This is a genomic window from Streptomyces sp. NPDC007205 (assembly GCF_040634095.1).
In the GTDB taxonomy this organism is placed as follows: Bacteria; Actinomycetota; Actinomycetes; order Streptomycetales; family Streptomycetaceae; genus Streptomyces.
This window is the reverse complement of the sequence record NZ_JBEYEW010000008.1, coordinates 180,956-228,075: the sequence shown is the minus strand read 5'-3', so window position 1 is coordinate 228,075 and position 47,120 is coordinate 180,956. Positions and strand designations below refer to the sequence as shown.

Annotated in this window: 34 protein-coding genes, 1 tRNA gene and 1 pseudogene; 18 read left to right on the top strand and 18 right to left on the bottom strand. The window is 71.3% G+C overall.

Going from position 1 to position 47,120, the window contains the following annotated elements; genetic code table 11:
• Positions 1–142: 142 nt before the first annotated feature.
• On the bottom strand, positions 143–2,869 hold the full coding sequence (polA, locus tag ABZ624_RS16710; RefSeq protein ID WP_360088408.1) for a DNA polymerase I: 2,727 nt from the start codon (positions 2,867–2,869) through the stop codon (positions 143–145).
• A 190-nt stretch (positions 2,870–3,059) separates the two neighbouring features.
• Between polA and ABZ624_RS16705 the strand changes: the two genes are divergently transcribed.
• From ABZ624_RS16705 to ABZ624_RS16675, 7 genes are all read left to right on the top strand, one after another.
• Positions 3,060–5,372, top strand: coding sequence for an FdhF/YdeP family oxidoreductase (locus tag ABZ624_RS16705; protein WP_360088405.1), 2,313 nt, complete (start codon positions 3,060–3,062; stop codon positions 5,370–5,372).
• A 48-nt stretch (positions 5,373–5,420) separates the two neighbouring features.
• Positions 5,421–5,912, top strand: coding sequence for a hotdog fold thioesterase (locus ABZ624_RS16700; protein WP_360088402.1), 492 nt, complete (start codon positions 5,421–5,423; stop codon positions 5,910–5,912).
• A gap of 566 nt (positions 5,913–6,478) precedes the next feature.
• Positions 6,479–7,684, top strand: a complete 1,206-nt coding sequence (locus tag ABZ624_RS16695) for a branched-chain amino acid ABC transporter substrate-binding protein (protein WP_360088599.1) — start codon at positions 6,479–6,481, stop codon at positions 7,682–7,684.
• A 109-nt stretch (positions 7,685–7,793) separates the two neighbouring features.
• Entirely contained in the window at positions 7,794–8,732 is a 939-nt protein-coding gene (locus ABZ624_RS16690; RefSeq protein ID WP_360088399.1) for a branched-chain amino acid ABC transporter permease, read from the top strand.
• Between the two features lie 5 nt (positions 8,733–8,737).
• Complete coding sequence (locus ABZ624_RS16685) at positions 8,738–10,528, top strand: branched-chain amino acid ABC transporter permease (protein ID WP_360088596.1); 1,791 nt, start codon at positions 8,738–8,740, stop codon at positions 10,526–10,528.
• A 6-nt stretch (positions 10,529–10,534) separates the two neighbouring features.
• Positions 10,535–11,503, top strand: a complete 969-nt coding sequence (locus ABZ624_RS16680) for an ABC transporter ATP-binding protein (RefSeq protein ID WP_360088396.1) — start codon at positions 10,535–10,537, stop codon at positions 11,501–11,503.
• Entirely contained in the window at positions 11,500–12,216 is a 717-nt protein-coding gene (locus ABZ624_RS16675; RefSeq protein WP_360088393.1) for an ABC transporter ATP-binding protein, read from the top strand. The genes ABZ624_RS16680 and ABZ624_RS16675 overlap by 4 nt, the downstream gene beginning before the upstream one ends.
• Positions 12,217–12,271: 55 nt before the next feature.
• Here ABZ624_RS16675 and ABZ624_RS16670 read toward each other — a convergent pair whose 3' ends face one another.
• Positions 12,272–12,925 carry a response regulator gene (locus tag ABZ624_RS16670; protein ID WP_360088390.1) on the bottom strand — a complete coding sequence of 218 codons (654 nt, stop codon included), beginning with the start codon at positions 12,923–12,925 and terminating at the stop codon, positions 12,272–12,274.
• A 99-nt stretch (positions 12,926–13,024) separates the two neighbouring features.
• Here ABZ624_RS16670 and ABZ624_RS16665 point away from each other — a divergent pair.
• Positions 13,025–13,099, top strand: a tRNA-Leu gene (locus ABZ624_RS16665).
• Positions 13,100–13,175: 76 nt separating this feature from the next.
• Here ABZ624_RS16665 and pyk read toward each other — a convergent pair.
• The 7 genes from pyk to ABZ624_RS16630 form a co-directional block, all read right to left on the bottom strand.
• Positions 13,176–14,612, bottom strand: a complete 1,437-nt coding sequence (pyk, locus tag ABZ624_RS16660; RefSeq protein ID WP_360088387.1) for a pyruvate kinase — start codon at positions 14,610–14,612, stop codon at positions 13,176–13,178.
• 137 nt (positions 14,613–14,749) lie between these two features.
• Complete coding sequence (locus tag ABZ624_RS16655; RefSeq protein ID WP_360088384.1) at positions 14,750–15,874, bottom strand: GDSL-type esterase/lipase family protein; 1,125 nt, start codon at positions 15,872–15,874, stop codon at positions 14,750–14,752.
• Positions 15,875–15,926: 52 nt separating this feature from the next.
• Positions 15,927–17,339 carry a SidA/IucD/PvdA family monooxygenase gene (locus ABZ624_RS16650; RefSeq protein ID WP_360088381.1) on the bottom strand — a complete coding sequence of 471 codons (1,413 nt, stop codon included), beginning with the start codon at positions 17,337–17,339 and terminating at the stop codon, positions 15,927–15,929.
• Positions 17,336–18,712, bottom strand: a complete 1,377-nt coding sequence (locus tag ABZ624_RS16645; protein ID WP_360088378.1) for an aminotransferase class V-fold PLP-dependent enzyme — start codon at positions 18,710–18,712, stop codon at positions 17,336–17,338. The genes ABZ624_RS16650 and ABZ624_RS16645 overlap by 4 nt, the downstream gene beginning before the upstream one ends.
• 397 nt (positions 18,713–19,109) lie before the next feature.
• Positions 19,110–21,659, bottom strand: coding sequence for an aminopeptidase N (pepN, locus tag ABZ624_RS16640; protein ID WP_360088375.1), 2,550 nt, complete (start codon positions 21,657–21,659; stop codon positions 19,110–19,112).
• 118 nt (positions 21,660–21,777) lie between these two features.
• Positions 21,778–22,125, bottom strand: a complete 348-nt coding sequence (locus ABZ624_RS16635; protein ID WP_360088372.1) for a chorismate mutase — start codon at positions 22,123–22,125, stop codon at positions 21,778–21,780.
• A 5-nt stretch (positions 22,126–22,130) separates the two neighbouring features.
• Positions 22,131–23,048 carry an AraC family transcriptional regulator gene (locus ABZ624_RS16630; RefSeq protein ID WP_360088369.1) on the bottom strand — a complete coding sequence of 306 codons (918 nt, stop codon included), beginning with the start codon at positions 23,046–23,048 and terminating at the stop codon, positions 22,131–22,133.
• Positions 23,049–23,167: 119 nt separating this feature from the next.
• Here ABZ624_RS16630 and ABZ624_RS16625 point away from each other — a divergent pair, with 119 nt between their 5' ends.
• Together ABZ624_RS16625 and ABZ624_RS16620 are read left to right on the top strand one after the other, a co-directional pair.
• Positions 23,168–24,925 carry a beta-galactosidase family protein gene (locus ABZ624_RS16625; RefSeq protein WP_360088366.1) on the top strand — a complete coding sequence of 586 codons (1,758 nt, stop codon included), beginning with the start codon at positions 23,168–23,170 and terminating at the stop codon, positions 24,923–24,925.
• A 59-nt stretch (positions 24,926–24,984) separates the two neighbouring features.
• The gene (locus tag ABZ624_RS16620; RefSeq protein WP_360088364.1) at positions 24,985–25,866 is read left to right on the top strand and encodes a hypothetical protein; all 882 of its coding nucleotides are present in this window, start codon (positions 24,985–24,987) and stop codon (positions 25,864–25,866) included.
• A gap of 47 nt (positions 25,867–25,913) precedes the next feature.
• On the opposite strand, the gene ABZ624_RS16615 is transcribed toward ABZ624_RS16620, so the two are convergent.
• A complete protein-coding gene (locus ABZ624_RS16615; protein WP_360088361.1) occupies positions 25,914–27,353 on the bottom strand; it encodes an MFS transporter in 1,440 nt (479 codons plus the stop codon).
• A gap of 115 nt (positions 27,354–27,468) precedes the next feature.
• Here ABZ624_RS16615 and ABZ624_RS16610 point away from each other — a divergent pair, with 115 nt between their 5' ends.
• A complete protein-coding gene (locus tag ABZ624_RS16610) occupies positions 27,469–27,936 on the top strand; it encodes a MarR family transcriptional regulator (RefSeq protein ID WP_360088358.1) in 468 nt (155 codons plus the stop codon).
• Positions 27,937–27,942: 6 nt separating this feature from the next.
• Here ABZ624_RS16610 and ABZ624_RS16605 read toward each other — a convergent pair whose 3' ends face one another.
• Together ABZ624_RS16605 and ABZ624_RS16600 are read right to left on the bottom strand one after the other, a co-directional pair.
• Positions 27,943–28,848 carry an SDR family oxidoreductase gene (locus tag ABZ624_RS16605; RefSeq protein WP_360088355.1) on the bottom strand — a complete coding sequence of 302 codons (906 nt, stop codon included), beginning with the start codon at positions 28,846–28,848 and terminating at the stop codon, positions 27,943–27,945.
• Between the two features lie 39 nt (positions 28,849–28,887).
• Positions 28,888–29,661 carry an SDR family oxidoreductase gene (locus ABZ624_RS16600; protein WP_360088593.1) on the bottom strand — a complete coding sequence of 258 codons (774 nt, stop codon included), beginning with the start codon at positions 29,659–29,661 and terminating at the stop codon, positions 28,888–28,890.
• 94 nt (positions 29,662–29,755) lie between these two features.
• On the opposite strand from ABZ624_RS16600, the gene ABZ624_RS16595 reads away from it, so the two are divergent.
• The 4 genes from ABZ624_RS16595 to ABZ624_RS16580 are packed head-to-tail and all read left to right on the top strand — an operon-like array spanning position 29,756 to position 33,182.
• Positions 29,756–30,499 (top strand): enoyl-CoA hydratase family protein, encoded by a 744-nt coding sequence (locus tag ABZ624_RS16595; RefSeq protein WP_360088352.1) that lies wholly within the window; start codon positions 29,756–29,758, stop codon positions 30,497–30,499.
• Positions 30,500–31,336, top strand: a complete 837-nt coding sequence (locus ABZ624_RS16590) for a CoA-transferase (RefSeq protein ID WP_360088349.1) — start codon at positions 30,500–30,502, stop codon at positions 31,334–31,336.
• Positions 31,333–32,088, top strand: a complete 756-nt coding sequence (locus tag ABZ624_RS16585; protein ID WP_360088346.1) for a CoA-transferase — start codon at positions 31,333–31,335, stop codon at positions 32,086–32,088. Before ABZ624_RS16590 ends, ABZ624_RS16585 begins: the two co-directional genes overlap by 4 nt.
• Positions 32,088–33,182 (top strand): nitronate monooxygenase, encoded by a 1,095-nt coding sequence (locus ABZ624_RS16580; RefSeq protein ID WP_360088343.1) that lies wholly within the window; start codon positions 32,088–32,090, stop codon positions 33,180–33,182. Before ABZ624_RS16585 ends, ABZ624_RS16580 begins: the two co-directional genes overlap by 1 nt.
• Here the strand turns inward: ABZ624_RS16580 and ABZ624_RS16575 are convergent.
• Genes ABZ624_RS16575 through ABZ624_RS16565 form a run of 3 tightly spaced genes read right to left on the bottom strand, consistent with a single transcriptional unit; the run spans position 33,166 to position 35,787 of the window.
• A complete protein-coding gene (locus tag ABZ624_RS16575) occupies positions 33,166–34,323 on the bottom strand; it encodes an acetyl-CoA C-acetyltransferase (RefSeq protein WP_360088339.1) in 1,158 nt (385 codons plus the stop codon). The genes ABZ624_RS16580 and ABZ624_RS16575 overlap by 17 nt on opposite strands.
• 40 nt (positions 34,324–34,363) lie before the next feature.
• On the bottom strand, positions 34,364–34,975 hold the full coding sequence (locus tag ABZ624_RS16570; protein WP_360088336.1) for a TetR/AcrR family transcriptional regulator: 612 nt from the start codon (positions 34,973–34,975) through the stop codon (positions 34,364–34,366).
• A 26-nt stretch (positions 34,976–35,001) separates the two neighbouring features.
• Complete coding sequence (locus ABZ624_RS16565) at positions 35,002–35,787, bottom strand: SDR family oxidoreductase (RefSeq protein ID WP_360088333.1); 786 nt, start codon at positions 35,785–35,787, stop codon at positions 35,002–35,004.
• A gap of 60 nt (positions 35,788–35,847) precedes the next feature.
• Between ABZ624_RS16565 and ABZ624_RS16560 the strand changes: the two genes are divergently transcribed.
• Both ABZ624_RS16560 and ABZ624_RS16555 read left to right on the top strand, forming a co-directional pair.
• The gene (locus tag ABZ624_RS16560) at positions 35,848–36,987 is read left to right on the top strand and encodes an acyl-CoA dehydrogenase family protein (protein WP_360088330.1); all 1,140 of its coding nucleotides are present in this window, start codon (positions 35,848–35,850) and stop codon (positions 36,985–36,987) included.
• Complete coding sequence (locus tag ABZ624_RS16555) at positions 36,987–38,054, top strand: acyl-CoA dehydrogenase family protein (protein WP_360088327.1); 1,068 nt, start codon at positions 36,987–36,989, stop codon at positions 38,052–38,054. The genes ABZ624_RS16560 and ABZ624_RS16555 overlap by 1 nt, the downstream gene beginning before the upstream one ends.
• Before the next feature lie 167 nt (positions 38,055–38,221).
• On the opposite strand, the gene ABZ624_RS16550 is transcribed toward ABZ624_RS16555, so the two are convergent.
• From ABZ624_RS16550 to ABZ624_RS16540, 3 genes are all read right to left on the bottom strand, one after another.
• Positions 38,222–39,685: a glutamate synthase subunit beta gene (locus ABZ624_RS16550; protein WP_360088324.1), complete on the bottom strand. Its 1,464-nt coding sequence runs from the start codon at positions 39,683–39,685 to the stop codon at positions 38,222–38,224.
• Positions 39,678–44,276: a glutamate synthase large subunit gene (gene gltB / locus ABZ624_RS16545; protein WP_360088590.1), complete on the bottom strand. Its 4,599-nt coding sequence runs from the start codon at positions 44,274–44,276 to the stop codon at positions 39,678–39,680. Before gltB ends, ABZ624_RS16550 begins: the two co-directional genes overlap by 8 nt.
• A gap of 403 nt (positions 44,277–44,679) precedes the next feature.
• Positions 44,680–45,411 carry a VIT1/CCC1 transporter family protein gene (locus ABZ624_RS16540; RefSeq protein WP_360088321.1) on the bottom strand — a complete coding sequence of 244 codons (732 nt, stop codon included), beginning with the start codon at positions 45,409–45,411 and terminating at the stop codon, positions 44,680–44,682.
• Positions 45,412–45,680: 269 nt separating this feature from the next.
• Between ABZ624_RS16540 and ABZ624_RS16535 the strand changes: the two are divergent.
• A pseudogene (locus ABZ624_RS16535) lies at positions 45,681–46,688 on the top strand (ADP-ribosylglycohydrolase family protein); the annotation flags it as partial.
• Positions 46,689–47,120: the final 432 nt, after the last annotated feature.

Genomic DNA, 47,120 nt, shown 5'->3' with positions numbered 1-47,120 from the left:
GGTTGTGGTGGGTCCGGCACCGCCGGATCGCGCCGTGGAGGATGAGCGCCGTTGCGCCGGAGAAGGGGTTACTGGTGCCGGTGCGGTGGAGGGGGCGTAGCGCACATCGGCTGCGACGCCCCCTCCGGCAATGCGCCGCAGGCTAGTGGGCTGCCGACTCCCAGTCCGGGCCCACGCCCACCGAGACGTCCAGGGGGGCGTGCAGCTGGACGGCGTTCGCCATTTCGCGGCGGACGATCTCCTCCGCGGCAGCCCGCTCGCCGGGGGCGATTTCCAGGACGATTTCGTCGTGGACCTGGAGGAGCATGCGGGACTTCAGATCCGCTGCCCGCAGTGCGCCGTCCACCTTGAGCATGGCGATCTTGACGATGTCGGCCGCCGTGCCCTGGATGGGCGCGTTGAGGGCCATGCGCTCGGCCGCCTCGCGGCGCTGACGGTTGTCGCTGTTGAGGTCCGGCAGATACCGGCGGCGGCCGAAGAGCGTCGCCGTGTAGCCCGTCGCCCGTGCCTCGTCGACCGCCCGGCGCAGATAGTCCCGGACGCCGCCGAAGCGCTCGAAGTACGCGTCCATGAGGGCGCGTGCCTCCGCCGCCTCGATGTTCAGCTGCTGGGAGAGGCCGAAGGCGGACAGCCCGTAGGCCAGGCCGTACGACATCGCCTTGATCTTGCGGCGCATCTCCGCGTCGACCGCGGCGGGCTCGACGCCGAACACCTGCGAGGCGGCGGTGGTGTGCAGGTCCTCGCCGGAGGTGAACGCCTGGATCAGGCCCTCGTCCTCGGAGAGGTGGGCCATCACACGCAGCTCGATCTGGCTGTAGTCGGCCGTCATCAGGGACTCGAAGCCCTCGCCGACGACGAAGCCGCGGCGGATGGCCCGGCCCTCGTCCGTGCGGACCGGGATGTTCTGCAGGTTCGGGTCCGTGGAGGAGAGCCGGCCGGTCGCGGCCACCGTCTGGTTGAACGTGGTGTGGATACGGCCGTCGCCCGCGATGGTCTTGATCAGGCCCTCGACCGTGACCCGCAGCTTCGCCTGCTCGCGGTGGCGGAGCATGATCACCGGCAGTTCGTTGTCGGTCTGGGTGGCGAGCCAGGCCAGGGCGTCGGCGTCGGTGGTGTATCCGGTCTTGGTCTTCTTGGTCTTCGGCAGGGCCAGCTCCTCGAAAAGGACCTGCTGGAGCTGCTTGGGCGAGCCCAGGTTGAACTCGTGGCCGGCGGCGGCGTGCGCCTCCTTCACGGCCTGCTGCACCGCGCCCGCGAACATCTGCTCCATCGTCTCGAGGTGCGCCCGGTCGGCCGCGATGCCGTGCCGCTCCATGCGGGCGAGCAGGGCGGACGTCGGCAGCTCCATGTCGCCCAGCAGTTCCGCCGCGCCGACCTCTTCGAGGCGGGTCCCGAAGGCGGTGCCGAGGTCGAGGACCGCGCGGGCCTGGATCATCAGGGCCTCCGCCTCGGCGCCCTCGTCGGTGCCGAAGGCCAGCTGGCCGTCGGCCGCGGCGGCGGGCACCAGCTCGCGGTGCAGGTACTCCAGGGACAGCGCGTCCAGGTCGAAGGAGCGGCGGCCCGGCTTGACCAGGTAGGCGGCGAGCGCGGTGTCCATGGTCACACCCTCGACGGACCAGCCGTGCTCGGCGAAGACGCGCATGGCGCCCTTGGCGTCGTGGAACACCTTGGGGCGGGCGGCGTCGGACAGCCAGGCCGCGAACGCGTTCTCGTCGGCCTCGTCCAGCTCGGCCGGGTCGAACCAGGCCGCCGCTCCCCCGGCCGCGGCCAGGGCGACCTCGGCCACCGAGCCGGTGCCCAGCGCCCAGGTGTCGACGGTGGCGACACCCAGGGTCTCGGCGCCGTGCCCGGTGAGCCAGGGGGCCAGCTCGCCGGTGCGCAGGATCGTGCCGTCCAGCTCCACGCCGTCGGTGACGATCGGCGTGGCCTCGGCCTCCTCGGTGCCGGGGTCGACGGCGAAGAGGCGCTCGCGCAGGGACGGGTTGCGGATCTCCAGGGTGTCCAGGACCATCGTGACCGCCTTGCGGTCGTACGCGACCCGCTCCAGCTCGGCGACCGACCTGGTCAGCTCGACCTGGCGCTCCAGCTCGGTCAGGACGCGGTTGAGCTTGACCGACTCCAGGTGGTCGCGGAGGTTCTGGCCGGCCTTGCCCTTGACCTCGTCGACGCGCTCGACCAGCTCCGCGAACGAGCCGAACTGGTTGATCCACTTCGCGGCGGTCTTCTCGCCGACGCCCGGGATACCGGGGAGGTTGTCGGACGGGTCGCCGCGCAGGGCCGCGAAGTCCGGGTACTGGGCGGGCGTCAGGCCGTACTTCTCGAACACCTTCTCCGGGGTGAACCGGGTCAGCTCCGAGACGCCCTTCGTCGGGTAGAGCACCGTGATGTTGTCGGTGACCAGCTGGAAGGAGTCGCGGTCGCCGGTGACGATCAGCACCTCGAAGCCCTCGGCCTCGGCCTGGGTGGCGAGGGTGGCGATGATGTCGTCCGCCTCGAAGCCGTCGACGGCGAAGCGCGGGGCGTGCATCGCGTCGAGCAGCTCGCCGATCAGCTCGACCTGGCCCTTGAACTCGTCCGGGGTCTTGGAGCGGTTCGCCTTGTACTCGGTGAACCGCTCGGAACGCCAGGTCTTGCGCGAGACGTCGAAGGCCACGGCGAAGTGCGTGGGCTCCTCGTCACGCAGGGTGTTGGCCAGCATCGACGCGAAGCCGTAGATCGCGTTCGTCGGCTGGCCGGTCGCGGTCGTGAAGTTCTCCGCGGGCAGCGCGAAGAACGCGCGGTAAGCGAGGGAGTGCCCATCCATGAGCATCAGCCGGGGACGCGGGCCGCCGGGGGTCTTGTCGGTCTTCTTCGATGCTGTCTCTGCCACGCCCCCGATCCTGCCACGCCGCACTGACAGTCCGGGTCGCGTCCTGCTGGTGGCTGTGAGCACCGGCACAGCGACCGAAGATCGACGAGAGGCAGGGCGGGGCGGCCGGCGAAGGGGGCGGCTCCGTTGTCGGTGCCGCGTGGGAGGATCGTCTGCGTATTCGGACCGCGCAGTCGAAGGAGAGCGTGCGATGGCGACGAAGCCGCCGAAGGGTGATCCGGTTCAGGACGCACCGCAGATCGCGGAGCCCAAGCACGCGGCCGCCGGGCTGCCCGCCATCGGGCACACGCTGCGCATCGCCCAGCAGCAGATGGGCGTGCGGCGCACGGCGCTGACGCTGCTGCGGGTGAACCAGAAGGACGGGTTCGACTGCCCGGGCTGCGCCTGGCCGGAGCCGGACCACCGGCACAAGGCGGAGTTCTGCGAGAACGGTGCGAAGGCGGTGGCCGAGGAGGCCACCCTGCGCCGGGTCACCCCGGAGTTCTTCGCCGCGCACTCCGTGGCCGACCTGGCGACGAGAAGTGGGTACTGGCTGGGGCAGCAGGGACGGCTCACCCACCCCATGTACCTCCCCGAGGGCGGCACGCACTACGAGCCGGTCGGCTGGGAGCGCGCCTTCGACATCGTCGCCGAGGAGATCACCGCCCTCTCCACCCCCGACGAGGCCGTCTTCTACACCTCGGGCCGTACCAGCAACGAGGCCGCGTTCCTGTACCAGCTCTTCGCGCGCGAGCTGGGCACGAACAACCTGCCGGACTGCTCCAACATGTGCCACGAGTCGTCCGGGTCGGCGCTCAGCGAGACCATCGGCATCGGCAAGGGCAGCGTCCTGCTGGAGGACCTCCACAAGGCCGACCTGATCATCGTCGCCGGGCAGAACCCGGGCACGAACCATCCGCGCATGCTCTCGGCGCTGGAGAAGGCCAAGGCGAACGGCGCGAAGATCATCAGCGTCAACCCGCTGCCCGAGGCGGGCCTGGAGCGCTTCAAGAACCCGCAGACACCCAAGGGCATGCTGAAGGGCGCCGCGCTCACAGACCTGTTCCTGCAGATCCGCATCGGCGGCGACCAGGCCCTCTTCCGGCTCCTCAACAAGCTGGTCCTGGAGACCGACGGCGCGGTCGACGAGGATTTCGTCCGCGAACACACTCATGGTTTCGAGGAGTTCGCGAAGGCCGCCCGCGCCGCCGACTGGGACGACACGCTGAAGGCGACCGGCCTCAGCCGGGAAGAGATCGAGCAGGCCCTCGGTATGGCGCTCGCCTCGCAGCGGACCATCGTCTGCTGGGCCATGGGTCTCACCCAGCACAAGCACGCCGTTCCGACCATCCGCGAGGTGGTCAACTTCCTGCTGCTGCGCGGCAACATCGGCCGTCCGGGCGCGGGCGTGTGCCCGGTGCGCGGTCACTCGAACGTGCAGGGCGACCGCACCATGGGCATCTTCGAGCGGCCCGCGCCGGCCTTCCTGGACGCGCTGGAGAAGGAGTTCGGGTTCGCGCCGCCGCGGGAGCACGGCTTCGACGTCGTACGGGCCATCCGCGCGCTGCGCGACGGCGAGGCGAAGGTGTTCTTCGCCATGGGCGGCAACTTCGTCTCCGCCTCGCCGGACACCGAGGTGACCGAGGCCGCGATGCGCCGGGCGCGGCTGACGGTGCATGTGTCGACCAAGCTGAACCGCTCGCACGTCGTCACGGGCGCACGGGCGTTGATCCTGCCCACGCTGGGCCGCACCGAGCGGGACGTACAGGCCGGTGGCGAGCAGTTCGTGACCGTCGAGGACTCGATGGGCATGGTGCACGCCTCGCGTGGGCGGCTGGCGCCGGCGAGCCCGCGGCTGAAGTCCGAGCCGGCGATCATCTGCGGCCTCGCGCGTCGTGTGCTCGGCGCGGACAGCGTCGTACCGTGGGAAGAGTTCGAGAAGGACTACGCGACGATCCGTGACCGCATCGCGCGCGTGGTCCCCGGTTTCGAGGACTTCAACGCGCGCGTGGGCCGGCCGGGCGGCTTCACGCTGCCGCACGCGCCGCGCGACGAGCGCCGCTTCCCGACCGCCACGGGCAAGGCGAACTTCACGGCGGCGCCGGTGGAGTATCCCGAACTGCCCGAGGGCCGGCTGCTGTTGCAGACCCTGCGCTCGCACGACCAGTACAACACCACGATCTACGGCCTGGACGACCGGTACCGGGGCATCACGGGCGGCCGCCGGGTGGTACTGGTGCATCCCGAGGACGCTCAGGCCCTCGGATTCGCCGAGGGATCGTACGTCGACCTGGTGAGCGAGTGGAAGGACGGCGTGGAGCGGCGGGCGCCCGGTTTCCGGGTCGTGCACTACCCGACGACCCGGGGTTGCGCGGCGGCGTACTACCCCGAGACGAACGTCCTGGTCCCGCTCGACGCCACCGCCGACACCAGCAACACCCCGGCCAGCAAGTCCGTGGTCGTACGCCTCGAAGACCACGCGGAGGGCACCGTGGGCCGTCTGGAACAATCGGCGGCCGACTGAGCGTTCGCTCAGCCAGGACCACAGACGGACAAGGACGGAGCCGGGCCCATGGGCGAGCAGCAGCGAGTGAAGTTCCCGCAGGAGATCATCGACGAGTACGCGGCGCTCGGTGTCGACCTGCCCGCCCTGTTCTCGGCCGGACACCTCGGCACGCGCATGGGTGTGCAGATCCTGGAGGCCTCGCCGGAGAAGGTCGTCGGGACCATGCCGGTGGAGGGCAACACCCAGCCGTACGGCCTGCTGCACGGGGGCGCCTCCGCGGTGCTGGCGGAGACCCTGGGTTCGGTCGGCTCGATGCTGCACGGCGGCCACTCGAAGATCGCGGTCGGTGTGGACCTGAACTGCACGCACCACCGCGGGGTCCGCTCGGGCCTGGTGACGGGTGTGGCCACGCCGGTGCACCGGGGCCGCTCGACGGCGACGTACGAGATCGTGATCAGCGACGAGGAGGGTCGTCGGGTATGCAGCGCCCGGCTGACCTGCCTGCTGCGGGACGTGAACAAGGACGACGCAGCGCACGCCCGGGGCGCGGGAGCCTGACAGCGACGACTCGGCGGGGTCCACGCGGCCCCGCCAAACCGTCGCACGAATCAGCGACTTGAAGGTCGATCAGCTGACGGTCCGCCAGGCCCGCTCCCGTAGCCTCGGCAGGAACCTCGGCCTGGAACCTCGGCTCACCTTCCCTCCGCGTAACTCTCCGTAATACGCGTGCAATATACATTTGTGCATTCACTCCCGTCTCCCGGTGTGGACAACGCCCTTCAGGGTCCCCGGAAGCCGCCTCCGGCAACAGTGATACGTCATCACCGAATCGCCTGAGACACCTGAACGGATCATGGTGGATCCTGCGGGTTCTCAGAATGTGGACGGGGTGAATCGGCCTGAATTCCTGTTTTCCACCCCACGCTGTACCGCTCTGCATTACCCCGTGTCATAACAAGAGCGTCACAGCCTTGGTCAAGCTCTCCTCCACGTTCCCTACACACGCTTAGAGTCACCGCCAGTCACCGCTCCATCGGGAGTTCGGTACCGGCGCGGCACCCGCCGTTCCCCTGTGAAGGGGCGGAATGTGCCTGCGGAAAGGATCGATTGTGCGACAGCGTTCTCTGGTGATTCTTACCTCCGTGCTGACCACCGGAGCTCTGACTCTCACCGCGTGTGGCTCCCGCGACAAGGACAACAAGGGCGGCGACGGCGGCGTGACGGTCACGATCGGCGTCGATGCCCCGCTGACCGGCCAGAACTCCGCGACGGGCCTGGGCATCGAGTACGGCGCCCAGATCGCCGTCGACGACGCCAACAAGAACAAGGCCGTCCCCGGCGTCACCTTCAAGATCAAGGCGCTGGACGACAAGGCGATCCCCGCCACCGGCCAGCAGAACGCCACCCAGCTCGTCTCCCAGAAGGACGTGCTCGGCGTGGTCGGCCCCCTCAACTCCGGTGTGGCCACGCAGATGCAGCAGGTCTTCGCCACCGCCAACCTGGTGGAGATCTCCCCGTCCAACACCGGGGTCGAGCTGACCCAGGGCAAGAACTGGCAGACCACCAAGTCCCGTCCGTTCAAGACCTACTTCCGCACCGCGACCACCGACGCGCTGCAGGGCGCCTACGCGGCGGACTACGCCTACAACGGCATTCACAAGAAGAAGGCATTCGTCGTCGACGACAAGCAGACCTACGGCGCGGGCCTTTCCAAGATCTTCAAGGAGCAGTTCGTCAAGCAGGGTGGCAAGGTCATCGGCACCGACCACGTCAACACCGGTGACCGTGACTTCTCCACGCTGGTCACCAAGATCAAGAATTCGGGTGCCGACGTGCTCTACTACGGCGGTCAGTACGACGAGTCCGAGGTGCTGACCAAGCAGCTCAAGGACGCCGGCGCCAAGATCCCGCTGTTCGGCGGCGACGGCATGTTCACCCCGACCTACATCAAGACCGCCGGCAAGGCCTCCGAGGGCGACCTCGTGACCTCGATCGGCGTCCCGGTCGACACCCTGCCCGCCGCCAAGGACTTCGTCGCCACCTACAAGGCCAAGAAGTACCCCGGTGACTACGGCACCTACGGCTCCTACGCCTACGACGCCACCACCGCCATCATCAAGGCCGTCGGCCAGGTCGTGAAGGACGGCAAGATTCCGTCCGACGCCCGCGCCCAGGTCGTCGACGCCGTCCAGAAGACCTCCTTCGACGGCATCTCCGGCAAGATCTCGTTCGACGAGTACGGCGACACCACGAACAAGCAGCTGACCGTCTACCAGGTCACCAACGGTGTCTGGAAGTCCGTCAAGAGCGGTACGGCCAACCCCAAGTAACCCACCGCAGCACATCGCACCCCCAGGGCCGCGCGGCACAGACCACCGTCACCGCGCGGCCCGCCCTCTACCGCCCCCTTGACTCTCCCCACCACATGGAGGCCACGCGGTGAACACCCTGCCGCAGCAGCTGGCCAACGGGCTGTTCCTCGGCTCGATGTACGGGCTGATCGCCATCGGCTACACGATGGTGTACGGCATCGTCCAGCTCATCAACTTCGCCCACGGCGAGATCTTCATGACCGGAGGTTTCGGCGCCCTCACGGTCTACCTCGTCCTGCCGGACGGCATATCCATGTGGATAGCCCTGCCGGCGATGCTCATCGGCGGTGCCCTGGTCGCCGTACTCATCGCCATCGGCGCCGAGCGTTTCGCGTACCGTCCGCTGCGCGGCGCACCACGCCTCGCCCCGCTGATCACCGCGATCGGCCTGTCGCTCGCGCTGCAGCAGGCGGTCTTCAACTGGTACCACGTCGACGGCGACGCCAAGTCCGCCCGGGTCTTCCCGCAGCTGCCGTTCGGCCCGCTGCACCTCGGCTCCGTGACCGTGCAGAGCGGTGACGTCTTCCTGATCATCGCCGCCCCGCTGTGCATGGCGGCCCTCGCCTTCTTCGTCCGGCTCTCCCGCACCGGTCGCGCCATGCAGGCCACCGCCCAGGACCCGGACACCGCCCAGTTGATGGGCATCGACACCAACCGCATCATCGTCATCGCCTTCGCCATCGGCGGCTTCTTCGCCGCGGTCGCCGGCGTCTCCTACGGCCTCAAGTACGGCTCCGTCTCGTACGACATGGGCTTCCTCGCCGGTCTGAAGGCGTTCACCGCGGCCGTCCTCGGCGGCATCGGCAACATCTACGGCGCCATGCTCGGCGGTCTCGTGCTCGGCGTGGCCGAAGCCATGGCCACCGCCTACATCGCCGACGTCCCCGGCATGCACCAGCTCGGTGGCGGCAGCTGGGCTCCGGTGTGGGCCTTCGTCCTCCTCATCCTCGTACTCCTCTTCAGGCCACAGGGCCTGCTCGGCGAACGCGTCGCGGACAGGGCGTGAGCAGCATGACCGACACCACCACCGAGCCCACCGCCACGACCCCGGAACCGGCGGGACGCGGACCCGTCCCGCTCCCCCGGGCCGCCGCCCGCCTGCTCATCGTGGCCGGCGCAATCGGCACCATCGCCAGCACCTTCCTCAGCTGGACCTGGACCTCCGACTTCCCCGGCGACCTGACGTTCTACGGCTACCCGGCGGGCCTGCAGATCATCGCCCTCGTGGCCGGCGCCCTCACGCTGCTCTACGGGATCAGCCTGTGGAACGTACGAGGGCTGGACCGGCTGAACCCGGGCAAGGCCACCACACCGGTCTTCCTGATCGCCCTCTCGGCGTTCGCCGTCTGCTGGTTCACCGGCATCGCGATCGCCGTGGACCTCGGCGGCCTGGTGAACCTGGACCCCGGCGCCTTCCTGGCGATGGCCGCTTCCGCGCTGCCCGTCGTCGGCGCCCTCGCGCTGCCCCACCCGGCCCCCGGCGCGGGCCTGCGCGGCTACTTCGCCAAGCCCGACCAGCCTCGCCACGGCGCGCTCTCGCCGCTCGCCGAGCGTGCCGTCATCACCGTGGGCACCGCTCTCGCCCTGGTGGTGTTCACCTACGGCATCGGCATCAACGACGACGACAGCGAGACCTTCATCGGCTTCCTGCTCGTCCTGGCCTTCGGCGCCTGGGGGCTGGTCCACGCCGGCCTGCTCGACCGGTACGCGACGATGTCCGCCCGCCACAAGGGCTTCGCCACCACCCTGGCCTTCGTCGCGGCCGTGATCTTCCCCTTCACCCAGAGTGACGACCACAACGCCAACATCGGCGTCAACATCCTCATCTTCGCCACCGTCGCCCTGGGCCTGAACATCGTCGTCGGTCTCACGGGTCTGCTCGACCTCGGTTACGTCGCCTTCCTGGGCGTCGGCGCCTACGCGGCCGCCCTCGTCTCCGGCTCGGAGTACTCCCCGTACTCCGTTCACTTCCCCTTCTGGGCGGCGGCCCTCACCGGTATGGGCGCCTCGCTGGTCTTCGGCGTCCTCATCGGCGGCCCCACGCTGCGCCTGCGCGGTGACTACCTGGCCATCGTCACCCTCGGCTTCGGAGAGATCTTCCGCATCACCGTCAACAGCCTGGACGGCGACTCCGGTCCGAACGTCACCCGGGGCCCCAACGGCATCACCCAGATCCCCGACATCAACATCTTCGGGTTCAACCTGGGCGACGCCCACGACGTCGCCGGATTCACCCTCGGCCGCTTCGCCAACTACCTCTTCCTGATGCTCGTCGTCACGGCGATCGTCGTGCTCGTCTTCACCCGCGCCGCCGACTCCCGCATCGGCCGCTCCTGGATCGCCATCCGCGAGGACGAGACCGCCGCCACCGCCATGGGCATCAACGGCTTCCGCGTCAAGCTGATCGCGTTCGCCCTCGGCGCCTCCCTCGCGGGTCTCGCCGGCACCGTGATGGCGCACGTCAACTACAGCGTGAACCCGCAGCCGTACCAGTTCGCCGGCGCCGCCCCGCCCAACTCGGCCTTCCTGCTGGCCGCCGTCGTCCTCGGCGGCATGGGCACCGTCAGCGGCCCGCTGCTCGGCGCGAGCGTGCTCTACCTGGTCCCGGAGAAGCTCCAGTTCCTGCAGAACTACGAGCTGTTCGCCTTCGGTATCGCGCTGATCCTGCTGATGCGCTTCAGGCCGGAGGGCATCATCGCCAACCGCCGCCGCCAGCTGGAGTTCCACGAGACCGGCCAGCTCGACGTACCGGCGCAAGCGACGCTGACCGACGATCCGGCCGTCACCAAGGCAGGGGCGTAAGGAACCATGACGACACCTGTACTCGAAGCCCGTGACGTCACGATGCGCTTCGGCGGTCTGACCGCCGTCCGGGCGGTCGACTTCACGGTCAACAGCGGCGAGATCGTCGGCCTGATCGGCCCGAACGGCGCCGGCAAGACCACCTTCTTCAACTGCCTCACCGGTCTGTACGTCCCCACCGAGGGCACGGTCGCCTACCAGGGGCGGGTGCTGCCGCCCAAGCCGCACCTGGTGACGCAGGCGGGCATCGCCCGGACGTTCCAGAACATCCGGCTCTTCGCCAACATGACCGTCCTGGAGAACGTCCTCGTGGGCCGCCACACACGGACCAAGGAGGGCCTGTGGTCCGCGCTGCTGCGCGGTCCCGGCTTCCGCAAGGCCGAGAAGGAGTCCGAGGCGAAGGCCATGGAACTCCTGGAGTTCGTCGGCCTCGCCGCCAAGCGCGACCACCTGGCGCGCAATCTGCCCTACGGCGAGCAGCGCAAGCTGGAGATCGCCCGGGCGCTGGCGAGCGAGCCGGGCCTGCTGCTGCTCGACGAGCCGACGGCCGGCATGAACCCGCAGGAGACCCGGACGACGGAGGAGCTGGTCTTCGCCATCCGGGACAAGGGGATCGCCGTCCTCGTCATCGAGCACGACATGCGCTTCATCTTCAACCTGTGCGACCGGGTCGCCGTGCTCGTGCAGGGCGAGAAGCTCGTCGAGGGCACCTCCGAGGTCGTCCAGGCCGACGAGCGCGTCGTCGCCGCCTACCTGGGCGAACCCTTCGAGGGCGACCCCGGGGAGGCGGAGGCCGCGGAGGTCGAGGCGGCGGAGGCCGCCGCCGAGGCCGGGCCCGGCGCCGGACCCAACGCCGGGCCGGCAGAGGAGTCCGACGCAGCGGAGCCCGCCGAGGCCGCCGCGGAAAGCACCGGCAACGCGGAAGGCACCGCGGACGCGGACAGCACCAGCACCACCGAGGGAGAGGCCCAGTGACCGCACTGCTGGAGGTCGAGGACCTCAGGGTCGCCTACGGCAAGATCGAGGCCGTCAAGGGCATCTCGTTCAGCGTCGAGGCGGGCCAGGTCGTTACCCTCATCGGCACCAATGGCGCCGGCAAGACAACGACCCTGCGCACGCTCTCGGGGCTGCTCAAGCCCACGTCCGGGAAGGTCGTGTTCGACGGCAAGCCGCTCGCCGGCGTCCCGGCGCACAAGATCGTCGCCTTCGGGCTCGCCCACTCCCCGGAGGGCCGGCACATCTTCCCGCGCCTGTCCATCGCCGAGAACCTCCAGCTCGGCGCCTTCCTCCGCAAGGACAAGGAGGGCATCGAGAAGGACATCCAGCGCGCCTACGACCTCTTCCCGATCCTCGGGGAGCGGCGCAAGCAGGCCGCGGGCACCCTCTCCGGCGGTGAGCAGCAGATGCTGGCGATGGGCAGGGCGCTGATGTCCCGGCCCAAGCTGCTGATGCTGGACGAGCCGTCCATGGGTCTGTCGCCGATCATGATGCAGAAGATCATGGCGACGATCGCCGAGCTGAAGTCCACGGGCACGACGATCCTGCTGGTCGAACAGAACGCCCAGGCGGCGCTCTCACTCGCCGACCAGGGTCATGTCATGGAGGTCGGCAACATCGTCCTGTCGGGCACGGGGCAGGACCTGCTGCACGACGAGTCGGTCCGCAAGGCGTACCTCGGCGAAGACTGACCCGACGAACGAGGCCCGCGCCCTCTTCTCCGGGGCGCGGGCCTCGCCGTACCGCTCAGGCCTTCTTGGCCTTCTTCTCCTCGCTGTCCGCGATGACCGCCTCGGCGACCTGCTGCATCGACAGTCGGCGGTCCATGGAGGTCTTCTGGATCCAGCGGAAAGCGGCCGGCTCGGTCAGGCCGTACTCGGTCTGCAGGATGGACTTCGCGCGATCGACCAGCTTGCGGGTCTCCAGGCGCTGGGTGAGGTCGGCGACCTCCTGCTCCAGCTGCTTCAGCTCGGTGAAGCGGGAGACGGCCATCTCGATGGCCGGGACCACGTCGCTCTTGCTGAACGGCTTGACCAGGTACGCCATGGCGCCGGCGTCCCGGGCGCGCTCGACGAGGTCGCGCTGTGAGAAGGCGGTGAGCATCAGGACCGGTGCGATGGACTCCTCGGCGATCTTCTCGGCCGCGGAGATGCCGTCCAGCTTGGGCATCTTCACATCCAGGATGACCAGGTCCGGCTTATGCTCGCGGGCCAGCTCGACGGCCTGCTCGCCGTCCCCGGCCTCACCGACGACGCTGTACCCCTCTTCCTCCAGCATCTCCTTCAGGTCGAGCCGGATCAGGGCCTCGTCCTCGGCGATGACGACACGGGTCGTCAGCGGAGGCACGTGCGACTTGTCGTCGTCGGGCGCGTCTACGGGCTGGGGCGACTCGGCGGTCACGGGGGCTCCTCGTTCCAGGCAGGGCACTGCTTACAAGAGCCTACCTAGCTACGGTATGGTGGACGCGCGGAGGGTCGGGGGAAACCTTGGATTCTGCTAGCCCCGGTAGCCCAATTGGCAGCAGGCAACGGATTCAAAACCCGTACAGTGTCGGTTCGAGTCCGACTCGGGGCACTTTTCCTTGGATTCCAAGGTCAGCATTTCTGGCGGGCCCCTCTCGTTGAGGGGCCCTTCGCCGTCGTAGGAAAACCTACTTCGGGCTGTCGTCCTCGCCGATGTGGTGCACCCTGACCATGTTGGTCGAGCCGGAGACACCGGGCGGGGAACCCGCCGTGATCACCACGACGTCCCCCTTCTCGCAGCGGCCGTACTTCAGCAGCAGCTCGTCCACCTGGTCGACCATGGCGTCGGTGGAGTCCACATGCGGCCCGAGGAACGTCTCGGCACCCCAGGTGAGGCTGAGCTGGGAGCGGGTGGCCGGCTCCGGGGTGAAGGCGAGCAGCGGGATCGGTGAGCGGTAGCGGGACAGCCGGCGGGCGGTGTCTCCCGACTGGGTGAACGCCACCAGGAACCTCGCGCCGAGGAAGTCCCCCATCTCGGCGGCGGCCCGGGCGACCGCACCGCCCTGGGTGCGCGGCTTGTTCCGCTCCGTCAGCGGCGGCAGGCCCTTGGCGAGCATGTCCTCCTCGGCCGCTTCGACGATCTTCGCCATGGTGCGCACGGTCTCGATCGGGTACTTGCCGACGCTGGTCTCGCCGGACAGCATCACCGCGTCCGTGCCGTCGAGGACCGCGTTGGCGACGTCGGAGGCCTCGGCGCGGGTCGGCCGGGAGTTGTCGATCATCGAGTCGAGCATCTGGGTGGCGACGATGACCGGCTTGGCGTTGCGCTTGGCGAGCTTGACCGCGCGCTTCTGCACGATCGGCACCTGTTCCAGCGGCATCTCGACGCCCAGGTCGCCGCGCGCGACCATCAGCCCGTCGAAGGCGGCCACGATGCCGTCGAGGTCGGCCACGGCCTGCGGCTTCTCGACCTTGGCGATCACCGGGAGGCGGCGCCCCTCCTCGGCCATGATGCGGTGCACGGGCCTGACGTCGTCACCGGTGCGGACGAAGGAGAGGGCGATGACGTCGAAGCCGGTGCGCAGCGCCCAGCGCAGGTCGTCCTCGTCCTTCCCGGAGAGGGCGGGGACGGAGACGGCGGCTCCGGGGAGGTTCAGACCCTTGTGGTCGGAGATCACGCCGCCCTCGACCACGCGGGTGCGGACGCGGGGGCCGTCGACGGCGGTGACCTCCAGACAGACCTTGCCGTCGTCCACGAGGACGCGCTCCCCGGGGGTGACGTCGCCCGCGAGACCGCCGTAGGTGGTGCCGCACTGGTGCCGGTCGCCCTCGACGCCCTCCTCCACGGTGATCGTGAAGGTGTCGCCGCGTTCAAGGAGTACCGGTCCTTCGGCAAAGCGGCCGAGCCGGATCTTCGGACCCTGAAGGTCGGCGAGGATTCCGACGCTGCGTCCGGTTTCGTCGGCCGCCTTGCGCACGCGCTGATACCGCTCCTCGTGTTCGGCGCGCGTGCCATGGCTGAGGTTGAACCGGGCGACGTCCATTCCGGCCTCGACCAGTGCCTTGATCTGGTCGTACGAGTCGGTGGCGGGCCCCAATGTACAGACGATCTTTGCTCGGCGCATAAGTCGAGCCTAGGCCTTACCCGCGGGTAGGGATTCCGGGCCGTATGTCCGCTCAACGACCTTTGAGTGAAGCCTTGTTGACAAGGGTTGAATTGTGCGGCGACTCGCTCCGATGAGCGAAATTCCAAGCCCGTGTTCTAGAGGTCGAGCAGGGTCAGGTCCACGGCGTCGGCGATCGCCTTCGCGCCGGCGTCGTTGACGTGCAGGCCGTCACCGCTGTTGAACTCCTCGCGGATCCGGTCCGGCTCGGCAGGGTCCGCGACGGCGGCGACGACGTCCACGATCCCGTCGAAGGGGTGCTCGCCGCCGAGCAGCCAGGCATTGATCTCGCGCCGCACGGCCTGCCCGGCCTCGGTGTCGTAACCGTCGTGGACCGTGCCCCGGTACGGGCCGATGGTGGAGCCGATGACGGTCAGCCCGGCCGCGTGCAGCCGCTCGGCGAGAGCGGTGAGCCCGGCGGTGAAGGCGGCGGCGGTGGGCGGCTGAGCGGCCTCGGGGAACGCGATGTGTCCGGGCATGCCCAGGTCGTTGAGGCCGATGTGGATCAGGACGTGGCTCACGCCGGGCACGGCGAGGACGTCCCGGTCGACGCGGGCGAGCAGACGTTCGCCGATCTCGTCGGTGAGCAGCCGGTTGCCGGAGATGCCCTGGTTGACGATCCAGCCGCGGGTGAGCCGGCGGCCGAGCTGGGACGGGAAACTGTTATCGAGACCGGGAGTGGTGGCCGCGCCCTCGATCCAGGAATCACCGAAGGCGACGGCAATCCGGGTGCCCTCGGGCGCGCGGACGTCGGCGCCGACCCCGAAGTGGCCGGTCGGCACCTCTTCGGCGTCCTTCAGCCGCGCGGCGGCCAGCTGGTCGCCGGGGGCGGCCCAGCCGATGTCGTAGGGCACCGCCGAGAACGTGGTGAGGCCGGTGTCACCGGTCAGGTACAGGCTGACCGCGAGGACCTGGCCCGCGGTGACGGGCTGTTCGACCGGGTCGCTGACCAGTTCCCCGCCGGGCGGGACCGTGGCGGTCGGCGTGCCGTCGAAGGTGAGCGGGGTGCCGATCGCCCCTCCGGCGAGGTGCGCACCGCCGAGCTCCAGGGGTTCCTTGCCGTAGCGGTTGCTCAGCGTGATCCGCAGGGCCTCACCTCCTCCGGCCAGCCGCAGAGACTGCCGCAGGGTCTGGTCGGTGAAACCCCGGCTCTCGAACAGACCGAAGGTCTCGTGCGGATTGATGACGGCGGTACGGTGCGCGGCGATCCATGTCGTGGTCATGGTCGGTGACAACACCGCCGCCACCGGCCTTCTTCCGGGCCTTGCCCGTTTCTTATCTTCCGTCGACCAGCGGTGTGAGCTGCAGTGCCTGCCGGGCGCGCGGGACCCGGGGCCGGGAGTCCTGGAGACCGAAGGTGGTGAAGGCCGTTCGGGTGGGCAGCGTGTACGGCTCCTTTCCGGTGACGGAGTTGAGGATCGTGGCACCGCGCCAGGCGGCGAGGCCGAGGTCGGGCGCGCCGACGCCGTGGGTGTGCAGTTCGGCGTTCTGGACGTACACCGAGCCGGTGACCGAGGGGTCGAGGACGAGCCGGAACTCCTCGTCGATGCGTGGGCGTTCGCTGCTGTCACGGCGCACATAGGCGTCGAGCCCGGCGAGCAGGCGGCCGAGGGGGCGCTCCCGGTAGCCGGTGGCGAGGACGACGGCGTCGGTCGTCAGCCGGGAGCGGCTGTCCTGCTGGAGGTGTTCCAGGTGCAGTTCGATCTTGGTGGTGGCGATGCGGCCCGCCGTGCGGACGCGGACGCCGGGGGTGAGGACGGCGTCGGGCCAGCCGCCGTCCAGGGTGCGCCGGTACAGCTCGTCGTGGATGGCGGCGAGGGTGCCGGCGTCGATGCCCTTGTGCAGCTGCCCCTGGGCGGCGACCAGCCGGTCGCGTACGGGCTCGGCGAGGGCGTGGAAGTAGCGGGTGTAGTCGGGCGTGAAGTGCTCCAGGCCGAGCTTGGAGTACTCCATCGGCGCGAACGCCTCGCTGCGGCCGATCCAGTGCAGCTTCTCGCGGCCGGCGGGGCGGTGGCGCAGCAGGTCGAGGAAGACCTCGGCGCCGGACTGGCCCGAGCCGACGACGGTGACGTGCCCGGCGGCCAGGAGGGCGGAGCGGTGGTCCAGGTAGTCGGCGGCGTGGATGACGGGCACGCCCGGGGCGTCCACCAGCGGCTGGAGCGCGTCGGGCACATACGGGGCGGTGCCGACGCCGAGGACGATGTTCCGGGTGTAGGTACGGCCCAGGGCCTCGGCCTCGCCGTCGGCGCCCAGCTGGGTGAAGTCGACCTCGAACACGTCCCGTTCGGGGTTCCAGCAGACGGAGTGGACCTGGTGGCCGAAGCTCAGCCCGGGCAGGCTCTGCGCGACCCAGCGGCAGTAGGCGTCGTACTCGGCGCGCTGGATGTGGAAGCGCTCGCCGAAGTAGAAGGGGAAGAGCCGTTCGTGCGTTCTGAGGTAGTTCAGGAAGCTCCAGGGGCTGGTCGGGTCGGCGAGGGTCACCAGGTCGGCCAGGAAGGGCACTTGGACGGTGGCACCCTCGATGAGCAGGCCGGGGTGCCAGTCGAAGCCGGGGCGCTGGTCGTAGAAGACGGCGTCGAGTTCGGCGAGCGGGTGGGCGAGGGCGGCCAGGGAGAGGTTGCACGGTCCGATGCCGATGCCGACCAGGTCGCGGGGGGAGGCCGGCTCGTGGCGTGGGGAGTTGGTCATGCGAGGGTGCCTTCTTCCACGAGTTTCAGGAGCTGGGCCAGGTCGCCCGCCCGGGTGTGGGGGTTGAGGAGGGTGGCCTTGAGCCAGAGGCGGCCGTCGAGCCGGGCGCGACCGAGGACGGCCCGGCCCTCGTGCAGCAGCCTGCGGCGTACGGCGGCCACGGTGTCGTCGGCGGCGCCTGCGGGCCGGAACAGGACCGTGCTGATCACGGGCCGGTCGTACAGCTCGAAGCCGGGGTGTTCCCGGACCAGCGTGGCGAACTCGGCCGCCCGGGCGCAGACGTGGTCGACCAGGGCGCCGAGTCCGCTGCGGCCGAGGGTCTTCAGGGTGACGGCGGTCTTGAGGATGTCGGGGCGGCGGGTGGTGCGCAGGGAGCGGTCGAGCAGGTCGGGGAGTCCGGCCTCGGTGTCGTCGTCGGCGTTCAGGTAGTCGGCGCGGTGGTGGAGTACGGCGAGTTCGGCGGGGCGGGCGACGGCGAGGAGGCCGGCGGCGACCGGCTGCCAGCCGAGCTTGTGCAGGTCGAGGGTGACGGTGTGGGCGGCCTCCAGGCCGGCGAGCTTCTCCCGGTGCCGGTCGCTGAAGAGGAGGCCACCTCCGTAGGCGGCGTCGATGTGCAGGCGGGCGCCGTGGGCGGTGCACAGTCCGGCGATCTCCGGCAGCGGGTCGATGAGTCCGGCGTCGGTGGTGCCGGCGGTGGCGGCGACCAGCAGCGGACCGGAGAGCGCGGTGAGGGCCTCGTCGAGGGCGGCGAGGTCGAGGGTGCCGGCCGCCGCGGGGACGACGACCGGGTCGGGCAGGCCGAGCAGCCAGGCGGCGCGCGGCAGCGAGTGGTGGGCGTTGGCCCCGCACACCAGCCGCACGCTGCCGCCGTGGGCCTCGCGGGCGAGCAGCAGGGCGAGCTGGTTGGACTCGGTGCCGCCGGAGGTGACGAGGGCGTCGGCGAGCCCTGCGGCGTGGGCGAGCGCGCGGGTGACGGCGGCTTCCAGGGCGGAGGCGGCCGGGGCCTGGTCCCAGGAGTCCAGGGACGGGTTGAGGGCGCTCACGGCGAGGTCGGCGGCGGTGGCCACGGCGAGGGGCGGGCAGTGCAGATGGGCCGCGCACAGCGGGTCGGCCGGATCGGCGGCGCCCTCCGCGAGGGCGTGCACGAGGGCGCGCAGGGCATCGGGGTCGCCGTGGTCCGCCAGGACGTCCCCGAGGACGTCGGCCACGCGCACGGCGACGGCTTCGGGTCCCCCGGCGGGCAGCGGTCCCCCGCGCTCCCGGCTCCCGGCCGCGAGCGCGTCGAGGACGGTGCCGAGAAGGGGGCGCAGGGTGGCGGGGCCGTGGGGGCCCGAGGCGAGGGGCGGCGTACGCAGTGGTTCCGCACCGCTCATCGGCTGTCCTCCCGCTCATAAGCTGACCTTCGGTATCCAGCTTGTACGGGAAGCGCACCGCTCGTCCCGAAAGAACGACGATCGCACCCGAAAGTGGGTACTGCCGTGTAGGGAAGGCGTGTTGGGGAAGCGGTGGGCTTCGGGTGACCCGGCCGAAGTCCTGCGAGCCCCCCGGACGGTCCCGGCGCGGACCCGCGGTGCCCGCTGCGCGGCATGCCGCACCCCGTCGGCGCGGGCCGCCGCCGGCAGGCCGGACGGGCCGGCCTGCCCGTGGACGCCGCAACCGTACGACGTCGGCGCCGTCGGGCAGGGCGGCCCACCGCGGGACCCGGGTGAGCCCCCGCACGGGCCGGCCCGCGGCGAGCAGACGGCGGCAGGGACCAGCCGCGCCCTCAGGTCACCGGGCCTGCTCCTCCCGTGCCTCCCGTGCCTCCTGTGCCCCGGTCTCCGCCTGCGCCGCCTGTTCCTGCCGGCCGCGCACCCGCAGGGCGCGGGCCAGGTCGTCGAGGCGGTCGGCGAGGGTGCGGCGCAGGGCCGGGGTGGGATCGGCGTCGCGCAGACAGGCCTCGCCCAGCCGCAGGTTCTCGGTGTCGACGGCATGCGCCGGGAAGGCCCAGCGGCCGGCCGCGACCGCTATGGCGGGGCCGCGCCGGGCGCTGACGGCGACGGCGTCCGCGTAGAAGCGCGGCACGTACTCCCTTACCAGCTCGGCCTGTTCGGGCTGCCAGAAACCCTGCGCGGTGGCCGTGAAGAGGTAGTTGGACAGGTCGTCCCCGGCGAACATCGCCTCCCAGGCCGCGCGCTTGGCGTCCGGGTCGGGCAGGGCGGCACGGCACCGGGCGGCGCCCTCCTGGCCGGTGGCGCTCGGGTCGCGCGCCAGCTCGGCGGCGATGGCGGCCTCGTCGGTGGCGCCGAGCGCGGCGAGCCGGCCGAGGATGCGCCAGCGCAGCTCGGGGTCGAGTTCCGGACCGCCGGGCACGGTGCCGTCGGCGAGCCAGGCGGCGATGGTGTCGGGGTGGGCGGCCACGGAGATCAGGTGCCGTACGGCGATCAGGCGCAGGCCCGGGTGGTCGCCGTCCTCGGTGCGCCGCAGCAGGTCGCGGCAGAGGGCGGTGAGGGCCGACAGGGCGGCCGGGCGGTCCTCGGGCTTCAGGTACTGGTCGGCGATCTGCCCGGAGGCGAAGGCAAGGACGCCCTGGGTGAGGGCCAGGTCGGTCTCGCGCGGGAGATGGGCGCGGGCCGTCTCCAGATAGGCGGCGGGCGCCAGTTCACCGTCGCGCACGGCGTCCCGCAGGGCGTTCCAGACGACCGCGCGGGTGAGCGGGTCGGGCAGCCCGGACAGGCCGGAGCGGACGGTGGCGAAGGACGCGTCGTCGAAGCGGACCTTGGCGTAGGTGAGGTCGCTGTCGTTGAGCAGGAGCAGCGCGGGACGCTTGCCGATGGGCTGCGGGACGGTCTGCGGGACGTCGAATTCGAGGCGCTGGCGCAGCACCAGCCGGCCCTCGTCGGCCACGTCGTGGTCGTACAGGCCGGCGGTGAGGCGGTGCGGGCGGCTGCCCGCGCGGTCGACGGTCAGGGTGCAGCTGCCGTCGGTTGCGGCGATGACGGGCGTGAGCCGGTCCACCCCGGTGGTGCGGAGCCAGCTGTCGGCCCAGGCGGGCACGTCACGGTCGGTGGCGGAGGCGAGGGAGTCGATGAAGTCGGTGAGGGTGGCGTTGCCGAACTTGTGCCGGGCGAAGTGGGTGTTGATACCGGCGAGGAAGTCCTTCTCGCCGAGCCAGGCGGCCAGCTGGCGCAGCGCGGAGGCGCCCTTGGCGTAGGAGATGCCGTCGAAGTTGAGCAGCGCGGAGGCCGTGTCGTCGACGTTCTCGGGGGCTACCGGGTGGGTGGTGGGCCGCTGGTCGGCGTCGTAGCCCCAGGCCTTGCGGGTGACGCCGAACTCGGTCCAGGGGCCGGTGAAACGGGTGGCCTCCGCCGTGGTCTGGTAGCCCATGTACTCGGCGAAGGACTCGTTCAGCCAGATGTCGTCCCACCACTTGAGGGTGACGAGGTCGCCGAACCACATATGGGCCATCTCGTGCGCGATGACCATGGCGCGGGTCTGCCGCTCGGTGTCGGTGACGGCGGAGCGGTAGACGAACTCGTCGCGGAAGGTGACCAGGCCCGGGTTCTCCATGGCGCCCGCGTTGAACTCCGGGACGAACGCCTGGTCGTAGGAGTCGAAGGGATACGGCTCCTCGAACTTCTCGTGGTAGCGGTCGAAGCACGCGCGCGTGACGTCGAGGATCTCGTCGGCGTCGGTGTCGAGGTAGGGCGCGAGGGAGCGGCGGCAGTGGATGCCGAAGGGCAGCCCCTGGTGCTCGGTGCGCACCGAGTGCCAGGGTCCGGCGGCTACGGCGACGAGGTAGGTCGAGATCAGCGGGGTGGGCGCGGCCTGCCAGACGCCGTCGCCCCGGTGCTCGGTGACGCCGTTGGCGAGCACGGTCCAGCCCTCGGGTGCCTTGACGGAGACCTCGAAGACGGCCTTCAGGTCGGGCTGGTCGAAGGCGGCGAAGACGCGCTGGACGTCGTCCATGAACAGCTGCGTGTAGACGTACGTCTCACCGTCGCTCGGGTCGGTGAAGCGGTGCATGCCCTCGCCGGTGCGGGAGTAGCGCATGGCGGCGTCGACACGCAGTTCGTGTGCGCCCGCGGCGAGGTTCTTCAGCGCCAGCCGGCCGTCCTGCAGCTGCTCGGGGTCGAGGGGCTCCCCGTCGAGCGTGACGGCGCGCAACTCGGCGGGCTTCAGCTCCACGAACGTGTCCCCGGCGGACCGCGCGGTGAACCGGATCACGGTGCGGGAGTCGAAGGTCTCGTCCCCGGGCGTGAGGTCCAGTTCGACCGTGTAGCGGTGGACGTCGAGGAGCTGTGCTCGGAGCTGCGCTTCGTCGCGCGTGAGTACGGACATGCAGGCCATGCTGCCTGATCCCACTGACACCGCACAGAGGGTAGGCAGCTTCACGCCTTATGTCCCACTCATCCCCGGCCCCGTGCCCGACCCCTCCGCACGCTCCACGGTGCGAGGGTCAGGCCTGCGCCTGCTGTCCGTTGGCGGCGTCCTCGGCGATGCGCTCGTGGTGGCGGATCACCTCCGCGATGATGAAGTTCAGGAACTTCTCGGCGAAGGCCGGGTCGAGCTTGGCGTTCTCCGCGAGGCGGCGCAGCCGCTCGATCTGGCGGCCCTCGCGAGCGGGGTCGGCCGGCGGCAGCTGGTGCACCGCCTTGAGGCGGCCGACCTGCTGGGTGGCCTTGAAACGCTCGGCGAGCAGGTGGATGACGGCCGCGTCGATGTTGTCGATGCTGTCGCGCAGCCGCTCCAGCTCCTGACGGACCTCGGGGTCCACGTCACCGTTTCCGATGTTGCTGGTGGTCATGGGCGTCAGCCTATGGGTTCGCCGGGCCAGGCCTGGGCGGTGTCCGGGGAGTGGATCATCGGCGGATCGCCGGGATCCGGGACGCGGTCGCTCCAGCCGCCGGGGACGCTGCGGCCCTGCTGGGCGCGGAAGCGGACGGGTGCGAGGCCCACGCGGCGGGTGAACAGCCGGGAGAAGTACGCGGGGTCCTCGTAGCCGACGCGGCGGGCGACGGCGGCGACGGGCAGCTCGGTGGCGGCGAGGAGTTCCTTGGCGCGGCCGAGGCGGATGCCCAGCAGATAGTCCTTGGGGCTGCAGCCCGCGGCCCGGCGGACGGCGCTGCGCAGCTCGGCGGGGGTCATGCCGTGCACGCGCGCGTGGTCGGCGACGCTCATCGGTGTGCAGGCGTCCCGCGCGAGCGCCTCGAGCACCTGGTCGCCGTCCGGGGCGAGGTCGGCACGGGCACGGCGCAGGGCGACGATGAGTTCGTGCACGGCGGCACCGGTCTCCACCTCCAGCAGCGGATTGCCGCGGCGGGCGGCACGGGCGATGCGGGCGACCACCGCACGGGGCCCGGAGGCGTCGGAGAGCGGGACGACGGGCCGGTCCGGCTCGATGTAGCCGAGTCGGGTGTATGTGGCGGTTGCGGGTCCCGCGAAGTCGACGAAGCCCTCGTCCCAGCCGGTGTGCGGATCGGGCGCGTAGTGGTGGGGCACACCGGGGGTGAGCCAGAGCAGGGCGGGCGCGGTGACGGTCGTACGGCGGCCGTCGGCGCCCCGGTACCAGCCGCCGCCCGCGCTGATCACGACGGCCACGTGGTGGTCGAGGGTGCGCGGGCCGACCGTGGGCAGCGCGCCGTGCTGGAGGCCGACGCCCAGGCAGACCAGGCCGAGGCCGTGGTGGGCGGGGCCGGGGCTGAAGAACCGCATCCAGGTCTGGTACATCGGCGCTCCTCCCGGACGGGTGCGGACTTTTGGCCAGGCGCTGTTCCCAGCGCTTTTGTCCAAGCAGCGCCGATCTTCGTCCATGGTGCTGAGCGCCGGAAGGGCTGAGGCTGGGGCGCATGAGCGAGTTCACGGTGGGGGAGGCCGACTTCCTGCTGGACGGGCGTCCGCTGCGGCTGCTGTCCGGGGCGCTGCACTACTTCCGGGTGCACGAGGAGCACTGGCGGCACCGGCTGGCGATGCTGCGTGCGATGGGCCTGAACTGCGTGGAGACGTATGTCCCCTGGAACCTGCACCAGCCGGTCCCGGGCGGCTACCGGGACGTGCAGGCGCTCGGCCGGTTCCTGGACGCGGTCCGGGAGGCCGGCCTGTGGGCGATCGTGCGGCCGGGCCCCTACATCTGCGCCGAGTGGGAGAACGGCGGCCTGCCGCCCTGGGTGACGGGCGAGCCGGGCACGCGCGTGCGCACGCGTGACGAACGTTATCTGTCCCGTGTGGAGCGCTGGTTCCACCATGTGATGCACGAGATCGTGCCCCGGCAGATCGACCGCGGCGGCCCGGTGATCCTGGTGCAGGCCGAGAACGAGTACGGCAGCTACGGCAGTGACACGGGCTATCTGGAGGAGCTGGCCGGTCTGCTGCGCGCCGAGGGCGTCACGGTCCCGCTGTTCACCTCGGACGGTCCCGAGGACCACATGCTGACCGGCGGCTCGCTGCCCGGGGTGCTCGCCACGGTGAACTTCGGCTCCCACGCGCGCGAGGCCTTCGGGACACTGCGCCGCCACCGTCCCCGGGGCCCGCTGATGTGCATGGAGTTCTGGTGCGGCTGGTTCGACCACTGGGCCGGCGAGCATGTCGTACGGGATCCGGCGGAGGCCGCCGGGACACTGCGGGAGATCCTGGAGTGCGGGGCGTCGGTGAACCTCTACATGGCGCACGGCGGCAGCAGTTTCGGCGGCTGGTCGGGCGCCAACCGGGGCGGCGAGCTGCACGAGGGCCCGCTGATGCCCGATGTGACGTCGTACGACTACGACGCCCCAGTGGACGAGTACGGCCGCCCTACGGAGAAGTTCTGGCGCTTCCGCGAGGTACTGGCCGAGTACCACCCGGAGCCCCTGCCCGAACTGCCGCCCATGCCCGCCCCGTTGGCCCGCCCGGCAGACGTGACACTCCACGGCTGGGCGCCCTTGGGCGACGTCCTGGAGACGCTGGGCGGCGCGGAGACGGTCGCACCGCTGCCGCCCTCCTTCGAGGAACTGCACGTCACCCGGGGCCTGGTGCGCTACCAGGTGGACGTGCCCGGCCCACGGCAGCCGTACCCGCTGTCCCTGCGCGGGCTGCGGGACCTGGCGGTGGTGTACGTCGACGGCGAGCGGGCCGGGGTGCTCACCGAGGAGGAGCCGCGGCTGAAGGAGCCCGTGGCGGGCCCCGCGCGCGTGGAGCTGTGGGTGGAGTCCCTCGGGCGGGTGAACTACGGGCCGCGCTTCGGCGAGGCGAAGGGGATCACCGGCGGCATCCTGCACGAGCGGCAGTTTCTGCACGGGGTACGCGCGCGTGGCCTCGATCTGTGCGCGTTCGACGGGGGTGTGGACACGGTGCGGTTCGGCGCCCTGCCGGAGGAGGACGCACCGGGCCTGTACCGCGGCTCGGCCGTGGTCCACGGAGCCGGCGACGCCCGGCTGGAGCTGCCCGGCAGGACCCGTGGCTTCGTCTGGATCAACGGCTTCAACCTGGGCCGTTACTGGTCGGTGGGCCCCCAGAGGTCCCTGTACGTCCCCGGCCCGGTGCTGCGGGAGGGCGAGAACGAGGTGTGGGTGCTGGAGCTGCAGCAGACGGACTCGGACCACCCGGCGCCGCCCCGTCTGCTGCCCGTGTGACCAGCCCTCCCGCCCGCCTACAGTGGAGAGGGGTTTCCGGCGTCTTTGGGGGTGCGGACGTGGCGAACGGCGGACCGGTCCAGCACGGCTACCCGCACCTGGAGACGGTGCGGGCCGCCATCACCGCGCTGTACAAGCGCCTGTCCTACGCCACCGTCCAGACGTTCTCGACCAGCGTGGTCCCCGCCGACGTGACCTTCTGCGACACCGACGACCTGCATCTGGGCGCGCAGCGGGTGGCCCGCGAGATCGTGCGGCACTTCCGGCTGCCGGACGCGCGGCTGGTCGTCGGCTTCCGGGAGATGACCCACGCGGCGAACGTCGAACTGGCGGCGGGCCCCGAGTACTTCGTGGAACTGAACGACCGTTTCCGCACCCACCGCAGGGACATCGGCGCCGCGCTCGCCCACGAGGTGGCGCATGTCTACCTGCACCGCCTGGACCTGTCCTTCCCGACCACGGCGGAGAACGAGATCCTCACGGACACGGTGACGGCGTACCTGGGCGCGGGCTGGCTGCTGCTGGACGCCTACCGGGAAGACGCGGTCTCCTCGCAGAAGCTCGGCTATCTCACCCCGGAGGAGTTCGGTTACGTCCTGGCCAAGCGGGCGCTGCTCTTCCACGAGGATCCCTCGGTGTGGTTCACCAGCCCGCAGGCCTACGACGCGTACGTCAAGGGGATGGCCCTGGCCCGCCGGGACGAACAGCAGCCACCGCTGACGGGGGCCGGCTGGGCGGGGCGCCGACGGTACGCCCACGACCGCCGGCACGCCTCCGGTATCCAGCCGGCGGCCCCCTACGCCTTCAGCCCCGACCCCGCCGGCCGGCTCCGGGTGTCCTTCCCGTGCCCGACCTGCCACCAGCGGATCCGGGTACCGGTGAAGGGGCGGGTACGGGCGCGGTGCGGTCTTTGCCGGACGGTCCTGGAGTGCGACACGTAGGTTCACTGCACCAAGCCGGGCGCTCCGCCCCCAGGCGGGCCGGCGTGTCAGCCGTGGTACTCGGCCGACCCCCGCCGGGGGAGCGCCGCGCACAACACCCCGCAGACCACGAACGCCCCGATCACCCACGGCAGCGCATCGCCCAACGCCCCGGACATCCCTGTGGACACCCGCCCGAAGAACACCGTGCCGATCGCGGCGGCGCCCACCGCTCCCCCGAACTGCTGAGCCGTGGAGAAGATCCCGGACGCCCCACCGGCCAACTCCCCCGGCACCGCCGACAGCACCACGTTCACCAGCGGCACCACGAGGAACCCCAGCCCCGCCCCGGCGACGAGCAGTCCCGGCACCAGCGGCCACGCCCCGGTGTGCACGGGCCGCGCCCCGTCGGCCACGGCCCCGACCCAGCCGAGGCCGCCGGCCATCATCAGCGCCCCGGCACCGAGCACCAACCGCCCGTACCGTACGGCGAGCCCGTCCGCGGCCGGAGCGGTGAGGAAACCGCCCGCCGAGAAGGCGACCGTCACCAGCCCGGCCTGCATCGGTGTGTACTCCTCGCCGGCCTGCAGCCAGACCGCGAAGACCAGGAAGAAGCCCTGCATGCCGAAGGAGAACAGCAACTGGACGAGCACGCCCACCGAGAACACCGGGAGCCGGAAGGCGCGGGCCGGCAGCAGCGGCACCGTCCCGGGCCGGTGCCGTCGGGCCTCGTACATCCCGAGCCCCACCACGGCCACGGCACCCGCCCCGAGGCAGACCCAGCCCCACAGCGGCCAGCCGTTCTCCCGGCCCTGCACCAGCGGCAGCACGATCGCGACCAGACCCCCGGCCAGCAGCAGACTGCCCACGACGTCCGGCCGGCCCGCCGACCGCTCCCGCGTGGAGGGGACCAGCAGGAGCCCGCCGACGAAGGTCGCCACGGCCACCGGTACGTTCACCAGGAACACCGAGCGCCAGCCCCAGCCGAACAGGTCGGCGTCCGTGAGCACCCCGCCGAGCAGCAGCCCGACGGCGGAGGCGAACCCGGCGACGGCGCCGTACATCCCGAAGGCGGCCCCGCGTTCCTTGCCCTGGAAGAGGGTGCGGAACGAGCCGATCACCTGCGGCACCAGCACGGCCGCCAGGACGCCCTGGACGGCGCGGGCGGCGATCAGCTGACCTGGTGACTGGGCGATCCCGCAGGCCAGACTCGCCAGTCCGAAACCGGCCGTGCCGGCGAGGAAGAGCGGGCGGCGGCCTATGCGGTCGCCGAGGTGGCCGGAGACGATCAGGGCGGCGGCGAAGCCCAGCAGGTAGGCGGAGACGACCCATTGCAGGTCGCTCGCCGAGGCGTGCAGATCACGGCTGATGGACGGCACGGCCACGTTGACGATCGTGGTGTCCAGCAGGTCCATGAGCGCCGCGATCATCATCACGACGGCTGCGGCCCAGCGGCGCGGGTACGGCTCCGCCGTGGTGGACGGTGGTGTGCTGAGGGTCGTGGACACGGAAGTCTCCCTGCTCCAGATTTATTTCGTTCGACCTAACGAAATACTTGCACCGGAGCGGGCTCGATGACAAGTCCTTAGTTCGGGCGAACGAAATATTTGTTAATCTGGTCCCATGACCGAGGGAGACGAGAAGCGCGCCGAGACACTGCAGCAGCTCATGGACGTGGGCCGGGTCCACAGCGGGGTCACGGTCATGTTCCACTCGGCCGTCGCCGCCAAGCAGGGGCTGAACGCCACGGAGGAGAAGACCCTCGACCTCCTCCAGAGGCACGGCCCGCTCACCGCGAAGGACCTCGCCGAGCTGACCGGACTCGCCCCCGCGTCCGTCACGGGGCTGCTCGACCGGCTGGAGGCCAAGGGCTTTGTGCGCAGGGTCAAGCACCCGACGGACAAGCGCCGGGTGCTGGTCGAACTGAACGAGGACAAGCTCGCCGAGCTGGCCGTGTTCTTCGAGGACTGGGCGCGGGACATCGTCGAGGCGTGCGAGGAGTTCAGCACGGCGGAGCTGCAGACGGTGATCCGCTTCCTGTCCGTGATGAGTGAGCGGCAGCGCGCGGCCGCCGCCCGCCTGACGTCGTAGGACGCCCTACGCCCCGTACACCGGCCCCGGCGGCTCGGCCGCGGCCAGCAGCTTGCGTGCCGTCTCGCCCGCCTCGGCCGGTGTCCGGCGTTCGCCCTGATCGGCGGTGGGGCCGGGCCGCCAGCCCTCCATGACGGTGATCCGGCCGCCCTCCGCCTCGAAGACCCGGCCGGTGACCCCCGCGCTCGCGGCCGAGCCCAGCCAGACCACCAGCGGGGAGACGTTCTCGGGGGCCATCGCGTCGAACCCGGTGGCCGGGGCCGCCATGGCCCGGGCGAAGGTGCCTTCCGTCATGCGGGTGCGGGCGGCGGGCGCGACGGCGTTGACCTGCACGCCGTAGCGGGCCAGTTCGGCCGCCGCGACCAGCGTCAGCCCGACGATCCCGGCCTTGGCGGCGCTGTAGTTGCCCTGCCCGACCGAGCCCAGCAGACCGGCCCCGCTGCTGGTGTGGACGATCCGGGCCTGAGGGGCACGCCCGGCCTTGGCCTCGCCCCGCCAGTACGCGGCGGCGTGCTTCAGCGGCAGGAAGTGCCCCTTGAGGTGAACGCGGATCACGGCGTCCCAGTCGTCCTCGTCGAGATTGACCAGCATCCGGTCGCGCAGGAAACCGGCGTTGCTGACGAGCGTGTCGAGCCGGCCGTACGTGTCCAGGGCGGTACGGACCAGGGAGGCGGCGCCCTCGGTTGTGGCGATGTCACCGCCGTGCGCGACCGCCTCACCGCCGGCGGCCCGGATCTCCGCGACGACGGCCTGGGCCGGGCTCTCCGCACCGGGCGCCCCGTCCAGTCCCACGCCCAGGTCGTTGACGACGACCCGGGCGCCCTCGGCCGCGAAGGCCAGGGCATGCGCGCGGCCGAGCCCGCGGCCGGCTCCGGTGACGGCGACCACCCGGCCGTCGCAGATTCCGCTCATCCCGCTTCACCCTCCATCTCACTTCTCCCTGCCGTCATCTCACTTCTCCCTGTCGGCGGTTGCGGCGTCCAGGAACGCGGGCCGCTCCCCGCCCCCGTGCACGTGCAGACTGGCTCCGCTGATGTAGGCGGCCGCGTCGGAGGCGAGGAAGACGGCGGCGGCCCCGATGTCGGCGGGGGCAGCCAGCCGGCCGAGCGGGACGGTGCGGGAGACGGCGGCGACACCGTCCGGTCCGCCGTAGTGCAGATGCGACAGCTCGGTGCGGACCATGCCGACCACGAGCGTGTTGACCCGGACCTCCGGCGCCCACTCCACGGCCATGGAGGCGGCCAGGTTCGCGAGACCGGCCTTGGCCGCGCCGTACGCGGCCGAACCGGGCGACGGCCGGCCGCCGCTGACGCTGCCGACCATCACGACCGAGCCCCGGCTGCGCCACAGGTGCTCATAGGCGGCGAGGGAGGCGGTGAGCGGGGCGATCAGATTCAGTTCGACCACCCGGGCGTGCCGTTCGGCGTCGGCGTCCGCGAGCCGCCGGTAGGGCGTGCCACCCGCGTTGTTGACGAGGACGTCGAGCCGGGGCAGCGCGGCGAAGAAGGCCCGGACGGCGGGCGGGTCGCGCAGATCGAGCGGGGTGAACTCGACCCCGTCCAGGGGCTGTTCGGGCGGCCGGCGGGCGCAGGCCACGACCCGGGCGCCGGTCTCGGTGAACGCCCGGGCGATCCCCGCTCCGACCCCCCGGGTGCCGCCCGTGACCACCACTGTTCTTTCGCTGGTCCTGTCACTGGTCCTGTCGCCGGTCCTGCCGCGCGGCAAGTTATCCACAGGCTCTCCCGCTTGTCTGCGCAGACTGCTAGCTTCGAAGCCTCGCACCTAACAAATGTTTGGTGGAAAGGTAGCTGATGTGCCCATGGGTGTCTCCCGTTCGTCCCCGGAAAAAGGGATTTCCGTGGTCACCGTCGACTTCCCGCCGGTGAACGCGCTGCCGGTGCGCGGCTGGTTCGACCTGGCCGACGCCGTGCGCGCCTCGGGCCGTGACGCCGATGTCCGGTGCGTGGTGCTGGCCGCCGAGGGCCGCGGGTTCAACGCGGGCGTGGACATCAAGGAGATACAGACGCAGGGGCGACAGGCGCTGATCGGCGCCAACCACGGCTGCGCCGAGGCCTTCACGGCGGTCTACGAGTGCGCGGTCCCCGTCGTCGCGGCGGTGCAGGGCTTCTGTCTGGGCGGCGGGATAGGCCTGGTGGGCAACGCGGACGCGATCGTGGCGAGCGAGGACGCCTCCTTCGGGCTGCCCGAGCTGGACAGGGGCGCACTGGGGGCCGCGACCCATCTGGCCCGGCTTCTCCCGCAGCACCTGATGCGCGCCCTGTACTACACGGGGCGCACGGCGAGCGCCGAGGAGCTGCACCTGCACGGCTCGGTGTGGCGCGTGGTGCCGCGTGCGCGGTTACGAGCGGCGGCGCTGGAGCTGGCCCGCGAGATCGCCGCCAAGGACGGGCGGCTGCTGCGCATGGCCAAGGCCGCCATCAACGGCATCGATCCGGTCGACGTCCGCCGCAGCTACCGCTTCGAACAGGGCTTCACCTTCGAGGCCAACCTCAGCGGCCTGGCCGACCGCGTCCGCGACACGTTCGGGAAGGAGGGGGCGTAGATGAGTGACAAGACGATGACCGCCGACGAGGTGGTCTCCCGGCTGGAGAGCGGCATGACCCTCGGCATCGGCGGCTGGGGCTCCCGCCGCAAGCCGATGGCGCTGGTCAGAGCCCTGCTGCGGACGGGGATCAGCGACCTCACGGTCGTGTCGTACGGCGGCCCGGACGTCGGGATGCTGGCCGCGGCCGGCCGGATCCGCAGGCTGGTCACCGCCTTCGTCACCCTCGACTCCGTCCCGCTGGAACCGCACTACCGGGCGGCGCGTGAGCGCGGCGCCTTCGAGCTGACGGAGATCGACGAGGCGATGTTCATGTGGGGACTGCGCGCCGCCGCGAACCGGCTGCCCTTCCTGCCGGTCCGGGCCGGCCTCGGCTCGGACGTCATGCGGGTCAACCCGGGTCTGCGGACGGTCACTTCGCCGTACGAGGACGGGGAGACGTTCGTCGCCATGCCCGCCCTGCGCCTGGATGCCGCCCTGGTGCACGTCAACCGCGCCGACCGGCTGGGCAACGGCCAGTATCTGGGGCCGGACCCGTACTTCGACGACCTGTTCTGCGAGGCGGCGGACGCGGCGTACGTCTCCTGCGAACGGATCGTCGGCACGGCGGAGCTGACGAAGGCGGCGGCGCCGCAGACCCTGCTGGTCAGGCGGCATGTGGTGACCGGGGTCGTGGAGGCCCCGGGCGGCGCGCACTTCACGTCCTGCGCCCCCGACTACGGCCGGGACGAGGCGTTCCAGAAGCGGTACGCGACCACGCCCTGGCCCCGGTTCGCGGCGCGCTACCTGGCCGGGGACGAACGTCACTACCGGACGGCGGTCGAGGAGGAGTCATGAGCGGAGTCGGCAGTGCGGCCACACCGGCCGGACACGGCGTCGCGTCCCGCGCCGAGTACTGCGTCATCGCCTGTGCCGAGGCCTGGCGGGACGGGGGCGAGATCCTGGCGAGCCCGATGGGCCTGGTCCCGTCCGTCGGCGCCCGCCTCGCCAAGCGGACCTTCGCACCCGACCTGCTGCTGACCGACGGCGAGGCGATGATCGTGGGCCCGGACGGCACGGTCGAGGGCTGGCTGCCGTACCGCAAGCATCTGGAACTGGTCACCGGGGGCCGCCGGCACGTGATGATGGGCGCGAGCCAGATCGACCGGTACGGCAACCAGAACATCTCCTGCATCGGCGACTGGGCGAAGCCGGCGCGACAGCTGCTCGGGGTGCGCGGCGCACCGGTCAACACGCTGAACCACCCGACGAGTTACTGGATACCGAAGCATTCCCGGCGGGTGTTCGTCGAGAAGGTCGACATGGTGTGCGGGGTCGGGTACGACCACGCGGCCGGTGCGCCGTACCACCGCATCCCGCGGGTCGTCTCCGACCTCGGCGTCCTCGACTTCGCCACGCCGGGCCGCACGATGCGGCTGGTCTCGGTGCATCCGGGGGTGACGGTGGACCAGGTGCAGGAGGCGACCGGGTTCGACCTCGTGATCCCGGACGAGGTGCCGTACACCCGTGAACCGACCACCGCCGAACTGCGCCTGATCCGCGAGGTGATCGATCCGGGGAACACCCGGGCGGGGGAGGTTCCGGCCTGATGGACACCCCACTGACCCGCCTGGTCGGGGTCCGCCATCCGATCGTGCAGACCGGAATGGGCTGGGTGGCCGGCCCACGGCTGGTCTCGGCCGCGGCGAACGCGGGCGCGCTCGGCATCCTGGCGTCCGCGACGATGACACCGGACCGGCTGCGGGAGGCGATACGGGAGGTGAGGTCGCGTACCGACGCGCCGTTCGGGGTGAACCTGCGCGCCGACGCGGGCGACGCGGCGGACCGCGTGGAGATCATGCTCGCGGAGGGCGTCCGGGTGGCCTCCTTCGCCCTGGCGCCCTCGCGTGAGCTGATCGCCCGGCTCAAGGAGGCGGGGGTGGTCGTCGTTCCGTCCGTCGGGGCGCGCCGGCATGCCGAGAAGGTGGCCGCCTGGGGTGCGGACGCGGTGATCGTGCAGGGCGGCGAGGGCGGCGGGCACACCGGCGAGGTGGCGACGAGCGTGCTGCTGCCGCAGGTGGTGGACGCGGTGGACATCCCGGTCGTGGCGGCGGGCGGCTTCTTCGACGGGCGGGGTCTGGTGGCGGCGCTGGCGTACGGGGCGGCCGGGGTGGCGATGGGCACGCGGTTCCTGCTCACCTCCGACTCGACGGTGCCGGACGCGGTGAAGGCCCGGTACCTGGCGGCGACGGCCCGGGACGTCACGGTCACCCGGGCGGTGGACGGCCTGCCGCACCGGATGCTGCGCACGGACCTGGTGGACACGCTGGAGCGGTCGGGCCGGATACGGGTCCTGGCCCACGCGATAGGGAAGGCGGCCGGTTTCCGCCGGCTGTCGGGGCTCACCTGGCGGCAGCTGGTCCGGGACGGACTGGCGCTCAAGCACGGCAAGGAGCTGTCCTGGAGCCAGGTGCTGCTGGCCGCGAACACGCCGATGCTGCTGAAGTCCGCGATGGTGGACGGCCGTACGGACCTCGGTGTGATGGCGGCCGGGCAGGTCGCCGGGCTGATCGACGACCTGCCGTCCTGCGCGGAGCTGGTGGAGCGGATCGTGAAGGAGGCGGAAGAGGTGCTGGAAGGACTTGTGGGGCAGGCGGGGCTGAAGGGGCCGGGAGGGCGAGGAGGTCTCAGAGGCGTTCGATGATCGTCACGTTGGCCTGGCCGCCGCCCTCGCACATGGTCTGCAGGCCGTAGCGGCCGCCGGTGCGTTCCAGTTCGTGCAGCAGGGTGGTCATCAGTCGGACGCCGGTCGCGCCGAGCGGGTGACCGAGGGCGATGGCGCCGCCGTTGACATTGACCTTCTGGGGGTCGGCGCCGGTCTCCTTCAGCCAGGCCAGGACGACCGGGGCGAAGGCCTCGTTGATCTCGACGAGGTCGATGGCGTCGATGGTGAGGCCGGTCTTCTTCAGGGCGTCGGCCGTGGCCGGGATGGGGGCGGAGAGCATTCGGATGGGGTCCTCGCCGCGCACGGAGAGATGGTGGACGCGGGCCCGCGGGCGCAGCCCGTGGTCGCGTACCGCCCGCTCGGAGGCGAGCAGCAGGGCGGCGGCGCCGTCGGAGACCTGGGAGGAGCAGGCCGCGGTGACGGTGCCACCGTCGAGGACGGGTTTCAGCGCGGCCATCTTCGCCAGGGAGGTGTCCCGGCGCGGACCCTCGTCCACGGCGACCTCGCCGTAGGGGACGGTCTCGGGTGCGAAGCGGCCGGTGTCGATGGCGCGGACCGCCCGCCGGTGCGAGCCCAGGGCGAACCGCTCCTGGTCCTCGCGGCTGATGCCCCACTTGGCGGCGATCATCTCGGCGCCGGCGAACTGGTTGACGGGCCGGTCGCCGTAGCGGGCGCGCCAGCCGGTGCTGCCGAGGAAGGGTCCGTCGGTCAGGCCGAGGGGCTCGGCGGCCTGGCGGGAGGCGAAGGCGATGGGGATCTGGGACATGTTCTGCACTCCCCCGGCGACCACCAGGTCCTGGGTGCCGGACAGCACGGCCTGCGCGGCGAAGTGCACGGCCTGCTGCGAGGAGCCGCACTGCCGGTCGACGGTCACGCCCGGCACCTCCTCGGGGAGCCCGGCGGCCAGCCAGCAGGTGCGGGCGATGTCCCCGGCCTGCGGCCCCACCGCGTCCAGGCAGCCGAAGACCACGTCGTCCACGGCGGCCGGGTCGATCCCGGTCCGCTCCACCAGCGCCGTCAGCACATGTGCGCCCAGGTCGGCGGGATGGACGGCGCTGAGCCCTCCCCCGCGCCGCCCGACGGGTGTGCGGACCGCTTCGACGATAAAGGCCTCGGCCATGGCAACTCCCTCACAGGAAAGAGGTGTGATGCGAACGGTGTCACTCGCGTACGGCGATCCCGTCCAGCACCATCGACAGGTACTGGCGGGCGATCTCCTCGGGGCTGTGCTGTCCGCCGGGCCGGTACCAGGAGGCGGCGACCCACACGGTGTCGCGTACGAACCGGTAGGTGAGGCGGACGTCGAGGTCGGCGCGGAAGGCGTGCTCGGCGACCCCGCGTTCCAGCGTGCTGAGCCAGGCCTTCTCGAACCGCCGCTGGGACTCGGCGAGGAACGCGAACCGGTCCTGGGCGGCGAGTTGCCTGCTCTCCTTCTGGTAGATCGCGACGGCCGCGCGGTGCCGGTCGATCTCCCGGAAGGACTCGGTGACGAGCGCCTCCAGGGTCTCGCGAGGCCCGGACCCTGCGGCGAGGACGGCGTCGTAGCCGTCCCAGAGCTCGTCGAGGAAGGTGCGCAGGATCTCCTCGAGCATCGACTCCTTGGAGTCGAAGTGGTAGTACAGGCTGCCCGCGAGCATCCCGGCGTGGTCGGCGATCCTGCGGACGGTGGTGGCGTTGTAGCCGTGCTCGGCGAAGACCTCGGCAGCGGTGCTGAGGAGTTCGCCGCGCCGGGCCGCTGCCGCGGTCACCTGGGGCTTCTTCTTGGTCGGCACGCACCCATTGTGGTCTGTCCCGGTCGTCAGGGGTGCTGGCTGCTGACGGCGACGACCTCGCCGGTCAGATAGGAGGAGTAGCCGGAGGCCAGGAAGACGATCACGTTGGCCACCTCCCAGGGCTCGGCGTACCGCCCGAAGGCCTCCCGTTCGGTCAGCTCCCGCAGCAGTTCGGGCGAGGTGACCTTCGCCAGGTGCGGGTGCATGGCGAGGCTCGGGGCCACCGCGTTGACCCGCACGCCGTACGCGGCGGCCTCGATCGCCGCGCATCGGGTCAGGGCCATCACCCCGGCCTTGGCGGCGGCGTAGTGCGCCTGACCGGCCTGGGCGCGCCAGCCGACGACGGAGGCGTTGTTGACGATCACCCCGCCGCCGGTCTCCCGCATCGCCCGCAGGGCGGCGCGCGTGCACCGGAAGGTGCCGTTCAGCGTGACGTCCAGCACCCGGGACCACTGCTCGTCGGTCATGTCGACGAGGTCCGAAGTGCCGCCCAGGCCCGCGTTGTTGACGACGACGTCCAGCCGCCCGTGCTCGGCCACGGCTGCCTCGAACAGGGCCCGCACCTGGCCCTCGTCGGTGACATCGCACGGCACGGCGGTCACCCGGGCCGGGAACTTGCGGCTCAGTTCGGCCTCGTGCTCCTTCAGCCGGCGCGTGTGGGCATCGCTGATCAGCACATGCGCGCCCTCCTCCAGGAAGCGGCGCGCGGTCGCTCCGCCGATGCCGGTGCCGGCCGCCGCGGTGATGACGGCGGTGCGGCCCCTGAGCAGTCCGTGCCCGGGCACATAGGCCGGGCTCTCGACGCCTGTCATAGGGCCACGCTAACCTACCAAACACTTGTTAGGGAAGCTGTCGGAAGGGAGGCGACGGCGGTGGATCTGTCCCATTCCGAGGCCGACGAGAAGTTCCGCGCCGAGGCCAGGGGCTGGCTGGAGGCGCATGTGCCGCGCACCCCGCTGCCGTCACTGGAGACGGCGGAGGGCTTCGCGGCACACCGCGCGTGGGAAGCCGAACTGGCCGCGGACCGCTGGTCGGTGGTGTCCTGGCCAAAGGGGTACGGCGGCCGGGACGCGGGGCTGCTGCGGTGGCTGGTGTTCGAGGAGGAGTACTGGGCGGCGGGCGCGCCGGGCCGGGTCGGCCAGAACGGCGTCAGCCTGCTCGCCCCGACGCTCTTCGACCACGGCACGGAGGTACAACGCGCGCGCGTGCTGCCGTCGATGGCCACCGGCGAGGTGGTCTGGGCGCAGGCCTGGTCCGAGCCGGAGGCGGGTTCCGACCTGGCCTCGCTGACCTCCAGGGCGCTGCGGACGGACGGCGGCTGGCTGCTCAGCGGGCAGAAGACCTGGTCCTCGCGGGCGGCCTTCGCCGACCGGGCCTTCGGCCTGTTCCGCAGCGACCCGGACACCCCGAAACCCCATCAGGGGCTCACGTACCTGATGTTCGACCTGCGGGCACCGGGTGTCACGGTCCGTCCGATCGGCCGCCTGGACGGCAAGCCGGCCTTCGCCGAACTCTTCCTGGACGACGTGTTCGTGCCGGACGAGGACGTCATCGGCGAGCCCGGCCAGGGTTGGCGGATCGCGATGTCCACGACCGGCAACGAACGGGGGCTGACGCTGCGCTCACCGGGCCGTTTCCTCGCCTCGGCGCACCGGCTGGTCGAGCTGTGGCGGGCGCGCGGCTGCCCGGAACACGCCCGCGCCCGGGTGGCCGACGCCCTGATCGGCGCCCGCGCCTACCAGCTGTTCACCTACGCCGCCGCCTCCCGCTTCCTGGAGGGCTCGGAACTCGGCCCCGAGGCCAGCATGAACAAGGTCTTCTGGTCCGAGCTGGACCTCGCGCTGCACGAGACGGCCCTCGATCTGCTGGGCCCGGAAGGCGAGTCGGCGGACACGGACTGGTCCGAGGGGTACGTCTTCTCGCTCGCCGGTCCCCTCTACGCGGGCACCAACGAGATCCAGCGCGACATCATCGCCGAGCGGCTGCTCGGCCTGCCGAAGGGACGCCGCTGATGCGCTTCCTCCTCGACGCCGAACAGCGTGCCTTCACCGACTCCCTGCACGCGATGCTGTCCGCCGCGGACACCCCGGCGGTGATCCGGGACTGGAGCCGCGGCGACCATGCGAGCGGGCGCGCGCTGTGGTCGCGGATCGCCGAGGCCGGGGTGTTCGGCCTCGCGGTGCCGGAGGAGTACGGCGGGCTGGGCCCGCGTCCCGTCGAACTGGCACTGGCCTTCGTGGAGTTGGGGCGGCATGCGGTACCGGGGCCACTGGTGGAGACGGTCGTCGCGGCGGCACTCGTCCAGGACCTTCCCTCGGCCAGGCGCTTCCTGCCGGGGCTCGCGGCCGGGACGGATCTGGCGACGGTGGCGGCGCCCACCGGACAGCACCCCCCCGGCACCGGAGCAACCGTGCGAACACCCACGGGACACGCCCTCGACGCCGACGCGGCCACCCTCCGCCTCGCGCTCACCGCCGACGGTCTCCACCTGTCCACCACGGCCGCCGGCCCCCCGCGCCGCTCCCTCGACCCCGCCCGCCGCCTCACCCCGCTCGCCCCGGACGGCGAACTCCTCACGCCCGATCCGCCGCGCGACCGCGCCCTCACCCGGGCCCGTCTGGCCACCGCCGCGCAGGCCCTCGGCGTCGGACTCGCCCTGCTCGACCGCACGGTCGGGTACGTCCGCCAGCGCACCCAGTTCGGCGTCCCCGTCGGCTCCTTCCAGGCGGTCAAGCACCGCCTCGCGGATGCCAGGACCGCCCTGGAGTTCGCCCGCCCCCTGGTCCTCGGCGCGGCGCTCTCCCTGCGCCCCGCGGACGTGGCCGCGGCCAAGCTCACGGCGTGCGAGGCGGCGTACGGCACGGCCCGTACGGCACTGCAGCTGCACGGCGCGATCGGCTACACCGCGGAGTACGACCTGTCCCTGTGGCTGACCAAGGCCCGCGCGTTGCGTACGGCGTGGGGCACACCGGAGGAGTGCCGGCAGGCGGTGCTCGACGACGCGCTCAAGGGAGACGAGGCAGATTCCCGCTCGCCGAGGTCGCGACCGAACGGGGGGCGGACCGACTCAGGGGCGTGACTCAGGCCGGCGGGACGGCGAGCGGCGCGCGGCCCAGGGGGTCCCCGACGGTGTGAGCCGGTGGGCGGGCATGCGGCGGCGCCTGCCCGGGCGTCCGGTCGGGGACAGTAGGGCAGGCGCCGTCAGTGTTCCGTACGCCGTTGTACGGGACGTTCTTCGGGGTGCCGTCAGACCGCCAGGGCGCGGTCCGTCGGGCGGATCGGGGCCGGCAGGTCGCTGGCACCGGTCAGGAACCGGTCGACACCGCGGGCGGCCGAGCGGCCCTCCGCGATCGCCCACACGATGAGGGACTGTCCGCGGCCGGCGTCACCGGCGACGAACACACCCGGCACGTTGGTCTGGAAGTCGGCGTCGCGGGCGATGTTACCGCGTTCGTCGAGGTCCAGGCCGAACTGGTCGACCAGGCCGTTCTCCCGGTCCGTGCCCGTGAAGCCCATCGCCAGCGTCACCAGCTGGGCGGGGATCTTGCGCTCGGTGCCCGGCTTGGAGGTCAGCTTGCCGTCGACGAACTCCACTTCGGCCAGGTGCAGCCACTGCACGTTGCCGTCCTCGTCGCCCTCGAAGTGGGTGGTGGAGGCGGAGTAGATCCGCTCGCCGCCCTCCTCGTGGGCCGAGGTGACCTTGTAGAGGATCGGGAAGGTCGGCCAGGGCTGGTTCGTCGGGTGCCGCTCGTCGTTCGGGCGGGGCATGATCTCCAGCTGGGTGACGGAGGCCGCGCCCTGGCGGTGGGCGGTGCCCACGCAGTCCGCGCCGGTGTCACCGCCGCCGATGACGACGACGTGCTTGCCCTCGGCCGAGATCGGGGCGGTGACGTAGTCGCCCTCCTGGACCTTGTTGGCCAGGGGCAGGTACTCCATCGCCTGGTAGATGCCCTTGAGCTCACGGCCGGGGACGGGGAGGTCGCGGGCCATGGTCGCGCCGGCGGCGATCACGATCGCGTCGTAGCGCTTCTTCAGGTCGCGGGCGTTGAGGTCACGGCCGATCTCGACGCCGGTGCGGAAGCGGGTGCCCTCCGCGCGCATCTGCTCGATACGGCGGTTGATGTGCCGCTTCTCCATCTTGAACTCGGGGATGCCGTACCGGAGGAGGCCTCCGACGCGGTCCGCGCGCTCGTAGACGGCGACCGTGTGGCCGGCCCGGGTCAGCTGCTGGGCGGCGGCGAGACCCGCCGGGCCCGAGCCGATGACCGCGACCGTCTTGCCGGACAGGCGCTCCGGGATCTGCGGGGCGACGTCCCCGGTCTCCCACGCCTTGTCGATGATCGAGACCTCGACGTTCTTGATGGTGACCGGCGGCTGGTTGATGCCGAGCACACACGCCGACTCGCAGGGGGCCGGGCAGAGGCGACCGGTGAACTCCGGGAAGTTGTTGGTCGCGTGCAGGCGCTCCTGGGCGGCCGCCCAGTCCTCGCGGTAGGCGTAGTCGTTCCACTCGGGGATCAGGTTCCCCAGCGGACAGCCGTTGTGGCAGAACGGGATGCCGCAGTCCATGCAGCGGCTTGCCTGCTTGCTGATGATCGGCAGCAGGGAGCCGGGGACGTAGACCTCGTTCCAGTCCTTGACGCGCTCACCGACGGGACGGGTCTTGGCGACCTCACGGCCGTGGTTCAGGAAGCCCTTCGGGTCAGCCATTGATCGCCGCCTCCATCATCTTCTCGGTGATCTCGGTCTCGGAGAGACCGGCTCGCTCGGCGGCGTCCTTGGCGGCGAGCACTGCCTTGTACGTGCTGGGGATGATCTTGCTGAATCGCTCCACGGCCACGTCCCAGTCGGCGACCAGCTTCTCGGCGACCGTCGAGCCGGTCTCCTCGGCGTGGCGGCGCACCACGTCGTGCAGCCACTGCTTGTCCGTCTCGTCCAGCGCCTCGACCGAGTCGGCGTTGCCGACGTTGACGTTGTCGCGGTCGAGGTCGATGACGTAGGCGACACCGCCGGACATGCCCGCCGCGAAGTTGCGGCCGGTCGGACCGAGGACGACCGCGTGACCGCCGGTCATGTACTCGCAGCCGTGGTCGCCCACGCCCTCGGAGACGACCAGCGCGCCGGAGTTGCGGACGCAGAACCGCTCACCGGTACGGCCGCGCAGGAACAGCTCGCCGCCGGTGGCGCCGTAGCCGATGGTGTTGCCCGCGATGGTCGAGTACTCGGCGAGGTGGTCGGCGGCCCGGTCCGGGCGGACGATGACACGGCCGCCGGAGAGGCCCTTGCCGACGTAGTCGTTGGCGTCGCCCTCCAGGCGCAGCGTGACACCGCGCGGCAGGAAGGCGCCGAAGGACTGGCCGGCGGAGCCGGTGAAGGTGATGTCGATGGTGTCGTCGGGCAGGCCCGCGCCGCCGAACTTCTTCGTCACCTCGTGGCCGAGCATGGTGCCGACCGTGCGGTTGATGTTGCGGATGGCGACCTGGGCGCGCACCGGCTGGGCCTCGGTGACGTCCGAGGCGGCCAGGGCGTCGGCGGCCAGCTTGATCAGCTCGTTGTCCAGGGCCTTCTCCAGGCCGTGGTCCTGGGCGATCAGCTGGTGGCGGACAGCGCCCTCGGGCAGGTCCGGCACGTGGAACAGCGGCTCCAGGTCCAGGCCCTGCGCCTTCCAGTGGTCCACCGCGCGCTCGACGTCCAGCACCTCGGCGTGGCCGACGGCCTCCTCGATGGAGCGGAAGCCCAGCTCGGCCAGCAGCTCGCGGACCTCCTCGGCGATGAACCGGAAGAAGTTCACCACGTACTCGGCCTTGCCGGCGAAGCGGTCGCGCAGGACCGGGTTCTGGGTGGCGATGCCGACCGGGCAGGTGTCCAGGTGGCAGACACGCATCATCACGCAGCCGGAGACGACGAGCGGAGCGGTCGCGAAACCGAACTCCTCGGCGCCGAGCAGCGCGGCGATGATCACGTCCCGGCCGGTCTTCAGCTGACCGTCCGTCTGGACCACGATCCGGTCGCGCAGGCCGTTGAGCAGCAGCGTCTGCTGGGTCTCGGCGAGGCCGAGCTCCCAGGGACCACCGGCGTGCTTCAGCGACGTCAGCGGGGAGGCACCCGTACCGCCGTCGTGGCCGGAGATCAGGACCACGTCCGCGTGGGCCTTGGAGACACCCGCGGCGACCGTGCCGACGCCGACCTCGGAGACCAGCTTGACGTGAACCCGCGCCTGCGGGTTCGCGTTCTTCAGGTCGTGGATCAGCTGGGCCAGGTCCTCGATGGAGTAGATGTCGTGGTGCGGCGGGGGGGAGATGAGCCCCACGCCCGGCGTCGAGTGACGCGTCTTCGCGACCCACGGGTAGACCTTGTGGCCGGGCAGCTGGCCGCCCTCACCGGGCTTGGCGCCCTGGGCCATCTTGATCTGGATGTCGTCCGCGTTGACCAGGTACTCGGAGGTGACACCGAAGCGGCCGGAGGCGACCTGCTTGATGGCGGACCGGCGCGCCGGGTCGTACAGGCGCTCCGGGTCCTCGCCGCCCTCACCGGTGTTGGACTTGCCGCCCAGCTGGTTCATGGCGATGGCGAGGGTCTCGTGCGCCTCCTTGGAGATGGAGCCGTACGACATGGCGCCCGTCGAGAAGCGCTTGACGATCTCGCTGACCGGCTCGACCTCGTCGATCGAGATCGGCTGGCGGTCCGACTTGAAGCCGAACAGGCCGCGCAGCGTCATCAGGCGCTCGGACTGCTCGTTCACGCGGGACGTGTACTTCTTGAAGATGTCGTAGCGGCCCGTACGCGTGGAGTGCTGGAGGCGGAAGACCGTGTCCGGGTCGAACAGGTGCGGCTCGCCCTCGCGGCGCCACTGGTACTCGCCGCCGATCTCCAGCGCGCGGTGCGCCGGGGCGATGCCGGAGGCCGGGTAGGCCTTGGCGTGGCGGGCGGCGACCTCCTCGGCGATGACGTCGATGCCGACGCCGCCGATCTTGGTGGCGGTGCCGTTGAAGTACTTCTCGACGAAGGCCTCGTCCAGGCCGACGGCCTCGAAGACCTGGGCGCCGCGGTAGGAGGCGACGGTGGAGATGCCCATCTTCGACATGACCTTCAGGACGCCCTTGCCGAGGGCGTAGATCAGGTTCTTGATGGCCTTCTCGGGCTCCAGACCGTTGAGGAAGGTGCCCGCGCGCAGCAGGTCCTCGACGGACTCCATCGCCAGGTACGGGTTGACGGCGGCGGCGCCGTAGCCGATGAGCAGGGCGACGTGGTGGACCTCGCGGACGTCACCGGCCTCGACCAGCAGGCCCACCTGGGTGCGCTGCTTGGTGCGGATGAGGTGGTGGTGGACGGCCGAGGTGAGCAGCAGCGACGGGATCGGCGCGTGCTCGGCGTCCGAGTGGCGGTCCGAGAGGACGATCAGGCGGGCGCCGTTCTCTATGGCGGCGTCGGCCTCGGAGCAGATCTCCGCGATACGAGCCGCCAGCGTCTCACCGCCGCCGCTCACCCGGTACAGACCGGACAGGGTCGCGGCCTTGAAGCCGGGCATGTCGCCGTCGGCGTTGATGTGGATGAGCTTGGCCAGCTCGTCGTTGTCGATCACCGGGAAGGGCAGGGTGACCGAGCGGCAGGAGGCGGCCGTGGGCTCCAGCAGGTTGCCCTCCGGGCCCAGCGAGGAGCGCAGGGAGGTGACCAGCTCCTCGCGGATCGCGTCCAGCGGAGGGTTGGTGACCTGCGCGAACAGCTGGGTGAAGTAGTCGAAGAGCAGGCGCGGGCGCTCGGACAGGGCCGCGATCGGCGAGTCCGTGCCCATGGAGCCGATCGGCTCGGCGCCGGCGCGGGCCATCGGCGCGAGGATGACGCGCAGCTCCTCCTCGGTGTACCCGAAGGTCTGCTGGCGGCGGGTGACCGAGGCGTGGGTGTGGACGATGTGCTCGCGCTCGGGCAGGTCGCCCAGCTCGATCTCGCCGGCCTCCAGCCATTCGGCGTACGGCTTCTCGGTGGCGAGGGAGGCCTTGATCTCGTCGTCCTCGATGATCCGGTGCTCGGCGGTGTCGACGAGGAACATCTTGCCGGGCTGCAGGCGGCCCTTGCGGACGACCTTCGCCGGGTCGATGTCGAGGACGCCGACCTCGGAGCCGAGGACGACCAGGCCCTCGTCGGTGACCCAGTAGCGGCCGGGGCGCAGGCCGTTGCGGTCGAGCACGGCGCCGACCTGGGTGCCGTCGGTGAAGGTGACGCAGGCGGGGCCGTCCCAGGGCTCCATCATCGTGGAGTGGAACTGGTAGAAGGCGCGCCGGGCCGGGTCCATGGAGGCGTGGTTCTCCCACGCCTCCGGGATCATCATCAGCACGGAGTGCGGCAGCGAACGGCCGCCCAGGTGCAGCAGCTCCAGGACCTCGTCGAAGGAGGCGGAGTCGGAGGCGTCCGGCGTACAGACGGGGAAGACGCGGTCCAGGGTCTCCTGGGAACCGAACAGGTCGGACGCCAGCTGGGACTCGCGGGCGCGCATCCAGTTGCGGTTGCCCTTGACGGTGTTGATCTCACCGTTGTGCGCGACGAAGCGGTACGGGTGCGCGAGCGGCCACGACGGGAAGGTGTTCGTGGAGAAGCGGGAGTGCACGAGCGCGATCGCGGAGGCGAAGCGGCGGTCGGACAGGTCCGGGAAGAAGGGCTCCAGCTGGCCGGTGGTCAGCATGCCCTTGTACACGATCGTGCGCGCGGAGAGCGACGGGAAGTAGACACCGGCCTCGCGCTCGGCGCGCTTGCGCAGCACGAACGCCTTGCGGTCCAGCGCGATGCCCTCGCTGGCGCCGCGGTCGGCGACGAAGATCTGCCGGAAGACCGGCATGGTGGAGCGGGCGGTGGCGCCCAGCAGCTCCGGGGCGACCGGGACCTCACGCCAGCCGAGGACGGTGAGGCCCTCCTCGGCCGCGATCGTCTCGATGTGTGAGACGACGTCGGTCGTCCCCTCCTCCGGCAGGAAGGCGATGCCTACGGCATAGGAGCCCGCCGCGGGAAGGTCGAATCCGGCCACCTCGCGGAAGAAGGCGTCAGGCACCTGGGAGAGGATGCCCGCGCCGTCGCCCGAGTCGGGCTCGGAGCCGGTGGCACCGCGGTGCTCCAGGTTGCGCAGCACGGTGAGCGCCTGCTCGACCAGCGTGTGGGACGCCTCGCCGGTAAGGGTGGCGACGAAACCGACGCCACAGGCGTCGTGTTCGTTGCGGGGGTCGTACATACCCTGCGCAGCAGGGCGAGCATCCATGAACGACCAGTTCTGGCCATTCGCGGAATGCTGGGACGGCTGGCGCGGCGTACGCATCGGCTCTCCCGTCGTCGTCATGAGGCATGTGGCAAGTGCCGAGGGACGACGTTGGCCCTCTGCGTGGAGTGCAAAATTTCGTGCAGATTACATGATGGGGTGGTACCCGGGAAGCGGATACTCCGTTCCAACATGCGGACGCCACGGGGTCCATGGCAACGGTGCCGCACGGTCCGCGGCGGGTGCCGCAGGGCGCGGCAGACATATGGGGGGACCGTCGCAACAGGATCGATCGGATCGGCGTCCGGCGGCCCGAGAGGCGGGGGGAGCGTCTTCACTCTCCCCACAGGGGTGCGGCAGGCGTCATTGCCTGCAGCGCTTACGGCTCATGCCCGGTGGTCACGCATCTGAAACCAGTGAGTAACGGCTATTTATGCGGCCCGACGCATAAGTACCGGCGCCGCTATCCTACGGCCGTTCCGAACAGGCTGCCCAGGGCGTACGTCACACCGGCCGCGGCACCGCCCAGCGCGAGCTGCCGGAGACCGCTGTACCACCAGCTCCGCGCGGTCACCTTGGCCACCACGGCACCGCAGCCGAAGAGCCCGGCGAGGGCGAGCAGCACGGCGGGCCACAGCGCCGTCGCGCCGAGCAGGAACGGCAGCACGGGCAGTAGTGCGCCGAGGGCGAAGGAGCCGAACGAGGAGACGGCGGCGACCAGCGGCGAGGGCAGGTCGCCGGGGTCTATGCCCAGCTCTTCCCGGGCGTGGATCTCCAGGGCCTGCTCGGGGTCCTTGGACAGCTGGCGGGCGACCTCCCGGGCCAGCTCCGGCTCCACGCCGCGGGAGACGTACAGCGCCGCCAGCTCGTCCTGCTCGTCCTGCGGGTGCTTGCGCAGCTCACGGCGCTCGACGTCCAGCTCGGCCTCGACCAGCTCGCGCTGCGAGGCGACCGAGGTGTACTCACCGGCCGCCATGGAGAAGGCACCGGCGGCCAGCCCCGCCAGCCCGGTGATGACAATGGTCTGATGGCTCACGGACCCGCCGGCGACACCCGTCATCAGGGCGAGGTTGGAGACGAGGCCGTCCATCGCACCGAAGACCGCGGGGCGCAGCCAGCCGCCGTTGACGTCGCGGTGCGTGTGGTTGTCGCGGTGCGCCTCGTGCAGCGCGGCCTGCGTTTCGATGACGGCCATGGGGACCCCCGGATAGCTTAGCCAAAGCTAACTTTGGACGAGTTCTACTTTTCGACAACCCTGAACCTACGCCGAATCCTCCTCTCCCGCCAGCAAGGAAAGGCTGGGCTAACCTGCGCCTTTACCTCACCGTTTGCCATTTTGCTCATCCGCGCGTGATTGCGCTCAGATGCCGAGTGGGTGACTCCGGCGCTGCGGAGGCTGGCCCGGGCGCGCGCCGTGGGACACATCCGCAAAGGGTCTTCGTGGTCCCGTGAAGGAGGCCGCCCATGGTGTCGATCGCCTGCACTCCCCCGCTCCCGGCGCCCGACGACGCCGCCGGACTCCGCGAGCGGGCCCGCGGCGCGCTGCTCGGCCTGGCCGTCGGGGACGCGCTGGGCGCGCCCGCGGAGAACCTCAAGCCGTCCGAGATCCGCGCCCGCTGGGGCCGCATCACCGGGTATGTGGCGGAGAAGCCGTGCGGCACGGACGACACGGAGTATGCGATCTTCTCGGGCCTGCTGCTCGCCCGGCACGGCTCGGCGCTGACTCCGGCACATGTGGAGGCGGCCTGGCACGAGTGGATCGCCGACCGGGCCGAGGGCCCCTTCCGGGGCGCGGGCTTCAGTGAGCGCGGCACCCTGGAGAACCTGCGCCGCGGCCTTGCGGCCCCGATCTCGGCCCAGCACCGGCACGCCTGGAGCGACGGCCTGGCGATGCGTGCGGCCCCCTTCGGCGTCTTCGCGGCCGGCCGTCCCGCCGAAGCGGCCCGCCTGGTGGCGATCGACGGCTCGGTCAGCCACGAGGGCGAGGGCATCTACGGCGGCCAGGCGGTGGCGGCCGGGGTGGCGGCGGCGATGACCGGCGCGCCGGTTCCGGTGGTGATCGCCTCGGCCCTGGCGGTGATCCCCGAGGACTCCTGGACGGCCCGCTCCCTGCGGCGCGCGGTGGCCGTGTCGCACCGCGGCGAACGCGCGGTCCGCTGCGCGGTCGTCATCGGCGGCTATCCCTGGACCGACCTGGCCCCCGAGGCGGTCGCCCTCGCCTTCGGCGCGTACGCGGCGGCCGACGGCGACTTCGTGCAGGCCGTCCTGACCGCCGTCAACATGGGCCGCGACGCGGACACGACGGCGGCGGTGGCCGGCGCCCTGTCCGGCGCGACCCACGGCATCACGGCGATCCCGCCCCACTGGGCCACCCCCATCGGCCCGGCCCGCGGCCACTGTCTCCCCTCCATGACCGGCCATCACATCCTGGACGTTGCGGAGCTGCTGGTACCGGGGGAGGGCGGGAAGTGGGGGATGAGGGTCACGCTTCCGGTCTCGCTGCGGGAGGGAGCGGGGGACGCTCGTCCGGGCTCGCTGCGGGAGGGAGCGGGGAACGCTCGTCCGGGCTCGCTGCAGGAAGGGGCGGGGGGCGCGGTACCTGTGCTGCTTGGGGACGGAGCGGGCGGTGCGGTGTCTGGGTTGCTTGGGGAAGGGGCGGGGGCTGCTCTCTCGGGGGCGCTTCGGGAGGGGGCAGGGGCAACTCTCCCGGCGGCGCTTCGAGACGGGGCGGGGGCAGCTCTCCCGGCGGCACTCCCAGACGGGGCGGGAACGGCTCTCCCGGCGGCACTCCCAGACGGAGCGGGAGCAGCTCTCCCGGCGGCACTCCCAGACGGAGCGGGAACGGCTCTCCCGGCGGCACTCCCAGACGGAGCGGGAGCAGCTCTCCCGGCGGCACTCCCAGAC

What these genes read in the sequence shown, in the direction of transcription:
- ABZ624_RS16650 (WP_360088381.1), bottom strand. Translation starts at nt 17,339, where the DNA reads ATGACCAACTCCCCACGCCACGAGCCGGCCTCCCCCCGCGACCTGGTC.
- ABZ624_RS16705 (WP_360088405.1), top strand. Translation starts at nt 3,060, where the DNA reads ATGGCGACGAAGCCGCCGAAGGGTGATCCGGTTCAGGACGCACCGCAG.
- ABZ624_RS16625 (WP_360088366.1), top strand. Translation starts at nt 23,168, where the DNA reads ATGAGCGAGTTCACGGTGGGGGAGGCCGACTTCCTGCTGGACGGGCGT.
- ABZ624_RS16685 (WP_360088596.1), top strand. Translation starts at nt 8,738, where the DNA reads ATGACCGACACCACCACCGAGCCCACCGCCACGACCCCGGAACCGGCG.
- ABZ624_RS16550 (WP_360088324.1), bottom strand. Translation starts at nt 39,685, where the DNA reads ATGGCTGACCCGAAGGGCTTCCTGAACCACGGCCGTGAGGTCGCCAAG.
- ABZ624_RS16605 (WP_360088355.1), bottom strand. Translation starts at nt 28,848, where the DNA reads ATGAGCGGAATCTGCGACGGCCGGGTGGTCGCCGTCACCGGAGCCGGC.
- ABZ624_RS16590 (WP_360088349.1), top strand. Translation starts at nt 30,500, where the DNA reads ATGAGTGACAAGACGATGACCGCCGACGAGGTGGTCTCCCGGCTGGAG.
- ABZ624_RS16680 (WP_360088396.1), top strand. Translation starts at nt 10,535, where the DNA reads ATGACGACACCTGTACTCGAAGCCCGTGACGTCACGATGCGCTTCGGC.
- pyk (WP_360088387.1), bottom strand. Translation starts at nt 14,612, where the DNA reads ATGCGCCGAGCAAAGATCGTCTGTACATTGGGGCCCGCCACCGACTCG.
- pepN (WP_360088375.1), bottom strand. Translation starts at nt 21,659, where the DNA reads ATGTCCGTACTCACGCGCGACGAAGCGCAGCTCCGAGCACAGCTCCTC.
- ABZ624_RS16700 (WP_360088402.1), top strand. Translation starts at nt 5,421, where the DNA reads ATGGGCGAGCAGCAGCGAGTGAAGTTCCCGCAGGAGATCATCGACGAG.
- ABZ624_RS16565 (WP_360088333.1), bottom strand. Translation starts at nt 35,787, where the DNA reads ATGACAGGCGTCGAGAGCCCGGCCTATGTGCCCGGGCACGGACTGCTC.
- ABZ624_RS16645 (WP_360088378.1), bottom strand. Translation starts at nt 18,712, where the DNA reads ATGAGCGGTGCGGAACCACTGCGTACGCCGCCCCTCGCCTCGGGCCCC.
- ABZ624_RS16635 (WP_360088372.1), bottom strand. Translation starts at nt 22,125, where the DNA reads ATGACCACCAGCAACATCGGAAACGGTGACGTGGACCCCGAGGTCCGT.
- gltB (WP_360088590.1), bottom strand. Translation starts at nt 44,276, where the DNA reads ATGCGTACGCCGCGCCAGCCGTCCCAGCATTCCGCGAATGGCCAGAAC.
- ABZ624_RS16630 (WP_360088369.1), bottom strand. Translation starts at nt 23,048, where the DNA reads ATGTACCAGACCTGGATGCGGTTCTTCAGCCCCGGCCCCGCCCACCAC.
- ABZ624_RS16610 (WP_360088358.1), top strand. Translation starts at nt 27,469, where the DNA reads ATGACCGAGGGAGACGAGAAGCGCGCCGAGACACTGCAGCAGCTCATG.
- ABZ624_RS16655 (WP_360088384.1), bottom strand. Translation starts at nt 15,874, where the DNA reads ATGACCACGACATGGATCGCCGCGCACCGTACCGCCGTCATCAATCCG.
- ABZ624_RS16575 (WP_360088339.1), bottom strand. Translation starts at nt 34,323, where the DNA reads ATGGCCGAGGCCTTTATCGTCGAAGCGGTCCGCACACCCGTCGGGCGG.
- ABZ624_RS16580 (WP_360088343.1), top strand. Translation starts at nt 32,088, where the DNA reads ATGGACACCCCACTGACCCGCCTGGTCGGGGTCCGCCATCCGATCGTG.
- ABZ624_RS16555 (WP_360088327.1), top strand. Translation starts at nt 36,987, where the DNA reads ATGCGCTTCCTCCTCGACGCCGAACAGCGTGCCTTCACCGACTCCCTG.
- ABZ624_RS16540 (WP_360088321.1), bottom strand. Translation starts at nt 45,411, where the DNA reads ATGGCCGTCATCGAAACGCAGGCCGCGCTGCACGAGGCGCACCGCGAC.
- ABZ624_RS16595 (WP_360088352.1), top strand. Translation starts at nt 29,756, where the DNA reads ATGGGTGTCTCCCGTTCGTCCCCGGAAAAAGGGATTTCCGTGGTCACC.
- ABZ624_RS16585 (WP_360088346.1), top strand. Translation starts at nt 31,333, where the DNA reads ATGAGCGGAGTCGGCAGTGCGGCCACACCGGCCGGACACGGCGTCGCG.